Origin of the sequence: Paenibacillus larvae subsp. larvae (assembly GCF_002003265.1) — a bacterium.
GTDB lineage: Bacteria > Bacillota > Bacilli > Paenibacillales > NBRC-103111 > Paenibacillus_H > Paenibacillus_H larvae.
This window is the reverse complement of record NZ_CP019687.1, coordinates 461,110-518,780: the sequence shown is the minus strand read 5'-3', so window position 1 is coordinate 518,780 and position 57,671 is coordinate 461,110. Positions and strand designations below refer to the sequence as shown.

The following is a 57,671-nucleotide window of genomic DNA, read 5'->3' as shown; positions in this document are numbered from 1 at the left end:
ATATCAACAATAGCCCCTTCAATTCCAAGCCATTCCGGAATGACGGTAACAAACACATAAGCATAAACAGTAAAGAATAGCATCTGGAAGATAGAGTTAAAAGCAACAAGTCCTGCCGCGTATTCGGTATCCCCTTTAGCCAAATCATTCCATACAATAACCATGGCGATACAACGGGCAAGTCCAATCATGATTAAGCCAACCATATATTCCGGTTTATCCGGCAAAAATAGAATAGCCAGAAAAAACATAAGTACCGGCCCAATCAGCCAGTTTTGTATAAGAGATAAAACCAATACTTTCACATCTTTAAAAACCCTACCCATCTCCTCATAACGCACTTTGGCAAGTGGGGGTACATCATAAGAATTAATCCAATGGCTAAAGGAAGTGAAGTTGTTCCTACTTGTAAACGGTTAAGTTCCTCCACAAATCCTGGAGAAACGTAGCCCGCACCGATTCCCACGGCCATAGCCATAAAAATCCATAAGGTTAAGTAGCGATCAAGGAAAGATAATTGTTTCCTTCCGCCTTTGTTCATTTAGATTCACGTTCCTTTCTTATATCAATTAACAACCGCAACGAAGAGTGGGATTTCTGTTTTCAATCTCACGAATTTTTTCTGTTTGTTCTGGAGCATGTTCAAGGATATCTTCAATGACTGGATACAAATCACTAGCAGCATTTAACGAATAGTAAATCCACTGGCCTCTTCGTGCCTCTTTCACTACCCCAAGATCTTTCAATTTCCTAAGATGCTGACTTATGGACGGCTGGCTCATCTCAAAGACCTCAAGAAATTCACAAACGCAGCACTCACGCTGTTTTAAAATGGCTATCATGGTCAATCTTGTCTTATCTCCAAGAAGCTTTAATACCTGAGACAATCTCGCAACATCTACAACTGTTTTTTCCATATTTTCACCTCATTTTATAATTGCATAGGCATATACTTATGCAGAAAACAAAAAAATGAATCACATTCTGCAATTTCGAACCGTTTTTACCTTCAGACATCTTGAAACAAGAAAACGTAAAATTCTATGCAATAATAAGTATATAACTACCTGCTTATATATTCAATAAAAAAATAGTTATGCTTCGTTCTTCAATTCTTTATTTCTTTTCTGATACAACTTATAGACAGTAAATCCTACGGGTCCTGTCAAAAAAACAAAGGCAAGCCATATTGGAAACTGGCAGTGACTGATTTTTTGTTGCCGATACTCCATAGTTACATGTATGCACATCAGTACTATTAAAAAATAAAGACTAAAAATAAATAACGAAAATACTTCCTCACTCCTTTCATGTAACGTTATGTTTTCATTATATAAGTTTCCACTTATATAAGCAATTGTTTATTTGATTTTCTACATGCAATTTTTGTATGCTTCGATACACCTGAAGATTCAAAAAAACCGGTTTGATTTTTGAAGACCGGATGAAAAAGCTGGCTTTGGAAAAGGCCCTTGAAAAAGGAACTTCAACCAGTCGGACATAAGAGTCCAAATTAAGGCCGGAAGATCAAAAACTCACGGATTAGCCTCCATGAGCTTTTGGTGGTTAAGTTTAAATTTTACTTATGCTTCAGATGCTGAAGCGTCTGTACGAAAATTTGTTCCACATGGTCATCATCCAAGGAATAATAGACGGTTTTCCCCACTTTACGTCTTTTGACAATCCTTGCATTCCGCAAAACGCGGAGCTGGTGTGAAACTGCGGATTGGCCCATTTCCAAAACCTGGGTCAGATCATGAACACACAATTCATTTTGCAGCAGGGCATGTATTATTTTTACTCTTGTCGGATCTCCTAATGCTTTAAACACATCGGCAAGTTCAGATGCCGCCGGTTCCATAAGGAGTTTCCCGCGAATAGTCTGAATATCGGCCTCCGTTCCAGAGCAAGTTTCTTCACAGGATTCAATTGCTTTATCCACATTTACCACCAACTTCATTTATACTGTTTGACTGTCATTATATCATAACCATACCCCGCCTGTATTCCGGCATCTCCTCTCATAGTATAGCCGTCCATTTGTAAGTTAAAAATAACATTTTAGGCCACGAAAAACTTTGACAAAAACACGAGTTAAGGTATATCATATTATATGAACATATATTCATATATAGAAAAGAGGAAGCCCCTATGAAAGAATACCGGGTTAAAGGTCTCTCTTGCGGCAACTGTGCCCAAATGCTTGAACAGCGGATTCAAGAACTGGAACACGGTGAAAATGCAACTCTCAGCTATAATTCCGGTAAACTTAGAATCGACCCTCAAGTATCCTTGCCGGACGTTAAACAAATTTTAAAATCAGACGGTGCCTATATCCAGGCCGAGTCCTCTCAGGTACAAGGCCGGGATGAGAGCCACGATCATAGCCATGGCGAACATGAACACACGCACGGACATGATCATAGCCATGAAGGCAGTCCTTCTCTTATGCGTAATTTGCTGATCGTATCTGCTGTCATTTATGCGGCTGCCATTCTTCTGGATGGTACATGGAGTGCTGCTTTCACTATTCCGATGTATCTTGCCGCTACAGTCATAAGCGGATATACTACTTTTATCCGCGGGCTGAAAAACTTATTTAAACTGGTTTTTAACATTGATACACTGATGACCATTGCCCTGATCGGAGCGATCTCGATTGGTGAATGGAAGGAAGCCACCCTTGTAGCCATTTTATTCGGCCTTAATGAGCTGCTTGAAGGACTCGGAATGGAAAAAGCCCGCCGTTCTATGGAAACTCTTCTGCAAGTAGCTCCGAAAGAAGCACTTAAAATCGAAGGCGATAAAGAAACCGTGGTTCCGATTGCTACACTGGAAATCGGAGATCTGGTACTCGTAAAACCGGGGGGAAAAATCCCTTCAGACGGGACCGTTGCAGAGGGCAAAAGTTCCGTTAACGAAGCAGCAATCACAGGAGAATCACTGCCGGTGGAGAAAACGGCAGGTGAGCATGTGTTTGGCGGCAGCATCAATAATGAGGGAATACTTAAAGTCCGAATTGATAAAGCCTATGAAGATTCTTCCCTGGCCAAAATCCTTCATTTAGTGGAAAAAGCCCAGGACACAAAAACACCGACGGAACTATTTATTAATAAGTTTGCTAAATACTACACCCCACTCATTATGATTATAGCCGCTTTGGTTATTGTGGTACCCCCTCTATTCCTTGGCGGAGAGTGGAGCAAATGGCTGTATCAGGGACTGGCCGTTCTCATTGTAGGTTGTCCTTGTGCTCTTATTCTATCTTCCCCTATCGCTATCGTATCGGGGATCACAAGAAATGCGCGTAACGGCATTCTAATAAAAGGCGGAGTTTTTCTGGAACAGCTCGGCAAAATCGATACGCTTGCTTTTGATAAGACAGGGACACTGACCAAAGGAGAACCGCATGTAGAGCAGACTGTGGTTTATGAAGAAAATCTGTTTTATTCCGTGGCGGGTGCCATTGAGAAATCATCCTCCCATCCTTTAGCCAAGGCTATCATGAAAGAAATTGGGTCCAGAGGAATGGAATTACCTGAACCTGAAGAAATAAAGACGCTATCTGGAAGCGGAATTGAAGCTGTGATCAATGGACGGAAATTCTGGTTGGGGAACGAAAAAAGTATCCGCCACCTTACAATTCCCGGAACTGTACAGTCCAGCATCGAGAAATTGAAAGCAGAAGGATTAACTCTCGTTCTGGTAGCTGATAAACAAGCTATTCTGGGTATTTTCGGAATTGCCGACGAGATCAGGGAAGAAAGCAAGTCCGTCATCGAGGCGCTCCATCAGAGCGGCATTCGGCAGACGGTCATGCTGACAGGAGACCATCAAAAAACAGCAGAGAAAGTAGCCCGAGCTGTAGGTGTTACGTCTTTCTATGGAGGCCTTCTTCCTGAAGACAAAGTGAACAAAATTAAGGAATTGGCACAGCATGGACGGGTAGCCATGATTGGTGACGGCATTAACGACGCGCCCGCCCTTGCTTCCGCCCAGCTTGGCATCGCCATGGGAAAAGGAACAGATAGTGCAGTTGAAACGGCCGATATCGTTCTTATGCAAGATCACCTGGGCAAATTGCCCGAGGCCGTCAAGGTATCCAAAAAAGTAAACCGTATTATTCGTTTTAATATCGGGGTATCACTCGGTTTAAAACTAATGGCTCTATTGCTGACCATTCCCGGCCTCCTTACATTATGGATTGCCATCCTTTCCGATATGGGCGCAACGATCTTTGTTACCCTGGTTTCGTTAACCGTCCTTATTAGCCGGAAAAAATAACTTAAACCGGACGATACAGCCTTCTTTAGAAAGATAAGATAAAGATAAGGGTATAAATCTCTACTTCTCTTTCGAAAAAACAATTAAGCGGAATTCCGGAGCTTCTGTCCTTGAGCAGAAGCTCTTTTTCCGTATAAAGACCAATTGATTTAACTTTTCAAAACGGATATGGTTAAATGTGATTATCAATAAAAAAGAGAAGACCGCATGAGGGGGAACTGCATAATGAACATCTTAATTGCCGATGATGATATCCATATTTATGAGTTAATCCGCTATTATCTGCAAAAAGAAGGGTTCAAAGTGCTGGAAGCCAAAGACGGAGAGGAAGCATCTGCCTTGCTCGAACAGGAGACGGTTGATCTGGCTATTGTGGATGTCATGATGCCTAACAAAGACGGCTACGAGTTATGCCGTGAAATCCGGCGATATTATGACATCCCGGTTATCATGCTGACAGCCAAAGGAGAAATTCCGGATAAGGAAAAAGGATACCAGGCCGGAACAGACGATTACCTGGTCAAACCGTTCGAACCAAAGGAACTCGTTTTCCGCATTAAGGCTCTGCTCCGGCGATTTGGTTTGGTTAGTTCGGATACGATCCAATTAAATAATACTGTCATTGACCGCAAAAGCTATGAAATTCGCTGTAAAGACAAGACTCTTATTCTTCCGCTTAAGGAATTTGAATTATTGTCCCAGCTTGCCAGTTGCCCTGACCGCATTTTCACACGGGAGCAGCTGATTTCCCTCGTATGGGGGCAGGATTTTACAGGAGATGCCCGAACGGTAGATGTCCATATTAAGCGGCTCCGGGAACGTTTCAGCCAAACGGACGATTTTATCATTACGACGGTCCGGGGACTTGGCTATAAGCTGGAAATCATGGAGCCTTCCAGATGATTCCGGTTTCATTTGATGGAGGATGAATGAATTGAGAACCCTTTACCTGCGTATTGTTGTAACTACCATGCTTATTATGATCGTCAGCGCCGTCACCGCCTTCCTGCTGTCCAATATATATTATCAGAAGCAGCTAAAGCCTTATAACGACCAGAAAATTACCAATATGGCCAAAGATATTGTTTCCGTCTATCCATCATCCCGTGAAGGAAATTTGGATCATTATCTTCAAGGCATTGCCAATCTTGGATTTCAAATGTACCTGGTGGATACAAACGGTAAAGGCCGGTTTTACGGGGCCCCTTTCCGCTCTGCCGCCCTCGGGAACGATGTAGTTCAGCCAGTATTGAATGGGGAGGTTTATCACGGGATTGAAACGTTCTCCCGCCAATTGTTTGTTACCGGCTTTTTTCATAATGAACTGGCCAATAGCATTGGAGTCCCTCTTGATGCCGGCGGCACACGGTATGCCCTGTTTGTCCGCCCCAATGTGAAACAGCAGTTCGGCGAAATGCGGATTTTTCTTGCTGTTCTGCTTATGCTGACTCTGCTTCTCAGCTTTCTGCTCGTCATTATAAGTACCCGTTATATCGTTAAACCTATTAAAACCTTAACTGACGCCACCAAGAAGGTAGCTGAAGGAAACTATCACATCCAGTTGAACACGCAGAGAAAAGACGAAATCGGAAAGCTGGCCCGCCATTTTCTGCAAATGGCAACCAGTCTCAAACGTTTGGAAGACATGCGGCAGGAATTCGTTTCCAATGTCTCTCATGAAATCCAGTCTCCCCTCTCTTCTATCCAAGGCTTTTCCAAAACACTGCGTACGGAGAACTTGTCTTCCGAACAACAGGAGCATTACTTATCTATTATTGAAAAAGAAAGTTCCCGTTTATCTGTTTTAAGCAAACTGCTTTTACTGCTGGCTTCTCTGGACAAAGAAGAGGGAACATTGGAACAGGAATGCTTCGATGCAGCCGTCCAGCTTAAACAAGTGGTCATGATGTCGGAGTGGCAATGGCGGGAAAAAGAGTTGGTTATTCAAATGGACCTTCCATCCACAATTGTTAAAGGAGACCCTAAGCTGCTGTATCAGGTATGGAGCAACCTGCTGACCAATGCCATTGCACATACAGATGCAGGAGGCACGATTTCGTTAAAAATTTACCAAGATACAGCAAATGTGCATGTTCTGATTTCGGATACAGGATGCGGCATCCCGGAAAAACATCTTCTCTATATTTTTGACCGCTTCTACAAAACAGATCAAGCACGTACGCGAAAAGAATCAGGAACGGGGCTCGGCTTATCTATTGTCAAAAAAATCATAGATCTTCATGAGGGGAATATAACCGTAAATACGGAAGTGAATAAAGGGACTGCCTTCCACATTGTTCTGCCCCATGTGTAATTTGTTGTTCATCTTCCGTTCATATTCGGTTTTTATACTATTTTCATAGAATTGATAAAAGGGAATGGAGATGAATACATGTTTTTAGCTATACGGGAGTTAAAGCAGTCCAAGCTCCGTTATCTGCTTGTAGCCCTTATCATTTTGCTTGTTGCTTTCCTCGTGTTTATGATTTCAGGGCTCGCACAGGGACTTTCTGCTGACAATGCTTCAGCCATTCAGCATTTAAAAGGGAATTATTTTGTCCTGGACTCTGATTCAGGTCACAGGCTGAACCGCTCTTCGGTACCGGGCAAAGTTACGGATAAATTGGGAAAAGAAGGAATAACTGCCGTAGAAAAACTTTCCGTTGAAATGTTTTCTGCCAAATTGGGCAGTAAGGATAAGAATGTGGATATCGCTTTATTTGCCACTAACTCGGATGGTTACCTCGTACCCGAACCGGCTGAAGGAGAACCCATCCATAACAAAGGTACGGAAATACTCGTGGACAGTTCCTTGAAACGGGAAGGTCTTCAGATCGGGGATACCTTAAAAATGGGGCCGGAAGATACTCCGTTTACGGTAAAGGGATTCGTGGATGGAAGCCGGTTCAGTCATACACCGGTTGTCTATATGGATCCGGAAGGCTTTAAAAAGCTGGAGGGGACGCGCGCAAAAACCGTCTCCGATCAAGAGCCGAAAGTGAACACCATTATATTTCAAACAGAAGATTCCCATATTCAAGCTTTGAAGCAGGCACTTTCAGAGTATGAGATCGCCACGCAAAAAGACATATTGAAAAACCTTCCCAGCTACTCGCAAGAGCAGGCTTCCCTTAACATGATGATTGGATTCCTGTTCGTCATCGCCGCATTTGTACTGGCTGTTTTCTTTTATGTGATCACCTTGCAGAAAAGAAATCAGTTTGGGGTTCTCAAGGCATTAGGAGCAAAAACAAGCTATTTGGCTGCAAATTTGCTCGGTCAAGTCATGCTGGTAACGTCCGTATGCGTAATTTTAAGTATCGTAATCACCTACGGAGTCAAACAAATATTACCGGAGGCTATGCCCTTCTCCTTGAATCCGGCTACAGTCGTTATCTATTCCATCATTTTACTTGCCGTTTCACTGGCCGGTTCCCTGCTTTCCTTAATTCAGATAGTGGACCCGGTGGAAGCGATTGAGGGGGGAGAATAATGAGTGCTAAGCTCGTATTAGACCAAGTTTCAAAAGTGTATAAAGACGGGCCGGCGGAGTTTAAGGCACTGGAGCACGTTTCCTTAAAGGTCGAACCGGGAGAATTCGTTGCTGTTATGGGCCCATCCGGATCAGGAAAAAGCACTTTCTTATCCATAACGGGAGCCCTTCTCTCGCCAACCGAAGGCCGTATTCAGTTAAACGGCCAAGAAATTACCCGGCTTTCCTCAAAAGAAAGAACAAAACTCCGGCTGGAGAAGATCGGATTTGTTTTTCAGAGTTCTAATCTGATTCCTTATTTAACAGTCCGTGACCAGCTTCTTTTAATCTCCAGACTGGCCAAAATGAACCATCATGAAGCTGAACTAAGAAGCCAAGAATTATTGGAGCATTTGGAACTGTCAGACCGTACTGCCCGCTACCCTTCCGAATTATCCGGGGGACAGCGCCAGAGGGTAGCTATTGCCAGGGCTTTAATGAATGATCCGGAAATCATCTTGGCTGATGAGCCTACGGCAAGCCTGGACTCTAAACGCGGCCGGGAAGTCGTGGAACTGTTGGCTTATGAGATCAAATCACGCAAAAAATCGGGCATCATGGTTACCCATGACGAACGCGTGCTGGATAAGTGTGACAGGATTATTACGATTAAAGACGGCCGCCTCATTCATCACTCCATCTGATTTGGTAAGGTAATCATCTAAAGATATGTCTGCTAAAGCCAAGGTCCAAAAAAAGACCGGTTCCCCTATAAAGAATGTTTCTCCCCTAATTAAATAAGAGTCCATCTTAAAAACCCTTAATTTTATAAGGGTTTTTCTTGTTTGCATTCTGTTCGTATCTAAGTGAATTATTGTGAGTCCGAGTAGATTTCGTCCCCAATTCGTCCCTAATGGGGACATAAACAAAAAGAGCCTTGAGGTGTGAACTGTGCCCACTTTTTTTCAAAGTGTCCATCTTACGGGTCACAGTACAGTGCTTCCTCAAAGGCTTTTTTTATTCATTAATCTGGTTGTATTTATTTGTACATATTTCCTGGTAAAAAATCCAGTTAGCACCTGTAGACTGACCTTTAATTTTTACTCTGATATTTTCTCAATGGTAGGTGAAACTGCAATAGGTGGAATGGAGAACGTCATTCCTATAGAGAATACATTTAATTGGTCACCTACCTTATATGCTTCATTGTTTTGGACGGGAACTACTAGTATCTTATTTTGGTAAGTTAATTCCCACCAATCATTTTGATAGGAGAGTGCTTCTTCTTTTGTAGGAACATCTGCAACTGTCAAGTAATGATTATTAATTGAAATAACATATCCTGTGAAATGCAATTGCTCCTGTTTCTCGACGGAAGAGATAGAAGTGTTCTTCAACGAAGATTCATCAGAATGTGCAAAAGCAGGTGTGACTCCTCCTGTGAATCCTAAACCTAATGTAAGAGAGGTTGCTACAGCTACTAATTTCTTCTTTGTGATCATAGTACTGATCCTCCTTGTATTTTATGGTTACACATCCTTATTTCTATACAATAAATCAAATACCCTCTATATTTACCAATTATTAATATTATTGTCACAAATAACACACTGAAAAAAGAGCAGCAAATGGAACGAGAAATGACTAATAGAATGAATAGAACAAGAATTGTACCTTTACTATATAAGTTGAATCAATATTCTTAGCAAACCTTGGCAAGGAAAAAGGAACCATTTGTCGAATAAGAAACAGATCAAGAATAGACAAGTGGGGATGACAATGGATAAACATACCGAACTGGCAAAAGTAACGGCAGCCATGCAACAAACCAAAGAGCGCCGAATGTATGAACGCTACCAAGCGATCTATTTGCATTTGAAAGGCACATCCATGAAGGCGATCGCTGACATTTTGAATCGAAACCGAATGACGGTGAGCAGTTACATTCATACGTACGAGAACGGTGGACTGGGAGCCTTGCAAATCAAGCATTCCTCAGGTGCTCCTACTCGGTTGACGAAGCAGCAGCAGGATCGCTTGAAACAAACCGTCGCCTATTCGGTTCCCCATGAGGTCGGCTTTACGGCAAAGCACAACTGGACGCTTGAACTGATTGCCACGTACGTGGAACGCGAATGGGGCCATTGCTATTCGCTCCGAGGCATTTCCAAGGTCATGGAGCGGCTAGGGCTCAGCTATACGAAACCGACCTACACGCTCGCAGCAGCAGATCCCAAGAAACAACGCCATTTCACCGAAACGACCTTTCCTGAACTGAAAAAAAGCTACTGAACGAGGAGATTGATCACTTGCTGTTCGAGGATGAGTCGATGATCCGGGACTACCAGGCGATTCAGAAGACCTGGTTCCTTCGCGGGAAGCAACGCATCATTCCAACCACGGGCAAGCATCGTGGGGTCAAACTGCTGGCCACGGTTGACTATGAAACGGGACACATCGTTTGGCAAGAAGATGAACAGTACACCGCTGAAACGTTTCTTTCCTTTCTTCAAAAGGTCATGGCGACTTATCCAACAGGGAAACTGGCTCTGGTTTTGGACAATGCCCGGATTCATCATGCAAAGCTGCTTCGGCCGTTTCTGGAAGCGCAAAAAAATCGGCTTGAGCTTGTGTACTTGCCTCCATACAGCCCTCAGTTAAATATCGTAGAAGGACTCTGGAAATGGCTCAAGTCCAGTGTGATCAATAACGTATTCTATTCGGCCGTTTCCGAAATCCGTCTGCGTGTCGGGCAATTTATGGATGAAATCATGAAGCATCCTCATGCCATTATTGACCGGCTGTGCGTGCGACTTTGATTGCTATTTTCTTTCGTTCAACTTATATAGTAAATCCTTGAATTGGATCGTAATCGGAGTTCACATATTTTTCACTTGAAAATATATCCATAATATGTTAAATAATATAAAATGGTAATATTTTCTATAAAGAAAGGTGATGAAGTATGACTGAGTTACAAAGTGTTTTTTTCTCAAGATTAAATCCAGTAGAGAATGTACAATTTGACAATTTACATGAGATCCTTTTAAAAATGGGATATATATTGCCTTATGAAAATTTGGATGTTATGGGTAAAAACATTAAAGAAATTTCTATATAAGTTGAACGAAAGAAAATAGCAATCAAAGTCGCACGCACAGCCGGTCAATAATGGCATGAGGATGCTTCATGATTTCATCCATAAATTGCCCGACACGCAGACGGATTTCGGAAACGGCCGAATAGAATACGTTATTGATCACACTGGACTTGAGCCATTTCCAGAGTCCTTCTACGATATTTAACTGAGGGCTGTATGGAGGCAAGTACACAAGCTCAAGCCGATTTTTTTGCGCTTCCAGAAACGGCCGAAGCAGCTTTGCATGATGAATCCGGGCATTGTCCAAAACCAGAGCCAGTTTCCCTGTTGGATAAGTCGCCATGACCTTTTGAAGAAAGGAAAGAAACGTTTCAGCGGTGTACTGTTCATCTTCTTGCCAAACGATGTGTCCCGTTTCATAGTCAACCGTGGCCAGCAGTTTGACCCCACGATGCTTGCCCGTGGTTGGAATGATGCGTTGCTTCCCGCGAAGGAACCAGGTCTTCTGAATCGCCTGGTAGTCCCGGATCATCGACTCATCCTCGAACAGCAAGTGATCAATCTCCTCGTTCAGTAGCTTTTTTTCAGTTCAGGAAAGGTCGTTTCGGTGAAATGGCGTTGTTTCTTGGGATCTGCTGCTGCGAGCGTGTAGGTCGGTTTCGTATAGCTGAGCCCTAGCCGCTCCATGACCTTGGAAATGCCTCGGAGCGAATAGCAATGGCCCCATTCGCGTTCCACGTACGTGGCAATCAGTTCAAGCGTCCAGTTGTGCTTTGCCGTAAAGCCGACCTCATGGGGAACCGAATAGGCGACGGTTTGTTTCAAGCGATCCTGCTGCTGCTTCGTCAACCGAGTAGGAGCACCTGAGGAATGCTTGATTTGCAAGGCTCCCAGTCCACCGTTCTCGTACGTATGAATGTAACTGCTCACCGTCATTCGGTTTCGATTCAAAATGTCAGCGATCGCCTTCATGGATGTGCCTTTCAAATGCAAATAGATCGCTTGGTAGCGTTCATACATTCGGCGCTCTTTGGTTTGTTGCATGGCTGCCGTTACTTTTGCCAGTTCGGTATGTTTATCCATTGTCATCCCCACTTGTCTATTCTTGATCTGTTTCTTATTCGACAAATGGTTCCTTTTTCCTTGCCAAGGTTTGCTAAGAATATTGATTCAACTTATATAGACGCAATGTTCAAAACAAATTATTGTTAAATAATAGAGGAGGATTGTGTTATGAACTCAACTCCTTACTATATTACTTTTTATGCGACAGTGGATTTGATGTTTATCGGGTAGCTGGAACTGTTTATGATTTAAAAGGGGATAAATGGAAACCGGATGATGGTCATGTTATTATCATCTTACAATACCGAAATCAAACATATATAGTAGATGGCGGCTTTGCGTCACATCTTCCTTTGTATCCCGTTCCATTTAATGGAGAAGTGGTATCTTCTCAAACAGGAAAGTATCGTATTCGCAAACAGGATACTGAAAAAGGAACTTACGTGTTAGAAATGCGAAAAGGGGAAAATGGAGAAACAGCACAATTTCTTGGTTCTGAGCCTACAGATATGTGGCGTACTGGATATGCCTTTACTTTAGATGAAATAGATACAAAAAAAGTAAATGAAATACAAGATATCATTGTTAAGCACCCAGAATCCCCCTTTAATAAAGGACATATTGTTTGTAAACTTATTGAAAATGGACATGTTTCACTTACAAAAAGAACCTTTACAGAAACAAAAAAAGGACAAAAAATAAAAAAGAAAATAACCGAAAAAGAATACCATCAAATTCTTAAAGATGTATTTAATATCGCAAACGAGGCTTTTGCGTCAAGTTTATAAAGTTCGTTTAATACGTGTTTCCCATAAAAACCACGCAAGCCAAAGTGATATGCTCCCCTTCAGGAATAGATGTTGATTATTTCATCTGTCTACATAAAGGGTAGCATATCAAAACCCGCGGGTTCATTCAATTACTTGAAATGAAATAAGTAGAGGAAAGTTAAAAGGGCCTTGAGGTATTTCCTCAAAGGCTCTTCTTTCTGTGTATATCTTTTGAATTCCCCTACAGGCAAAAGGTTTTGCTTTATTTATTAGGATTCAGATACCACCGTATAGCGCTCGTTAAGATGCTGGGGATTTTCAATTTCATCCAGTACTGCGATGGCATAGTCCTCCATGCTTACAAAACTTTCACCTTTCGAATTAACAAGCAGTTGGTCCTTTCCAAGCTTGTAGGCCCCGGTCCGTTTGCCCGGTGCAAATAAAGCTGATGGACTTAGGAAGGTCCAGGTAATACCTTGGGTCTGCCGGAGTATGTCCAGATTCTTGGCTTGATTTGTAGCCGTAGCTAAATACTCTTTTGGAAAATCAGGGGTCTCAAATACTTTGGTAGTATGCTCCGCATCCACAAACAGACTTCCGGCCCCGCCCACTACAAACAATCTGGTATCCGGTGCACCTTGCAAGGCCTTGATCAAAACATTACCTGCGTCTACATGAAGATGCTCTTGCCCTGGAGCCGCGCCAAACGCATTCACCACAACATCAAAAGGTTTTAGATCCTCAGCTTTCAGATCAAATACATCTTTCTCCAGAACACGGGCACTTGTTTCTCCCAGCTTGGAAGCATTTCTCACAATAGCCGTAACCTCATGACCTCTGTCCATAGCTTCTTTCATAATACGGCTTCCTGCTTGGCCTGTTGCTCCAATAATAGCAATTTTCATTTTGAATACCTCCTGAAAATAAGTGATAGAATTTATTTAAAAACCTTGATGTAACCATCATAGTTACATCAAGAGGATTTGTCAAATTTTTTAGGTTTCCCCAAACGAAAATCATTCAATCAATTGAATGAGATTTGAAAAGGTTTTATGTTTCTTCAAAAACAAACCCCCTTTTCCTGTGGAAAAGAGGGTTTGTACTCTGTTACAAGCGGATCTCATTTTATTGGAAAGATACATAATTGAATCAATTTCAAATTCTGGATTATAAAATTGATTTTTCATCTAGGCCAGTTTTTGTTCGCTCACTTTAGGTTGAAATATCACACGGGAAACTCTAAGATGGTCGGTTTCCTCTACCGTTATTTCAAAGTTCCGCCAAGTAATCTTTTGGTTGGGTTTGGGTGGAACTTCGAACTGGGCATACAGCCAGCCACCAATGGTATCATAATCTTCTTGTTCCAGTTCAAGACCCAGTTCCTCTTTCACGTCCTCCACTAATACAAGGCCGTCAATCGAATAACTGCCATCCGGCCTTTTCTCAATATCCGGCCTTTCGTTGTCGAACTCATCCTGAATATCCCCGACGATTTCCTCAAGGATATCTTCTATGGTAACAAGACCGGAAGTTCCCCCGTATTCATCAATAAGAAGAGCCATTTCCGTTTTATTCTTTTGCATCAATTTGAGCAAAGAACTGATCGGCATGGAATCAGGAACACTCAAAAGCGGACGGATTAACTCGGTAATGCTGGTTAGCTCCATTTCCGTTTTGAGCAGATCCTTAATATGGACAAACCCGATAATGTTATCCTTATCAGGGTTGCAGACGGGATAACGGGTATGAAGATGCATAATGGCAATCTGCTTATTTTCTTCATAAGAACGATGTTCATACAAACAAATGATATCTGTACGCGGAATCATAATTTCCTTGGCATGTGTCTCGGTAAAATCGAACACATTGTGCACCAGTGTAAATTCCGTTTGGTCGATCAGACCGTTCTCATGGCTTTCTTGTACAATCATCCGGATTTCTTCTTCAGAATGAACCTCCTCATGCTCCCCTTCAGGTTCGATTCCTGATTTTTTGAGCATCCAATTGGAAACAGAGTTTAATAACCAGATGAATGGCAGCATAAGTTTGTAAAACAGCATAAGCGGAACGGAAACCCATAGTGTCACGTGTTCCGATTTGCGGATGGCATACGTCTTAGGATACTGCTCTCCAATAATGATATGGAGGGCGGTAATCAAAGTGAATCCAATAATGAAAGAAAGGGTATGAATAAGCGTATCCGGCGCACCCAGCCTTATAAATAAAGGCTCGATCATTTTAGCGACAGCTGGTTCCCCGATCCATCCAAGACCAAGGGATGTCAGCGTAATGCCCATCTGGCAGGCTGACAAATACGCATTCAAATTTTGTGTGATGCTCTTGGCAAATCGCGCTCTGGCGTTTCCTTCCTGAATCAGAGTTTCCACACGGCTGCTGCGAATCTTCACAATGGCGAATTCAGCCGCAACAAAAAAACCGTTTAGCAGGACAAGCACCAGCACGAAAAAGAAATTCAATAAAAAATGGGGTAAAGGGTCACTATCCAACCTTCAACCTATCCTTCACAAGAAGAATAGGTTTACACCTCCCTTTCGTAAAGTCAAAGTGAAACATATTACTTTTTATTATAATTTTTTTAGAAATTTCAGTCAAATGATCAGGAGCGTTCAATTCAAGGTATAGTAAGTATATATACGGCTGCCTGTTTGACATGACATCTTTTTTTAAAAGATATGAATTTGGCGGCGAATTTGTTTCTTTTGTTTCTGATGTATAACCCTTCTGGTTATTGGCGGATTGTTACCCTCCCTGAACGTGGAGCCAGATCCCTTGCTGCCGGCGTGTAATCAACAGATATTATTCTTTGCGTCATCGTCTCAAACGTAATGTTAACGCTAACGCCAAACTCCCTACCGTCTTTTTGTCTAATCCAAAGCTTGAATTGTTCTATCTCTTTACCGGGTCCTGCTTCTTTGTGGCCAACATGCAAATAGTCAACAATTTCAATAGCCACTTTGCCCCATTTGGAATAGGAAGGCTCAACAGCACCTGCCGTTTAGGAAAAAAGAACAAGGAACAGGGTAAGTACCCATAAAATCTTCGAGGATTTATTCATCTGCAAAACCTCCATAGTTTGGAAACCTATAACGGTAGTTTAGGCATATCCCTTTCCTCTTATCCTCTGGCCAATGATTACAAACAATAAAAAAACGCACCGCTTGAAAGCTGTGCGCCTGTGACCCTACCGAAACATACCCCACAATTTAATTAAGTGAAACGTATTACCGGGATCAATTTTTTGGGCAATGACAAAATCTATGATCTGGTTCTTTTGAACTGCAGTCAGGTTTTCACCAAGGACAACGGATATTTTGCCCAGAAGTTTTGCCACTTTAGGCCGGTTTTGAAGGTCCGCTTTTGTTGCCCCCTCCAGAATCTGCTTCACTCTCTCTTTAGTTTGCGGATTTTTCATTTTCATTTTTATGCGTTCCACAAAAGCCGGGTCAATGCCGTATTTTTGATAATTCATTGCCGCCAGGCACCTCCGTTCTTTTTAACTATATGAGGTGATCTTATAAAAGTTACAAAAAACATCCGGTGGAACGCTGACAATTCTTTTCGCATATGATACACTAATGATAACGATATTAATTATCATTTAATAATATTTATAATTAATAGTGATAGATCATCATTCGATTGAGGAGGTATATATGCTCGATATCCATGCGATGAACATTTCACAGCTTAATAAGACGGCTAAATCGTTTTGCAAAGAACGGGAAGCCCATTTTATCTGGGAACACGCCCAGCGCCTGTATGAAACTTCGGAAAGCCCCAAGTTCAGATATTACGCTATCTTTTTATTGGGGCATTTGGCTCCTTACTCCAGTTATGCGCTTCATTATTTAAAAGAAACGGTAAGTGAGGACCAAGACTGGAGAGCACAGGAAGTTCTTGCCAAAGCCTTTGAAAGCTACTGTGCAGACATCGGATACGATAAAGCCCTGCCTTGTATACGAGAATGGCTCGAAGATCCGAGGCCCAATGTAAGAAGGGCGGTTATTGAAGGGCTTAGAGTATGGACGAACCGGCCTTATTTCCGGTTTCACCCCCAGGAAGCACTTGAACTTCTTGCCCCCAAAAAAACAGACCCCAGTGATAAGATCCGCAAATCAGCCGGCTCTGCTATCAGTGATATTTCCAAAAAACACCGTCACCTCGTAGCTAAGGAAGTGGAGCTATGGGATAGATCAAATCCGCTGGTTGCCTATACGTACGAATTTGCAGTCCGCCATTTATGAAAATGAAAAAGCGGCAGAGGAACGCACTTCTTCCTGCTTTTTCCTTGGAAACGTCCAAAGGAAAACGGAAGGGTTTCTCTGCCGCTTTTATTAAGGGACTCTTTAGAGAAATGCCGGTACTGGTCTGCCTCTTAATCCAGAACATCCCCGTCAAAAATCTGTTCTTTTTGTAAAAACTGCCGCAAAGGAACGTACTCCGCCGCCGTCCAAAATTCCGGTTTTGCAACCAGATCGGCTGCGTCATCCCGGGCGATTTCCATGATCTCAAAATCACACATGAGGTCAGCGATGCGGAACTCCGGCAGCCCGCTCTGTTTAGTGCCGAAGAAATCTCCGGGGCCGCGAAGCTCCAGGTCCCGCCGGGCAATTTCAAAACCGTCCGTAGTTTCTGTCATTGCCTGCATGCGCTCTTTGCCAACTTCTGTTTTAGGATCAGCAATCAGCACGCAAAAAGACTGATGTTCCCCTCGTCCTACCCGGCCGCGAAGCTGATGCAGCTGCGAAAGACCAAAACGGTCGGCATCATACACAACCATAAGAGTGGCATTAGGAACATCCACACCAACTTCAATAACTGTTGTGGAAACCAGTACCTGGATACTCCCATCTTTAAAGGAACGCATTGTATCATCTTTTTCCGCCGCAGTCATTCTTCCATGGAGGAGTCCAATGTTCAGATCAGGAAAATGCTGCTGCAGCTGAACATGCACATCAATGGCATTCTGGACATCCAGCTTATCGGATTCCTCAATCAAGGGACAAATGACATAGGCTTGACGGCCCCGGCTGCTTCCTTTTGGATAAAGCCGAGTACCCGCTCCAGCATATCGTGATGGACCCAATACGTTTTTATTGGCTTGCGTCCCTTTGGCATTTCCCGTAGCGTGGAAACATCCAAATCTCCAAAAGCAGTGATAGCCAGCGTCCTCGGGATAGGGGTTGCCGTCATGGAAAGCACATCGGGATTCATTCCTTTCCTGCGCAAGATGCTCCGCTGGCTTACCCCGAAACGGTGCTGTTCATCCGTCACGACAAGACCCAACTTGCGGAAAAAGACATCTTCCTGGATTAGGGCATGGGTACCTATCAGAACTTGAATAAGTCCCATCTGAACACCTGCAAGGATTTCTCTTCGCTTCTTATCCGTAGAGCTTCCCGTCAAAAGAGCCGTCTCAATCCCATAAGGCTTGAACATGCGGCTGAGCGATTTTTTATGCTGCTCCGCCAATATTTCAGTCGGTACCATCAAAGCACCTTGGCATCCGGCCGTAACCGTGGCATAGAGGGCCGTTGCGGCTACAACCGTTTTACCTGCTCCCACATCCCCCTTGAGCAAACGATTCATTGTATAAGGCTGCTGCATATCGTGGAGAATCTCCCCTACCACCTGTTTCTGGGAAGGAGTCAGTTCAAAAGGCAGTGATTTAACAAAACTTCTTATCTTCGGAAGGTCTACCTGCTGAGCAAGCCCATCTGCCCGTTTGCGGGTTATAGCTTTAAATGCGTGCATTTTAAGTTGGAAGAAAAAAAGCTCTTCATAAACCATTCTCCGGCGGGCTTGCTTACCGTCTTCAAGGCCTGAAGGCTGGTGAATCAGGGCAACAGCCTGCTTTCTTGGCAACAGCTGGTATCGTTTCACAAAATCTGCAGGCAGCACTTCCTGAATTAAATTTCCGAATTGCTTAAGAGCCTGCTGAATCATTTTCCGTATGGACTTCTGGGTAAGAGAACCGGTCAACGAATACACAGGCTGAAGGGTTCCTGTAAGTGAATCGTTTCCCGGAAACTCCGATTCTGATACGGTAAGCTGCTTTCGCCTGGCATCCCATTTGCCTGTCAGTCTGATCTCCTTACCTGAAGCAAGCTTGTCCTTAAGGAAGGGACGGTTAAACCAGACTGCCGTAACAAAAAAGTGGTCAATGACCACTTTGCAGGAAAGTCTGGATTTACGTCCATAACGTTGTAAAACAGGGGCGCCTATAAGGTTCCCCTGTACAGTTATTCGTTCTCCGTCCTTGACTTCAGACAAATCGCGAAGGCGATAATCTTCATACCGGAAAGGAAAATAAGCAATAAGTTGAGCAGCTGTATGTATGCCAAGAGCGGCCAGATCCTCCGCTTTTTGCGGACCGACCCCACTAACGCGCGTAACCGGAATCTGGTTCAGATCCATCATGCCAGGGCCGGCGTTACAAACGCCGCAACCGTTCCGGGTCCCGCGTGGGAACCAATGACCGGTCCAATAGTTAGGTATTGCTTACTCCTGACATCAAATTGCTGCTCAAGTAATTTAGCCAACTGTTCCGCTCCCTTAAGGTTTGAGGCATGTGCAATGCGCATATGAATGGGGCGCTCTGCCATGTCCCTCCGCAGGAACTCCATGATCCGGTTCATAGCTTTTTTCTCGCCTCTTACCTTATCCATAGAACAAACTTCCCCTTCTTTATCCAGGGAAAGAATTGGTTTAATGTTTAGGAGTGAACCGAACAAGGCTGCTGCCTTCCCGATCCGTCCGCCTTTTTGTAGATATTCCAGTGTGTCAACCAGAAAATAGATGGACAAATTGGCCCGCAGCTCTTCTACTACCTTCATGCACTCTTCAACTGATTTGCCTTCCTTCGCTGCTTCTGCCGCAGCCTGCACCATCCATCCAATCCCGAAACAGGCGGATTTAGAGTCTATCGGATAGATGGAAGCATCCTCTCCAATCAAGGTTTTGGCCAGAACAGCAGACTGATACGTACCGCTCATCGCTGAAGACAGATGAATCGAAATAATTTTGGTGTCCGGCTCCTCCTTCAGAATACGGGAGTATAAATCCACAAATTCAGCCGGAGAAGGCTGGGACGTTGTAGGCAGAAGCGAACTGGACGCCAGCTTTTGATAAAAAGCATCTGCTTCCAGATCGATGCCATCCAAGTAAGTTTCGGTTCCAAAATGAATTTTGAGAGGTACCATCTCGATGTTCAGCTGTTCCCGCAGCGAAACGGGCATATCCGACGTACTATCTGTCACAATGCGAACTTTACTCACGAGCGTCACCTCTTTTTTATTCGAATCAAGTCAAATGGATTTCATTCAACTGAAAAAATGTACGTATACAAAGGTTGTCCACCTGGATGAAGCTCAATTTCAATATGAGGATAGTTTTCCTGTATGAAAGCTTCAAGCTGGCTGGTATCTTCATCTGAAGCCGATTCGCCAGTAAGGATCGTCAATATTTCATCATTTTCCTGAATCATATAATCAAGCAGCTTCTTGCAGGAGTCAATCAATCCTTCCTCTGACGCTACGATCTTCCCATCCTGAATGCCGATAAAATGGTCTTTTTTGATGGCAATATTATCGATTGTCGTATCGCGTACCGCATATGTTACTTGTCCGGAACGAACTTTGCGGATTGCTTCGTTCATCGCCTCTTCGTTCGTTTTAACGTCTTCTGAATCCTGGAAGGCAAGGATAGCCGCCAATCCTTGCGGAATAGCTTTGGTCGGAATTACGACGATCTGCTTGTCTTCTACCAGGTCCTTGGCTTGTTGGGCTGCCAAGACAATGTTGGAGTTGTTAGGCAGAATAAACACGGTTTCAGCCTCAATCTGGCGGACAGCTTTCACGATATCTTCCGTACTTGGATTCATTGTCTGGCCGCCTGAGAGGACCACATCTACTCCTACACTGGTAAAAATTTCTTTAATGCCTTCTCCAATCGCTACTGCCACAAAACCATACGGTTTCAGCATTTTGGAAACCTGCGGCATATGAATAACCTGTCCCTCCTGATCAAGCAATTCTGCCGCTTCTTCCATTAGAATATGCGTATGCTGGTCTCTCATATTTTCAATTTTGATACGGCTTAAATCGCCGTATTCTTGAGCCAGGTTCATAACAGATCCCGGATGTTCGGCATGGATATGCACCTTGACCAGTTCATCATCCGCAACTACCAGCAATGAATCTCCCCATGCCCCGAGTTCTTCCCGGAAGCGGTTTTCTTCGAATTTTTTACCCTCTACCTTGTTCGGAACGACGCGAAGCAAAAATTCGGTACAATAGCCGTATACAATGTCTTCTGTGGCCAATTTAGACTGGGCCCGTGTATGTTCGTGGGGAATATGGGCCTGCTGGGCAAGATCCAAAGCCGCTACCGAAGGCGTAACTCCTCGGAGACCCGTATCTGTATCCGTAGAAACAGGCTGAGCAGGGTCTACGGTGATCCCGCGCAAAGCATTCAAAAAACCTTCGTAAATGCAAACCAGGCCTTGTCCTCCCGCATCCACAACACCAACCTGTTTCAGAACAGGAAGAAGATCTGGGGTTTTAGCTAGCGATACTTTTGCCTTGTCCAGCACTTCCTGCATAAGCTCATCCATGCTTTGGCAACGTCTAGCTATGGAAGAAGCATGTCTTGCTGCATCCTTGGAAACAGTCAGTACAGTCCCTTCCACCGGCTTAACCACTGCTTTATAAGCCGTATCCACACCTTCTTGCAGTGCTGAAGCAAACTGCTGCAGATTGATGGATTCATAATCGTGTGCATATTTGGCGAATCCTCGGAACAATTGGGATAAAATTACCCCGGAATTCCCGCGGGCTCCCATAAGCAGTCCCTTCGAAAGAGTCTCGGCCGCTTTACCGATATGCTCAGAAGGTTTCTTTTTCAGTTCTTCAACGCCAGAAGTAAGTGTCAGATTCATGTTGGTTCCCGTATCACCGTCAGGAACAGGAAAGACATTTAATCCGTTGATCTTGTCTACATTATTCTGCAGGTTATCCGCACCCGCAAGCATCATCCGAATAAAATCATTTCCATTAATAGAGATAAAGCGCTTACCCAAGAGTATTCTCCTTCCTGATTATCGGGCTACCCGAACTCCCTGCACAAAAATGTTAACTTCATCGACATGAAGACCCACTACTTCATTCAGTACATACTTCACTTTGGTCTGAACGTTGTGGGCAACAACTGAGATTTTGGTACCATAGCTTACAATGATATATAAATCGATTTCCACTCGATCATTTTCTCTACGGACCTCAACACCGCGTCCCAGATTGTCTCTTCCAAGCAGTTCAGCAATGCCGTCCTTTAATTGTTTTCTTGAAGCCATTCCAACAAGTCCATAACAGTCTAACGCCGCGGAGCCAGCCAGAACTGCGATTACTTCATTGGTCACATGTATTTTTCCATATTCATTTGAAAGTTCGATTGGCATTGAATTTACCAACTCCTTTGTAAAGGTTTATGGACTAATCATCATTGTACTATAATCAACGAAATAAATAAACGTCAAAAATGGATCGTGCTCGTTGACGGAGCCAAATTTGCTGTGCTATTATAATTAAGTATGTTTTACGAAAAGGGTACAGGCTTCATACTCCATAATAGCTAAACCGTTCCGGTTTAACTTCCAATGATGAAAACATTATAGAAAGCTGTCTTGCCGGGTTTTAAGCTTAGGCTTGCCCCGTGCACGGTTTCGTATACTATCAAGGAGGTGTCATTCATGTCCCGTAAATGTTATGTAACAGGCAGATCGCCTAAATCCGGTAACCACGTTTCCCATGCTAACAACAAAAACAAGCGCTCCTGGGGCGTTAACGTCCAAAAGGTCCGTATTCTTGTAGACGGTAAGCCTAAACGTGTCTATGTAAGTGCCCGTGCTTTGAAATCCGGTAAAGTAACCCGCGTGTAAGATATTCACGCAGATAAAAAGCACCTTTTCTGAGGTGCTTTTTTTTAAAGATAAAAAATAGAATCAATTTCATAAAGCAACTGGCAAGCGTTAATGGAGAAGGCGTTTACGGTGCAGATGTATCTGCATCTTGTACCAGTTAGGATAGAAAATCTAGGTTTATGAAATTGATTCAATGATCCCGGTAAAATCACTGTTGTACAAAATCTTATCTTTTAGAGCGAAGCAGGTTCGTCCCCCAATATAGGGCGACAAAATCGTTTCTGCTTGATAAATGCGGCTGCTCATTCTCTCTTTTATCCCACCTTCAAAACGGACGGCTGCCTGAAAAAGGGGGGATTTGCCGTTTCTTCCTGTGCTTTTGGAGTTTGCCTACAGAACAAGAGCGGTTAATTCTTGCTGAACGTATTCAGTATCGCTTTCACAAAACCACCTAAAAATTTTGGCAGTTTGACTGTGTAGAACTTCATCCTATACCCCTCCTTCGATGATGGCCCACCAACCTCGCATCGTTACCGACAGTATATTCGTACCTGAGTAAAAATGTGCTTGGCCGTGTGGAATTAACAGCCCCCGGACTTAGGCAAGCATCTTACTACCATTGCACAAGGAAAGCGGTCATACCGCCCTTTACAAGAACGATACTTACCACTCCTGAGTTAAAGTCGGAAAGTTCAGGCAGATCCATGTTCTTTCCTGAAACAATAGGAAACGTCTGCACCCTGGAAGGTGAGCGTTTCCCATGAAAGAAAAAAGGCCACAAGAACGACGCGCTCTTGTAACCATTTGTATGCCAACCAGCAACACCTTATGCCTGACGGGCCGCGCTTTTAATACGTCGGATCGCTTCGGCACGATCCTCTTTCCCGAATACCGCACTGCCTGCCACGAGGACATCGCCCCCTGCTTCCACGACAAGTGAAGCAGTCTTTTCCTGAATGCCTCCATCCACTTCGATAAGTACGTGCCCGAGTCCTCTTTCCAAAAGCTTTGCTCTTAACGCTTTTATTTTCGGCACGACTGTGGGGATAAAGGATTGTCCGCCAAAACCGGGGTTTACGGTCATGAGAAGTACCATGTCAAGATCCCCCAGCACATGCTCAACCATCTCTAATGGCGTGGCAGGATTGAGAACCACCCCTGCCTTTACTCCAAGCTCCTTAATCAGGTGAAGGGTGCGGTGAAGATGACGGCAGGCTTCTACATGCACGGAGATCCAGTCAGCTCCCGCTTTCGCAAAGGCAGGAATATACTGGTCAGGATTCTCTATCATTAGATGCACATCCAAAGGAAGCTTCGTATGCGGGCGGATAGCCTCTACGATGAGGGGACCTAGTGTAAGATTCGGTACAAAATGCCCGTCCATTACATCGACATGGATCCAGTCTGCTCCTCCGCGTTCCACCTCCGCAATCTCCTGTCCAAGTTTTGAAAAGTCCGCTGATAAAATCGAAGGCGCGATATTAACCATAATTAGTATCTCCTTTTCTTATCCTTCATTTCTTGAAGAAATTGAACATAGTGTTCGTACCGGCTTTTGGCGATTTCACCCTGCTGCACCGCTTCTAATACAGCACAACCCGGCTCATGAATATGCAGGCAGCCTCTGAATTTGCAGTTTCCGGACGATTCCCGGAACTCCTTGAAGCATTCCCCCAGATTCTTTACTTCAAGCTCAACAAAATCGAGCTGGCTAAATCCCGGAGTATCGGCAATGAGACCACCCCTTTCAAGGGGAAGCAGTTCCACATGGCGGGTCGTATGACGTCCCCGGCCTAGCCTATGGCTGATTTCGCTTGTCTCCAGATTCAAACCTTGAATCATAGCATTGAGCAGGGAGGATTTCCCCACACCGGATTGCCCGGCGAAGACACTAATTGATCCCGCCAGGGCTTCTTCTATAGTCTCAAGGCCTTCCTTTTTTTTCGAACTGGTCACATGAACGGAATATCCGATTGATTCATACAAACGGACAGCAGCTTTTACCGCCCCTGCTTCACCGGCATTCAGCAGATCCATTTTGGTCAGACAGATGAGAGGGGTTAGACCCGAATTCTCAATATGCACCAGAAATTTATCCAGAAGCTGAAGGTTTAAATCCGGTTCGGCAACAGAAAACACAAGAACTGCGTACTCCACATTGGCAACCGGAGGGCGAACAAGTCGGGATCTTCTAGGCAAAATATCAGTTACGGTTCCTTCCCCGTTTTCAGTATGTTCAAACTGGACCTGATCACCGACAAGAGGCGTAATTCCTTTTTTCTTAAACACTCCCCGTGCACGGCATTGTACGGGGGAGTTACCCGTTTTTTCCCCTTTCGGCAGCACATAATAATACCCGCTTAAAGCTTTCATGATTAATCCTTTAGGCATTAGGCTCCTCCATTTGATTTAGGCGTTGTGGTCGGAGTCGTTTTAACCGTGTCAGAAGGTATTGGAGCAGAAGGAACAGACTGGGCGGATCGGCCGTTCTTCTCATTCAGATAATCCTGATAAGTACGTGTAGTGATACTTACCACCTTATCATTTTCTTTAACCTGAATGACCGCTTCTTTATCCGGCGATACCACCACCTTAACGTCTGCCTTCTCCGGAGCGGTTACCGTCTCCGTTTTATACTCATAATTGCTTCTTGTAGCATCACTGACGATAATCTTGAACGTAGAGGGTTGTCCTTCAACTGACGGCTTGAGAGCAAGACTGATCATCATTTCACCCGCTTCTTCAGGAAGGCCCGAGCTTACGATAAGCTTGATTCCGGCCCCAGAAGTTACTTCATCGTTAGGAGCATAAGGGAACTGCTTGATGACCTTTCCTTTGGGCTGAAGATAACTGGTCTCATATTTGACATCATCCAACTTGAGTTTACTAAGATTAATCCTGGTTTTGGCCTCATCTAGCGTTAGTCCTTCCAGGTTCGGCATATTGAATGGTTTTTTGCCGTTACTGACTGTCAGTTTGACCATTGCATTTTTGGGATCGATATCTTCATTAGCCGCCGGGGTCTGTTGCAATACAACATCAGGACCGCTATCCGAATATTTATTGGTAATAGTTATTTGGTCTTCCTTAATTCCTAAGGCAAGCAGCTGATTTTTAGCCTCTTGAATTTTGCTGTTTTTAAGAGCGGGCATCTTTTTCAATTCAGGCCCGTCACTGACATAAAGCGTAATTTTGGAGTTTTTCTCCAGTTTTTCTCCCGTCTTCGGGTCCTGCTTAAATACAACATCCTTTTCCTTCTCTTCATTAAACTCATGCTTAACCTCATAAGTAAACCCTACCGCTTTCAGTTTCTCAACGGCTTCCTCCAGTTTCAGGTTTTCTACAAAAGGAACTTCTTCTGTCTTGCTAACCGAATATTTTTGTTTAACGAAATACGCGAGTCCGGCCACAAGAACCAAAAGGATGAGCAAAATAGTTATCCAAATTCCGGGACGTTTTGTCCATTTTTTCTTTGTTTTGTCAACCGGTTTTTTCTTTTCTTCATCTGAAACGGAGTCAGGAGGCTGCGATTCGTCATCACTTGCTGCCATAACGGTCTGATTTGAACGGATGGCTGGTACGACACGCGTGCTTTCTTCATCCAGGCTATCCCAAAAGCTGATCTTAGGCTCATTTCGGCGTTCAGGAGTGAGGCACGTTTCCAGATCCTGCATCATCTCACGGGCAGAATCATATCTTTCCGAAGGTTTTTTTCGCATGGATTTGAGGATTATGTTTTCTACACTTTGCGGGATTGCCGGATTTACGTTGCGGGGATCTTCCACATCCTCCTGCAAATGCTTGAGTGCTACACTGATGGGGCTTTCCCCAAGAAAAGGCAGCTGGCCTGTCAGCATCTGGTACATAACGATACCAAGCGAGTATAGATCAGATTTTTCTCCTGTACTCGTACCTTTGGCATGTTCAGGAGAAAAATAATGTACCGATCCCACTACCGAGCCGGTTTGGGTTATAGTTGAGGAGGTTACGGCTCGAGCAATGCCAAAATCCGTGACCTTAACACGGCCGTTTTTTCCGATCAATATATTATGCGGTTTAATATCCCGATGAATAATTTCGTTATGATGGGCATGGCCCAATGCATCACAAATCTGTATGCTGTAGTGGATGGCTTCTTCCACAGGAAGAGGGGCCCGCTCTTTGATGATTTCGTTCAGGTTGGTCCCGTCTATATATTCCATGACGATGTAATGGATATCCCCCTCCTGCCCTACGTCGTAAATACTCACCACATTCAGATGAGACAGGGACGCGGCAGCTTGAGCTTCTCTACGGAAACGCCGGATAAACTCCTCATCATGAACAAACTGGGAACGCAGCACCTTAATAGCCACTTTTCGGTTGAGCAGTAGATCGAGGCACTTGTACACGAGAGCCATGCCGCCTCCGCCGATCTGCTCTATCACTTCATAACGGCCCCCGAGCGTTTTACCTATCACTCATTCTCACCTCGTTTCTACGTCGTCCGAAATTTGATCATTAGCAAGCAGAATTACCGTCACGTTATCATCTCCGCCTGCTTCCAGAGCAGCTTGTACCAGCCGGTCAGCAGCTTTTTGCAGATTGGCTTCGGAATGGATCAAGGTAAAGATGGACGTCTCGTCCACCATCCCGCTAAGCCCGTCGGTGCACAACAGAACGATTTCTTTTTCTTTCCATCCCAATTCCTGAACATCCACCTGCACCTCCTGATCTGTACCCAGTGCGCGTGTAATCACGTTGCGCCGTGGATGATGGTCCGCTTCCTCAGGGGTCAACTGGCCGTATTTCAGCAATTCGTTCACCAAAGTGTGATCTTCCGTAAGCTGGACAATTGAGCTTTGATCAATCTTATAAGCCCGGCTGTCCCCGACATGAGCTATGATCATGGTGTCATGGGTTTGCAGGGCAGCTACAACAGTAGTTCCCATTCCATGAAACTGTTCCCTGCCCGAAGCGACTTCGAAGATTTCCTGGTTTGCTTTCAAAATGGCCTCTTCCACACATAGTTTGCATTCCTCTAAAGAGGAGGATTCGGAAAGAGACTGCTCCAAATGTTTTTGAATCAAATCAATAGCCATTTGGCTGGCCACATCCCCCGCCTGATGACCACCCATTCCGTCCGCCACGATAGCAAGAGCAAAGCCTTTCATATTCTGGATGACGGCTCTGTCTTCATTCAGCATCCTGATACGTCCGATATCGGTCTGTATTGCTATTCTCATCTCATTTATCACCCCGTGGTCACTTTCGATCCATATGCTTCGCTCTCAACTGGCCGCATGCAGCCGCAATATCACTGCCCTGCTCCCTGCGAATGGTCGCGTTAATTTTATTTCGTTCCAGAATGCGCTGGAAATTGAAAATATCCTCTCTGGGTGTACGTACATATTTGCGCTCCATGACATAGTTTACCGGTATTAAATTGACATGGCACATCGGAAACTGCTGCAGCACTTGAGCCAGTTCCTCTGCATGCTCCGCCTGGTCATTCACGCCGCCCATGAGTGCATATTCAAAAGTGATTCTGCGTCCTGTAGTTTGTGTATAGTATTTGCACGCTTCAATAAGATCTGCAAATGGGAAACGGCGGTTCACCGGCATCAGCTTCGATCTCAACGCATCATTTGGAGCATGGATGGAGATGGCCAGATTAATTTGGGTCTTTTCATCCGCAAAACGGTAAATGTTTGGGACAATGCCGCTTGTTGACACCGTAATATGGCGCTGTCCAATGTGCAGTCCTTTGGGATCAATCATAATTTTGAGGAATTTCATCATAGCCTCATAATTTTCAAAAGGCTCCCCGATCCCCATTATGACAATGGAGCTGACCCGTTCATCCGTTTCATCCAGCAGCTTCTGTGCCTTGACAATTTGGGCTACAATTTCTCCTGCGCTTAAATCACGCTTTAGCCCTCCCAATGTAGAGGCACAAAACGTACAACCAACCCTGCAGCCTACCTGGGTAGTTACACAAACACTGTTTCCATAATTATGTTTCATAATAACCGTCTCAATTGCATTTTTATCGGACAGTTCAAACAAAAATTTTACAGTACCGTCCTGGGAACGCTGATTCGCTATTTCCTTCAAGACAACAAACTCAAAATTAGTTTTTATTTTCTCTCTAAGGGCTTTGGAGAGATTGCTCATTTGATTTACATCCGTTACCCTTTTCACATATAACCAATCAAATATTTGATCCGCACGAAAAGCCGGCTCTCCGTTTTCTTTGAGCCAGGTTTTCCAATCATCATAAGTTAAATCATACATGTACGGTTTCATCTCATCACAACCTATATTCATATGTCAGCTTGTTGATTAAATCTATAAAGCGCATCTAACAGCTTATTTTATCACAGACTTCAGCAGGGGTAAAAATATAACCTGATCCGTATCCATTCAAGATTTTTTACGCAGCCTGACCATAAAAAAACCGTCAGACTGATAATCCTGGGGAAAAATTTGAACCATCCCCCTATTCATTAATTGTACATTCAATTCAGGAGGCCAGCCCGGCACAGGCTCCAGAACAGGGATAAAGTCAGGATGCTTCTCCAAAAAGCGATTAACCTGATCTTCGTTTTCAGCTATTTCCACTGTACAGGTACTGTAAACAAGTATCCCGCCCGGTTTCAAAAGTCCTGGGACAGCACATAGCAGATCCTGTTGGACCTTGCGGATCTCTTCGATATCCTGTTCTTTCTTCATCCATTTCAGATCAGGCTTTCTCCGGATTACCCCAAGGCCTGAACAAGGGGCATCAAGCAAAATACGGTCGAACGTTTCGCGATTAAAACGTTCTCCAAGCTTTCTCGCATCGGCAACGGCTGTTTCCACAGAAGTAAGCTGGAGCCGTTCGGCCTGTTCTTGAATCAACTGCTCTTTATGCTCATAAAGATCAAACGCTTTGACAATGCCCTTGTTGTTCATTTTTTCGGCAAGATGAGTCGTCTTTCCTCCCGGGGCCGCACAACAATCAAGGACTATCATTCCTTCTTTCGGGTCTACCAGTTCGGCTACAAGCATGGAACTCTCATCCTGGATCGAGTAATCTCCGTTGGCATATTCCTTTGTCAAGGCCATATTCCCTCCGCCAGTTATAATAATTCCCTGGGGGGCAAGAAAAGAAGCCTCGGCTTGGATTCCTTCATCCAGCAATCTCTCAATCAGTTCTTCCCTGCAGTGCTTGAGGATATTGTTGCGTATGCTGATTTTGGGCGCTTTATTATTGGCCAAACACATTTCAGCCGTTTTTTCCTCTCCGTATTGTTCTACCCAGCGTCTGACCAGCCAATCCGGATGGGACTGTTCTAAGGCTATGCGCCGTATAGGGGAAAGATCCGCCGGCAGAAGAAGATCTCCCTTTTGCCGTATTACGTTCCGCAGTACTCCGTTCACCATCCCGGAAATGCCCTGATGGCCCCGTTTTTTAGCAATTTTGACTGCTTCGTTGACAGCCGCATGATCCGGAATCCGGTCCAGGTAATACAATTGATAAAAGCTGAGCCGCAGCAGACATTTTACCCACGGTTCCAGCTTATCCAGCCTTTTTTTTACAAAACGTGCCAGAAAGCAGTCAATTGTGTTCAACCTTTGAATAGTTCCATACACGATTTCAGTGGCCAGGCCTGCATCCTGTCTGCTAAGATCTGCATGCCGGAGGACCTTGTTCAGCATCAGGTTACTGTATGCATGTTCTTTTTCTACCTCCAGCAAAACTTGCAAAGCCGCTTCCCGTGCAGTCCGGACCTTTAATATGTTTGTAGTCGGTTTCTTTTGATTCATCCGCCGCACTCCTTTTTACTATTAATGAAACCGTCCGCAGAAAAAACGCAGGTTCCCCGGCTAAAACAGCCTGCCTGCGCCTTAGATGATTTTTTGTTATTCTTCGCCCAGGATCGTTCCGTTTGGGATAGAGCTTCCCCTGGCAAACTGGGCTACATCCATCGCCTTCTTGCCAGGAGATTGAATCGTCGTCAGAATCAGGCTCCCGTCCCCGGTTGCTACCTCAATCCCGTTAACGGTGCAGGATAATACGGTTCCAGGAACCGGGTCCTTTACCGCTTCTGGACCGGAGTTAATGGAAGGCTTTTGACAGGCCCATACTTTCATGATAGCCCCGTTCCAAAGGGTATATGCCCCAGGGAAAGGATTTAACCCGCGAATTTGGTTAAAAATTTGCAGAGATGTTCTTGACCAGTCGATCTTTTCATTTTCCCTTGTTATATTAGGTGAATATACAGCTTCCTTCTCATTTTGAGGAACTGCTTGAATACTCCCGTCCATAAGTCCCGGAAGAGTTCGTCTCAACAAATCAGCCCCGGCTGCCGCTAGCTTCTTGAACATGCTGCCGGCGGTATCTTCATCCATGATAGGAACTTCAACCTTACTGATCATATCCCCGGTATCAAGCCCCTCAGCTATGTACATAATGGTGACACCGGTAACCGGGTCACCGTTCATAACGGCATGGTGAATGGGGGCTCCCCCACGATATTTAGGAAGAAGTGAAGCATGAATGTTAATACATCCTAACCTGGGGACCTCTAATAGAGATTTGGGCAGGATCTGTCCGTAAGCGGCCGTGACAATCAAATCAGGAGCAATTTCCCTAATTCGGTCAATCACATCGGATTGCCGGAGTTTCTCCGGCTGGTATACGGGAATTCCGTGTTTCTCAGCTTCTATCTTAACAGGAGGAGGGGTAAGAACCCGCTTGCGTCCCTTGGGCCGGTCCGGTTGGGTCACAACGGCAGCAACCTCATGCCCCTCCGTCAGAACAGCTTTCAGAGAGGGAACCGCAAACTCCGGGGTCCCCATAAATATCAGTTTCACTATCTATCACCATTTTCTTCAAGTTCATTGCGGTACAATTTCAAGGCCAGATCCGTAAAAAGAATACCGTTCAGATGGTCAACCTCATGCATGATACATCTGGCAAGAAGCTCTGTCCCTTCTACGATCACTTCGTTCCCATTCCGATCCTGGCCTTTTACGGTCACATTCATCGGCCGGCGCACATCACCCTGGAGATCTGGAATGCTTAGACAGCCTTCGGGACCAATCTGTTCACCACTGGTGGCGACAATTTCCGGATTCACCAATTCAATCAACCCGTGTTCATCCCCCACGTCCATTACGATTGCCCGCTTCAAAATGCCAACTTGTGGAGCAGCCAGCCCAACTCCTTCATTTTCATACATCGTATCGGCCATGTCATCAAGCAGCTTATGGAGACTGGAATTAAATTTCGTGACCGGTTTTGCCTTTTCCCGAAGAACCGGGTCCGGGTCCATTACAATAATACGAATAGCCATAGCAGTATCTACCTCTTACTTTCCTTTTTTCTCTAGTCTATGTTCCCTTTTCTACATTAAAAACTGGGGATCAACATCAACGCTGATCTGCAGTTTGTTTTTGCCGGTTTGTTCATCAAAAGCTGCAACCGCCTGGCGGACAAGACGTGAGACGGCAGCGTCATTTTCATATTTTATCACGCATTGAAACCTATATCTATCTTTGATCCGGGATATCGGCGAGGCTACAGGACCAAGCACTTCCATATAAAAAGCCTCTTTGCCTGGCTGGTTCTCCTCCAGTTTTGCCAATTCCCTGAGACGGGCAGCAAATGATTCAGCCGCGCGGATCAAAAGAGCGGGCTGTTCGTGGGACAGTGTCACGAGAATCAGCTTATGATACGGTGGATAAGCCCGAATTCTCCGGTGCCCGAGTTCCTCGCGCGCAAATCCAATGTAATCATGCTCCGCTGCCGCAAGAATACTATAGTGGTCAGGAGTATATGTCTGTACAAAGACCTCTCCGGGAAGGGTATGTCTTCCCGCCCGGCCCGCAACCTGGGTTAACAGTTGAAAGGTACGTTCCGAACTGCGAAAATCAGGAAGGTTGAGGACCGTGTCAGCCGCTATGACTCCGACAAGTGTCACGTCAGGAAAATCCAGCCCTTTGGCTACCATCTGGGTTCCGAGGAGAATATCGGCCTGCTTATTTGCAAAGAGATTCAGCCATTTTTCGTGCGACCCTTTTTCCGAGGTTGTGTCCACGTCCATGCGTATTACACGAATCCCGGGAAACAGCTTTACAAGTTCTTTTTCTACCCGCTGTGTTCCAGTGCCAAAATGCCGGATATGTTCAGACCCGCAGTCCGGACACTCCCTCATTTCCCTTTCTGCATAACCGCAATAATGACATCTTAAGGTTCTGGAATGCTGATGATAGGTCAGGGATATGTCGCAATGGGGGCACTGGGCCACAAAACCGCACGTCCGGCACATAACAAAAGTGGCATACCCTCTCCGGTTCAGCAGCAGAACAGTCTGCTCATTCCGCGACAGGCGTTCCTCGATTGCCTTGCGCAAGAGCCTGCTGAACATCGATCGGTTGCCGTTTTTGAGTTCCTCTCTCATATCCACTATGCTGACAGGAGGCAACGGTCTTCCCGCCACACGGGTTTTCATGGATAATAAACAGTAAGCTGGTTCTTCCCCGTCCTTCCGGTTTGTGGCCAGATACATGCTTTCCAGTGAAGGAGTTGCCGATCCTAAAAGCACTGAAGCACCGTGCTTTTTCGCCCGTTCAATGCCAATATCCCTTGCGTGGTATTTAGGGCTTTCTTCTTGCTTGTAAGAGGATTCATGTTCTTCATCCATAATAATAATGCCAATATTCCGGAATGGTGCAAAAATGGCAGATCGTGCCCCAATAGCGACTTTCACTTCATGTCTCGCTATTTTTTTCCATTCATCAAAACGTTCTCCTTGTGAAAGTCTGCTGTGTAATACGGCAACCTGATCACCAAAGCGTCCCTTAAAACGTTCTACCAGTTGGGGAGTAAGCGAGATCTCAGGTACCAAAACAATGGCTTCCCTGCCCTGTTCCAGACAAGTTTGGATCGATTGAAGATACACTTCAGTTTTTCCGCTCCCGGTAACGCCATGTATAAGAAATACTTGATGGCGTCCCTCAGTCAGGCTGCGATGAATCTGGGCAAAAGCCTCCGCCTGTTCCCGCGTAAGGGGAAGCGGAGCTGTCGGAGCGAAATGCCGGCCTGCATAAGGATCTCTCATGACTTCCTGTTCGTTCAGTTCAATAATTTCTTTATCGGCCAAAGTTTTAACGGTGCTTGCTGAAATATCCAGCCGTGTAATGAGTTCCGTCAGGTGAACGGGCTCCGGATGTTCAAGCAAATATCTGAGCACTTCTTTTTGCTTGGCTGCCCGGCTGGATAAACGCTTCTCAGCCTCTTTCAAAACCATTAAATCCTCCGGGGGAAAGACTGTCAGCTTCTTCTTTGTAGAAATCCGGTCTTTGATTTGCTGAGATTCTGTCAGCATGCCCCTTTCAACCAGGTCCCGGACGAGTTTTCCCTCATTCGCAAAGCACTCCTGCAGCTGTTCTGCCTTAATCCTCCCCTTCCGCCTGACGAACTGGAGGATAGCTTCCTCTTGGGGAAGCAATATATCGGTATCCTGAACGACAGATTCAACCACTTGCAGGTTTCGTTCGTATTTGGCTTTCAAGGCTCCAGGCAGCATAGCCTGAAGCGCCACCACTTCGTAACAGAGGTACTTCTCGCTCATCCATTTTCCCAGTTCCACTAATTCTTGGGTTAGTGGAGGCATTGCATCCAGAACTTGCTTAATCGGTTTTATACGTTTTGGATCCATACCGGGTTTTGTATGAATATCTACTACAAATCCCTGTACATTACGCGGACCGAAGGGCACACCCACCCGGCTGCCTACTTCAATCCATTGTTCCAATTCAGACGGAATTACATAATCAAAGGCTCGGTTTGTTTGTTTAGCCGGGACATCAATGATGACTTTGGCAAACATTAAACCTCCCCTTCCTTTTCATCCATGCGGGCGGCAATGAGGCGCAGGAGATGAAGAGCTACTTCTTCTTTTCTTAGGAGAGGAAGACTTTCCACCAGCCCCTGCTTGTCATATATACGGACTACATTGGTTTCTGATCCGAACCCGGCTCCTTCTACAGATACATCATTGCCTACAAGCAAATCACAATTTTTACGCACTAATTTGTCCATTGCATATTCATCCAGTGAATCTGTCTCCGCTGCAAATCCGACCAAAAACTGATGGGTTTTGTTTTTACCGAGGGTCTCCAGAATATCCGGATTTTTTACAAGTTCAAGGGTTAATGTCTTATCTGCCTTTTTCATTTTGCTTTTACTTTGTACAAGCGGACGGTAATCGGCAACAGCAGCGGCTTTAATGACAATATCCAAATCTTTATAGCGGTTCTGTACTTCTTTAAGCATATCTTCAGCCGAAAGAACGGGGACCACCTGTACCCCGGCCGAAGCTTCCAAGGCGGTAGGACCGGTAACCAGCGTCACTTCCGCACCAAGTCTCCGGGCTGCTTCAGCTACGGCATACCCCATTTTTCCAGAGGAATCATTCGTGATATAGCGCACAGGATCTATCCGTTCAACTGTGCCTCCGGCCGTAACGAGCACCCTTTTTCCCTGAAGCAAGGTTTTCTCGGCAAAGAAGCGCCGGACTTCAGCTACTATGTCTTCCGGTTCTGCCAGTCTGCCTTTTCCAACATATCCGCAGGCAAGCTGTCCCGAGCCCTGTTCCACAAATATAACGCCCCGTTTGGACAAGGTAGACATGTTTTCTTGAACAGCCGGATGCTCATACATGTGTACATTCATCGCGGGAGCTACCATAACGGTAGCTGTAGCAGCAAGCATGGTTGTACTGAGCATGTCGTCCCCCAGTCCGATAGCCATTTTGGCAATCATATTGGCTGTCGCCGGAGCGATCAGCATCAAATCCGCTTTATCAGCCAGATTAATGTGGGAAACCACCGATGTATCCTTCTCGTCAAAAGTATCTATCATAACAGGATTTCTGGATAGTGTTTGAAACGTGAGAGGGGCAATAAATTTCGTTGCGGATTCTGTCATAATGACATATACATCCGCTCCTGCCTGGGCCAGCTTACTGCATAAAGCAGCTGCTTTGTAAGCAGCAATACCTCCGCATACTCCCAGGATGATCGTTTTGTCTTGTAACATGGATACTCCCTCCTGCCAATTTGGAAAAAAATAACAACCACAAGGGTTGTCAATAAAAGGTTTTACGGCTGGATTTTTTCGTAGTGGATATAATCCCCGTACAATTCCTCCAGGGAATAGCCCACATGCTTATTAGATTTAGGATCTTTCAGATGGGACGGTGCTCCGTCGCGGAGCATTCTGGCCCTTCGTGCAGCTGCTACCACAAGCGAATACTTGCTATCCACTTTATCCAGCAGCTTGTCAATGGAAGGATATAACATGTCACTTCACCTCACCGATTGTTTGCATTAATTTAGGATAAATCCGCTCTCTCCTGCAGTGCTCAGCAACTAGGATCGATTGGATTTTATGACAGGCATTGCGGACTTCATCATTTACTACAGCGTAATCATATTGTTCCATCAGACGAATCTCGTCCACCGCCACATCCATCCGGTTACGGATGGTTTCATCAGACTCGGTACCCCTGGTCACAATGCGGTTCTCCAGTTCATCTAATGATGGAGGTAGAAGAAAAATAAAGATGCCCTCGGGGAATTTCTTGCGAACCTGTATAGCACCCTGTACCTCAATTTCCAGAATGACGTCCTGGCCGGTGTTAAGAGTTTCTTCAACAAAACGGCGCGGTGTGCCGTAATAATTGTTGACATACTCCGCCCATTCCAGCATTTCATCATTTTCGATCAATTCTTGGAATTGTTCTTTTGTTTTGAAGAAGTAGTTTACTCCCTCAACTTCACCTTCACGGGGGCTGCGGGTAGTTGCTGAAACAGAATATACAAGTTCGGGCGCAATTTTGCGTAAAGCCTTGCATACCGTTCCTTTACCCACTCCGGAAGGCCCGGAAAGAACGATCAAAATCCCTCTTTCTCTTTCCATTGTCTTTGTGTTTCTACTCGTCATGATCATCTTCCTTGTTGGAAAGTCGGTGGGCTACCGTTTCCGGCTGTACCGCGGATAAAATTACGTGATCACTGTCTGTAATGATGACAGCGCGGGTTCTTCGTCCGTACGTAGCATCAATAAGCATATGTCTGTCCCTGGCTTCCTGGATAATCCGCTTTATGGGTGCGGATTCGGGACTCACAATGGAAATGATGCGATTAGCGGAAACAATGTTTCCGAACCCGATGTTAATTAACTTAATGGCCATTCTTTCTCCTCCTCATGTCGCCTGCTTCCATGTTACTCAATATTCTGAATTTGTTCTCTCATTTTCTCAAGTTCAGCTTTCATATGAATGACGAGATTAGCAAGTTCCGCATGGTTGGCCTTGGAACCTATCGTATTGATTTCGCGATTCATTTCCTGAATGAGAAAATCCAGTTTTCTTCCCACAGGCTCATCCGAGCGCAGCAACTGTCTAAACTGCTGCATGTGGCTTTTCAGCCGAGTGATCTCCTCGTCGATATTAGACCGGTCTGCAAAAACCGCCACTTCCATAGCTATTCTCTGTTCATCCAGCGGGACCTGATCCTGCAGCAACTCCTGAAGTCTATTTCTAAGTTTCTCTGCATACTCTTTAGAAACGGTCGGCGCTAGAGAAGCTACTTCAGAATGATAGGTATCAAACCGATCAAGACGTCCAAACAGATCGGAGGACAAAAACTGGCCTTCTGTCAGCCTCATGGCGTTCAATTGTCCAAGAGCCTCGGACATGCATTGGTCCAACATCTCCCCTAAGGCTTCATTCGTATCAGGACGGACTTCCCGGATCTCGAACAAATCAGGAAATTGAATCATCTCCCGAAGCGTCATTTCCCCAGTAAGAGCAAATTTTTGCTTTAATTGGTCAGCTGCTGAAAGGTATGCCTCAGCTAAAGCCCAGTCTACCGATACGGATTTATCGGATGATGCGTCCCTCTCGATAGTAACAAAGATATCGATTCGGCCGCGTTTAATCGATTGCATGGTCGCTTTCTTGAGTCGGTCTTCATAGCATGTCCATTCTTTGGGCATGCGAACCGCTACTTCACTGTAGCGGTGATTAACCGATTTTACATCGATGAACACTTTATACCCATATCCATTTTGGCTGGAGTGTCCATATCCTGTCATGCTTCGTATCATTATTCTTCACATCCATTACCCTATTGTAATGGATTTTTATACTCGGGACAAGAGGGGATGACGGCTTGAGGTTTTACCCCAAATATACTCGGTCAGAGCCACGCTCATATCATAAAACAAGAACGGCGTCATAAGATAAATCCCATTGAAATACTGGAGTGCTGTATCAATCAGCTCCTTAGCCATTTCTGTTCCTGCTGCTCTTCCGGCTTCCCCCTCAAGCCCCGCCATTCTTCCTCTGGTTTCATCCGGAAGCTGAATACCCGGAACCTCATTATGCAGGTATTCGGCATTCCTGCCGCTAGCCAGTGGCATAATGCCCAGAAATATCGGAACATCCATATGTTTAGTAGATTCATGGATACGTTCAATTAAAGCATGATCATATACAGGCTGGGTCATGATATAGTCGGCACCCGCAGCTATCTTCTTTTCTAATCGCTGTACAGCTTTTTCCAAATACTTTACATTCGGATTAAAAGCGGCCCCGATTACGAATCTGGCCTTTTTCTTCAATGGTTTACCCGAAAATGCCAGACCTTTATTTAATTGTTTAATCATCCGAATAATTTCAAAGGAGGTCAAATCATATACAGAGCTTGAACCGGGTAAATCACCAAACCTTGCAGGGTCTCCCGTCACCGCCAGAACATGGTCAATGCCCAGCGCATCCATTCCCATCAGATGAGACTGCGTCCCTATACTGTTGCGGTCCCGGCAGGCGATATGAACAAGCGGTCTGACATTTAAACGCTGTTGAACTAGTGCCCCAAGGGCCAAATTGCTCATCCTCGTTACAGCCAGGGAGTTGTCGGCCATCGTGATAGCATCCACACGGGCATCTTTCAGAGCTTTGGCTCCCACCATAAATTTGTTAATATCCAAGGTGCGGGGGGATCAAGTTCCACAATAACCGTAGGACGCTGTTTAACAAGATCTACGAGATTTTGAACCCCGTCCATGTAGGAAGAATCCCCTGTTTCTGCTGTGCCAGTTGAAATAACGGGGTGCTCCTCATCCCGCCCGGTCTCAGTTCCCCGTAAACGGAACGCCTGCTCGGCTGAGGGCACATATCCTCTAAGTGCTTTTGAAATTGCGGCAATATGTTCAGGGGTGGTCCCGCAGCATCCTCCAATAATCCTCGCTCCAAGATCGGCAAATCGCAGTGCCGTCTCAGCAAAATATTCAGGTGTCGCCCCAAAAACAATCCTGCCATCTACATAATCCGGAATTCCCGCATTGGGGTACACTGAAAAAGGGACTTGTTCTAAAGGATGAATCCTGCCTATTGATTGCATAATTCCGTTAGGTCCACTTACGCAGTTGAATCCTACAACATCAGCTCCTTCGTCCTTTAAACGTTCAAAGGCTTCCTGCAAGGGGATTCCGTCATGTGTTGTATGGTTTCCCTCAGTGGTGAATTGGCAAATAACAGGAAGATCACTAAGATTACGTATCAGCCTTAGGGCAATTAAAAGTTCGTCCAGGTCATAAAATGTTTCAAGTAAGAGGCCGTCTACAGAGGCTTCAAGAAGAGCCTCAACCTGTTCATGAAAAGCAATCCTTACATCAGCCTCGAGTACATTTTTTCGTTTTGAACCTCTGATTGACCCCACTGCTCCCATTACGTAGGCATCATCCCCCACAGTTTGTCTGGCAAGATCCGCACCTGCACGGTTAATTCTTTTGACTTCTTGTTCCAGTCCAAATTTGGACAACTTTTCTTTATTAGCTGAAAAAGTATTTGTTTCAATGATCTTGGCCCCGGCTTCATAATATCGGCGGTGTATATCAGCAATTACTTGAGGCTGCAGAAGGTTCAGTTCCTCGTAGGAAATGCCGACGGGAAACCCAAGCTGGTATAAATAAGTCCCCATGGCTCCGTCCCCGGTTAATAGTTGATGCTGTAATGCTAATCTCAGGTCTGGTCTCATCTCTTTTTCCCCTCCCAATTTAATACCAATCCAGTAACAGAACGGCTGCAAATAAAAAGAGAGAATGGCATAAAGCACACAGGGCTTCTAAGCCATTCTTGGGTAAAGCAGAAACGACTTCGCTGCCCTTTTCGGGCTATACCTTTTTACGATAAAAGACAAGAAAAGAGTCCATTTCATATTCGTTTGAAACTTTGGTTTGCAGCATATATTGATGAGCCAAACCTTTTAAACAATATACACTTGCTTCAAAATCCGTTAATCCAAATTATGAACACTGATTCAAAAATGTTACACATTCGAATCCATTTCATATCGATGTCTAAGTTATGAATTGATTCATTCTTATCTTTTAAGAAAGTCGGCCCTGAAAAACTTCGGCTGCAGGACCAGTCATATATACATGATTGTCAGCTTCGTTCCACTCAATGAAAAGATCTCCGCCTTTTAAGGAAATGGTAGCCCGGCGGTCTGTCAGATTATTCAGGACAGAAGCAACAAGGGTGGCACAGGCACCCGTACCGCAAGCCAGAGTCGGACCTGCCCCTCGTTCCCATACGCGCATAATCACACGATCCCGGGATTGAACAGTAGCAAATTCCACGTTGATTTTTTTGGGAAATAAAGGATGGACTTCAAGCAGCGGCCCCCATTCGTGAAGATTCATAGTAACCGCATCATCCACATAAATGACACAATGCGGATTCCCCATGGAAACAGCTGTAAATTGAAATCTACGGCCGTTCACTTCAACAGGGTATTTTACTACCGGATTGGCATTCACAGTTGTAGGAATGTCAAGCCCGTTCAGGATCGGTTCTCCCATGTCCACGCGGACGGTATCAACTTTGCCATCTTTTTTATGGACAAAAACCCTTTGGATACCGGCACCGATGGTTTGGATCGTAATTTCATCATTCTGGTGTTCAACCAGCCCGTGATCCACTACATATTTAGCTACGCAGCGGATAGCGTTACCGCATTGCTCGGCTTCGGAACCGTCCGAATTGATGATGCGCATCATAAAGTCTGCTTCCTTGGAAGGAAGAATGTATACAAGTCCATCGGCACCAATACCAAAATGCCGGTTACAAAGTCTAATTGCCAGATCCGATACTCCTGCCGGCAGTTGTTTCTCTCCAGACACAACAATAAAATCATTGCCGAGTCCGTTCATTTTAGTGATGTTCATCATTGTCAGCACTCCCGGTATTCCTCTTTTTAGGCTTAATCATAACCTAAAATGTCGTGAATGCCTAGTAAAATTTCGGGAAGAGATGAAATAATTCATATAAAAACATCGGAATTGTTGGAATTAGCGAAAACTAGGTTTGGTTCCGTACTTTATCTTTTTCCTGTTAGAGGGATTCTGCATCACACTTCCAATTCCCATCAAGAATGTCGGAATGCCGGCAGCAATCAAGACAAGAATCCATTCCCTCCATCCAAGAGAAACCGTTTTGAAAATCGGCCGCAGCTCGGGAACATAAAGAACAGCCAGCATCATGGCCAAAGACGATAAAACCGCAAAGACCAGATATTTATTCTGCAGTGGGTTACGGTGGAAGATCGACCGTGAACTCCGGCAATCAAACACATGAATCAGTTGTGCTACGACTAGAGTGGCAAAAGAGACTGTTTGTGCCCTGACAAGATTTTCGGAACTGTCCGGATGCTGTCCGAGCATGAGCCAGAAGGCGGTGAGTGTACAAATTCCAATTAGCAGTCCACGGCTGATAATTTTCCATCCGAGCCGCCTTGCAAAGATGTTTTCCTTAGCCGGGCGGGGTTTATGCTGCATTAGATCCTTTTCTGCCTGATCCACACCCAGTGCCATCGCCGGCAGTCCATCGGTTACAAGATTTACCCATAAAATCTGAATAGGAACAAGCGGAAGAGGCAGTCCGGCCATCATAGCGATAAACATGGTCATAATTTCACCGACATTTGAAGCAAGCAGGTATCGGATAAATTTTCTGATGTTCTCATAAATTCCTCTTCCCTCTTCAATGGCGGCTACAATAGAAGCAAAGTTGTCATCACTCAAGATAAGGGAGGATGCTTCCTTGGAGACATCAGTCCCGCTGATTCCCATAGCAATGCCAATATCCGAAGCTTTAATAGCAGGTGCATCATTCACGCCGTCCCCCGTCATGGCTACCACATGTCCTTTGCGCTGAAGAGATTTTACTATCCGCAGCTTATGTTCAGGAGATACACGGGCATAAACATAAATATCCTCCACCTTTTTTTCCAGTTCTTTATCTGACAAATAGCTCAGTTGCTGGCCATCAATGGTCAGACCGCCCCTTGGGATCATGCCAAGCTGTCTGGCAATCGCTTCTGCCGTGGTCTGATGGTCCCCTGTTATCATGACTGTCTTAATACCTGCTTTGCGGCACTTCTGCATGGCCTCCCGCACTTCTTTCCTTGGCGGATCAATCATTCCTGTCAATCCTGCGAAGATAAGCCCCTGTTCCGCCTCACTCTCGTCTTCCAAGTGATCCGCTGTTTTAACTTCCCGGTAAGCAAGACCAAGCACACGCAGGGCAGATCTGGCCATCCCTTCGTTAGCAGCCATCACTTTTTGTTTAAGAGTAGCAGTAAAAGGAATGACTTTGTTATCCCAAAGCACATAGCTGCAGTGCTGAAGTAATAAATCAGGAGCCCCCTTGGTCATCACCATTTTCCCGCCCTGATGGGAAACAATCACTGACATCCTTTTCCGGTCCGAGTCGAAGGGGAACTCGGTAATCCTGTTATAGGAGCTATTAAGCGAATCACGCGTATATCCCACTTTGGCCCCAAGTACAACAAGTGCTCCTTCTGTAGGATCTCCCTTGATATTCCAACTCTTTACCCTTTCTTCCCTGGATTTCTTCTTTTTAACTTCTATCTCTTCTTCTGCAAGCACAGCGTTGCTGCAAAGAACAGAAATGTGAAGCAATTTTTTGAGCATGGGTTCTTTTTCAGAGTCTAAAATACGGCCTTCATTTTGGATGTTTCCCTCCGGCACATATCCGTCTCCCGTTACCTCCAACAGCCGGCCGCTCATCCAAAGATGAGTGACACTCATCTTGTTTTGGGTTAATGTTCCCGTTTTATCGGAGCAGATCACTGACGCACAACCTAATGTCTCTACAGAAGGCAGTTTACGGACAATGGATTTACGTTTAATCATCCGTTGAACGCCAAGTGCCAAAGCAATCGTTACGATTGCAGGCAGCCCCTCCGGAATAGCGGCAACAGCCAGAGTAACCCCGGATAGAAACATGGCATAAGGCTGCTGTCCATGTGTGATACCCGCCACAACAACCAGGACCGTAAGGCACAGTGCAACAATGATCAGGATTTTGCCAAGCTGCTCGAGTCTATGCTGCAAAGGAGTGTCCAGAGTTTCCGTCTGCTGGATCAAGTCAGCAATCTTGCCCATTTCCGTATCCATTCCGGTCCGCACCACAGCACCTATCGCTGTTCCCCTGCTAACCATAGTTCCCATAAAACCTAGATTTCGCTGATCTCCAAGCGGAACACCGCTAAACGTCAAAACATTCGAATGCTTGTTAACTGGGATCGACTCTCCTGTTAAAGCCGATTCCTCAACATAAAAACTGTGGGTTTCCAAAAATCTCATATCGGCCGGAACCCGATCTCCACTTTCCATGCTCACAATGTCACCTGGCACCAGTTCTCTAGCGGGTATCTGCTTCAACTCACCGTCACGGTACACCTTGGCAAAAGGTGCTGACAGCTCCTTCAAGGCGCGAAGTGACCTTTCCGCACGGAATTCCTGAATAAATCCAAGGACTCCGTTCATCACAATAATGATGAGAATGGTTATGGCATCCATAAATTCTCCCAAGAGCCCCGAAATCAATGTCGCTCCCATCAACACCAAAACCATAAAGTCTTTAAACTGGTTTAACAATATCGTGACTGGAGAGATGGAAGGTCCTTCGGACAATTCATTGGTTCCCACCTGTTTTCGACGTTCAAGAGCCTCCTCAGAGGCCAGTCCCTGTTTTGCGGACTCTACCTTTTGAGCCTTCAGGGTTTCCTCCGCCGTCATCTGATACCACTCTTTGTGAGTCATCTGCATATTCCCTCCCAGTTCATTCATCGAACAACCTTACCTCACCGTAAATGTATTCAGACAAGCAGCAAAATATCCCATCTGCCGGACAACTCGTCGTTTTTGCAGCTTAAAATTTTTTGAAAAGTATGGCATGATAGGAATACAATTGGCCGCCAGGCGGCCGTACCCCAGTATTTCCCAAAAGAAACGGAGTGAGATTATGGCACTAGACGGACTGGTCCTTCATGCACTCACAAGTGAACTGCAAAGCTGTATTGGAGGCCGCATTAATAAAATACATCAACCAACAGAACACGATATTGTGATGCAGTTGAGGGCACAAGGCAGTAATAAAAAGCTGCTGCTTTCCGCCAACCCTACTTATCCGAGGGCTCACTTTACAGAACAGCAGTTTATCAATCCTCAGGAAGCACCTATGTTCTGTATGCTTCTGCGCAAGCACTGTGAAGGCGGCATCATTGAATCCGTAGAGCAGGTGGAACTCGAGAGAATCATACGGATCAGCCTGAAGCAGCGGGATGAACTTGGAGATATCAGTACCAAGTGCCTGATTGTTGAGCTGATGGGCCGCCATAGCAACATCACCCTGATAGATCCGGCATCAGGCATTATCATTGACGGTATTCACCATGTGACGCCAGCTATTAGCAGCTATCGGGTGATTATGCCGGGATTTTCCTACACCGAACCACCCGAACAGCACAAGACGAACCCGCTTTCGACAGATGAGGCCGTTTTTCATAAACTGTGGACAGAAAGCCGAAAGCATCATTTTAAACTGGATAAATCAAGTGAAAATCCTCCTCTCTCTCTGCAAAAATGGCTGATCGGAACATTCAGCGGCTTGAGTCCCCTTGCCTGCAAGGAAATTGTTTTTCGCTGTGGATATGAACCAGATCAGCCGGCGGAGGATGCGGACGAAAATCGGGTTTTATCGGCCTTTTTCTCATTGCTGGATCCTATCAGAAAGCATCAGTATGAACCGGTCATTGCCGAAGACAGCCAAAGCGGAAAGCTTGTTTTCGCTGTATATCAGATCCGCCATCTAAAAGGTGAAACTAAAAAGTTTGGCAGCATCAGCGGGTGTCTGGAAACGTATTATGGAGATAAGGCCGAACGGGATACTGTAAAACAGCGAACAGTTGATTTAATCAAATTTCTGCAGAACGAAAAACAAAAAAATAAAAAGAAACTGGACAAACTGGCGGCCACTTTGGAAGAAGCCAAGGAAGCGGATCAATTCCGCATCCAAGGGGAATTATTAACCGCGGCCCTGCATCAAATCCAAAAAGGCGAGGCGGAAGTCGAGGTAATCAATTACTACGATGAGAAGCAGCGTCCGGTTAAAATCAAGCTGGATCCGCAGCTCACCCCTTCCGAGAATGCCCAGCGTTATTTCAAAAAGTATACAAAAGCAAAAAATAGCAGCAGTGTGGTTACAAAACAGATGGAGCAGGCCAAGGATGAAATCAATTATTTAGAAACGCTGCTGCAACAGCTGGAAAGCGCCTCTTTGAGAGATATTGAAGAGATTAGGGAGGAATTAACAGAACAAGGGTACCTGCGCGGCCGGTGCATGAAGGGGAAGAAAAAGAAAAAGCCTGATCATCCGTCTGTGGCCTGTTACACGTCATCAGACGGCATTCCGATCTATGTAGGCAAAAACAATAAGCAAAACGAATATGTAACAAACCGGCTTGCAAAGGCCTCTGACACTTGGCTTCATACTAAAGACATCCCCGGTTCCCATGTAGTAATCCGCAGCAGTGAAGTTCCCCAGACCACTCTTTACGAGGCTGCAGAACTAGCTGCCTACTTCAGCCAAGCCAAGTACTCAAGCCAGGTACCGGTTGATTACACGCTAATTAAACATGTGCGCAAACCAAACGGGGCAAAGCCCGGATTCGTCATCTATGAGCAGCAAAAAACATTGTTTGTAACACCAGATGAAGATAAGCTTAAAATGCTTCCACAGGTATATAAATAAGGAATCGAAAAAAAGGCACTGCCGGTTATTGCTGAGCTGTTAGGCTCAGTTTAGACCGGCAGTGCCTTTTTAAATTTGCCTTGGGTTGAATCCGGTTCATAAACTTAGATTTCCATCCGAACGGTACAAGATATACATAAATCTGGACCGTAATCTTCTCCGTTAAGCGCTCACCAGTTGTATGATGAAATAGATTCGGGTTAGATTCTAATTCCATTTCTTAACCAGTTCAGTCAAGTACTGCTTGACGGCATCACCAAGTTCATCTCTTTGCAAAGCCAATTCAATGGTGGCTTCAATGTAACCAAACTTATCACCGACGTCATAGCGTTTTCCCTGAATAGGGAAAGCAGCCATAGGAAAATCACGGTTCAGCACGCGAAGCGCGTCAGTCAATTGAATTTCCCCACCACGCCCCGGTTTTTGCCGTTCCAAAATATCGAAAATCTCCGGGGAAATGATATACCTGCCGATTACCGCCAGATTGGATGGAGCCTCCGCCGGATCGGGTTTTTCCACCAGATCCTTGATCTGGGTATAACGGCTGTTTTCTGCGGAAGGGGAAATAATGCCGTATTTGCTTACGTCTTCATGGGCTACTTCCTGAACAGCAATCACTGATCTTTCCGTCTCTTCAAAAAGCTCCATCATCCCTTTCAGAGTAGGGGGCTGCGATTGAATAATATCGTCCCCGAGCAGTACAGCAAAAGGTTCATCCCCGATAAAATTTCTTGCGCACAAAATTGCGTGTCCGAGCCCCAGAGGCTCTTTTTGCCGGATGTAATGAACATCGGCGAGATTAGATACTGCTTGTACGAGGTGGAGCAGTCTTTCGTCCCCTTTTTCTTCCAATTGCATTTCCAGTTCCACGGATTTGTCAAAATGATCCTCAATTGCCCGTTTATGTCGTCCGGTAACGATGATGATGTTCTCAATCCCGGAATCAATGGCTTCCTCTACTATATACTGGATTGCCGGTTTATCAACAATCGGAAGCATTTCTTTCGGTTGAGCCTTCGTCGCCGGAAGAAAACGGGTGCCAAGACCTGCCGCAGGTATGATTGCTTTTCTGATTTTCAAATTATTCCCTCCGTTTATTCAAATAAGCTAGAACAGCAGTACTTACAGTTCGGGTTCCCATGGGAGCATGAAAAACCTTACCTGCACGCGTTCCGTGAAAGTCTGACCCGGCTGTTGCAAGAAGTCCTGTTCTTTCTGCCAGCTGCCGGTAGCGCTGCTCATCTTCCGGCGTATGGTCAGAATGATATACCTCTATGCCTTCCAGCCCCAGTTCCATAATTTCGCGAACAAGTGTATCATCGCCATACAGTCCCGGATGTGCGATAACAGCAGAGCCTCCCGCATCATGAATCCATCTAATGGCCGTTTCTGGTGTTATACGTTCTGTCGCTGCGTATGCTTTGGCCCCTTTGCCCAAATATTCCCGGAACGCTTCCTCCATAGAGGATACAATTCCCTTCTTCAGCAGCACATTCGCCAGATGAGGCCTGCCGATTGTTCCCTTATCCTTACCAGGTTCAAGAGCATTCCGGACATCTTCCATTGTTATCATAATACCCAACTGCCTGAGCCGTTCCAGCATAAGCTCGTTTCGGCGATCGCGGGCACTGCGGAGCTCCTGCAACCTTTCCAGGAAAACAGGGTCTTTATAATTGACAAAATATCCGAGCATATGAATGTCCTGGCCTCCGGCCATCGTGCTGATCTCGACTCCGGGTACCACCTGAAAGCCAAGCCGTTTCCCTTCCTCCATCGCCTCTTCAAGACCGTCCACGGTGTCGTGATCGGTAATGGCCACAGCGGCAAGTCCTATTTCCCAAGCCATTCTTACATTCTCACCAGGTGTTTGTGTCCCGTCCGAGGCCAGCGAATGGGTATGTAAATCAACTTGTCCGGTCAGCATGGTAATAACTCCTTTCCGTTTAAAGCCACTTTTGTAAGTTTTCTGTGCGTAAAAAAGTAAGAAAGCTAAGGGCAGAAAGCGGCAGTAGGGTAGTATCCAAATAGATGGCATAAAAATCCCGCTTAAAGGCAGCATCAACAAGTTCTTTCTCTTTCAACAGGCCAAGTGAAACCTCATGCTTCACTGCTGATTGAGACACAATAGAAAGACCCAGTCCTACTTCGACAGCAGACTTGATGGCTCCCGTACTTCCAAGTTCCATTTTGATCTGGAGTGAATCCGGGTCGATCCCTTTACGGGCTAGTTCGTCTTCCATGACTCTTCTAGTACCTGACCCTTTTTCCCGAAGTACGAACGGGTATTTTAAAATGTCCTCCAGTCCGATTCTCTCAGTATCTGCCAAAGGGTGATTCGCTGGCATAATCAGCTTAAGCTCATCATTCAAAAACGTTTCAGTATGGACATCGGGATGATGGATCGGAGCTTCCACCAGACCGAAAGTAAGCTGATGGCCGAAAATTTCATCCAGGATCTGTGTTGTGTTCATCACTTTCATGGAAATAGAAATCCGGGGATATTGCTTATTGAAAGGACCTAAAAGCCTTGGCATAATAAATTCAGCCATTGTCATGCTGGCGCCTAACTGAAGACGGCCCTCGACCATTCTGGTAAAGGCTGCCATCGCCAAATCGGTATCCCGCATGAGATCCAGACATTTGCGGGCATATGGCTTTAACTGTCTGCCAGCTTCCGTTAATTCAATTTTTTTGGTAGTACGGTGAAATAATTTGAGCCCAAAATAATCCTCCAGGGACTGGATCTGCATCGTAACTGCAGGCTGGGTCATATACAAGGCCTGGGCCGCATGGGAGAAGCTCCCTTTTTCCGCCACCGTATAAAAGATATGAAGTTGATGAAAATTTAATGCCATAGGCTTTTTCCCCTTTCTCTTGATTGTATTATAACAAAAAGGCAAAAGAAAAGAGTATGACGTCACTTAAGCGCATACTCTGACGTTAGGATGTTCACTTGTGCTTGCGGCTGTTCTTGATCAAGGTCATTCTCCGGGAATGACGAAGCCAAGAATAATATGTTTTCAAATCTCTCAGTTCAATGGTTTCAGACATGCGTCCCAAAAAAGTGACTACAATCATTTTATAAAGAGGATTGCCGGCGATGTCGGTTTCATTTTCCAGAACTGCGAATTCAGCCACCATAACGAGGTCGTCGTCAATCAGATATACATCCTGTTCATTTCGGTAGTACGGTACAATACGGTTGTTTTTCAATCGGTCCCATAAGAAATTGCATATGGCCTCAATGGAGGAATTGTTGCTTTCAATACGGTCCGCCCACCGGCTCCGAGCATGATTCGTAATGACAATGTCAGCTACTTTTTTATCAACTAAAACAACATAGAAAGGTTCATAGGTACTCCACCTGTCCATTATCTTGTCCTTCATGAATCACAACTCCTTTCCTAAGCAAATGGGACCAATTACCTATATACGGCACTCCCTCTATTGTACTTGAATCTCATAGAAATTTCCAATTAAAAAATATGAAATTAGTAATTCATATTTAGATCTTTTGAAAAAATGCCAATTTTCAAAATAAAAAATAAAAAAGCTTCGAACGGAAGCTTTTGAGAAAGATTTACAAACCTTCATTGCATGTTACACCTACAGCGTGTAAAATCTAGTTTTGTCCGAAACTTCTTTGTTATATTCTGTTTTAATTTCATTGCGGTAAGACCTTTCCACTTTTTTTACATAAGGAAGTCTTTGCAGCTGCCGCAATATTTCTTCGTATTTGTGGGCATGAATGTACAGTACCGCATAATACATTTTCTTGGAAATGTAATGAAGCGATCCGTAACGGTCCAGATTCCGGGCAGCCTTTATATCATTAATCCATACAATCAAGCCGCATCTTTCTGTTATCATCGTCATACCCTCTTTTCTCTATCATTAATCAAAATTGAAAGCAGGAGATGGTACCTTAATGAACTCCTCTGAAATGATTCTTCGTGTTACTAGGGGACCTTTGACCGAGAGTATTCATCACGGCCATATAGTTGCAATCCGTTGGGACGGCAGTCTTGTTCATCACCTGGGTAATCCCGAACTTGTCACATTTGTCCGTTCAACCGCCAAGCTGATTCAAGCTATACCCGTTATCACTTCAGGTGCAGCAGACCACTTTCATCTAAACGATGCGGAAATTGCCCTGTGTTGCGCTTCCCATAACGGGGAACGGGTTCATACAGATACAGCCCTGTCAATGCTTCAAAAAATCGGCAGAGTGCCGGAAGACTTACAATGCGGGGCGCATGCACCCTATCACAAACCTACGGCTGATGCGATGGGCAAGAAAGGCATCGACCCAACCGCGCTGCACAATAACTGTTCCGGCAAGCATTCTGCTATGCTCGCTTTGGCCGCCCATCTGGGCGTATCCCACGAGCATTATATGGAACCGGAGCATCCGGTGCAGCAGCTTATGCTGCAAGCGGTCAGCAGCATGACAGGTGTTGCCGCAGCGGAAATTCCGCTTGGCGTTGACGGTTGCGGCGTCCCCGTCTTCGGGCTCGCCTTATCCAGGCTTGCACTCGCTTATGCGAGACTTGGCAAGCCTGAGCGTCTGCCCGCGGTAATCGCGGAGGCCAGTGCGCGGATTATTCGCGCACTAAGACGATGCCCCGAGATGCTCGCAGGCAGTGACCGTTTTGATACGCAGCTGATCAGCGTAACAAAAGGGCGCATTCTCGGCAAAATGGGTGCCGAGGGAGTCTTTGCCGTCACCGTACCGGATGAAGGCCTTGCCCTCGTCCTTAAAGTGGAGGACGGTGCCCAACGGGCTCTCTATCCTGTAGTGACGGAAGCCTTGTCCCAGCTCGGCCTTCTGTCAGCCGAAGAGAATAGGGCACTCGCTGCGTTTCACCGCCCTGTCTTGCGGAACTGGAAAGGGACTATTATCGGTGAGCTTGTGCCGGACTTTATCCTGCGATAACCGATCTGCTATTAGCCGCATTTACCGCTGCAGCTTCCACCGGAGGCGCATCCGGCACATCCGGAAGCTTCCGCCAGGGAGGCTATGTCGCTCGGCACTTTTATACTGTCGGAAACAGCTTCCGCAATTGTTTTGGAGACCGTATACAGAAGATCGTCCAATCGAAACTCGGCTTCCTTGAATTTATGGAACGGTTCCAGGCGGTCCAAAGCGTCCTGCACGCGCTGCACTTCTTCCAAAGCAGCATGATAATCGGGATGAAAATGACCAAAGCGCTCGCATTCTTCGAAGCGCTCTTTTTTTTGTATAAATAGACGGACAAGTTTCTGCACTTCCTCATCTTGTTCCATCTTTTTCTTCCAATATAGATAATCCGCCACTTCCGTAGAAGCATTGATTAGATCACCGACATCGTAAGCATGCAGGAGAACCGCTGACATATCGAGGCTATTAACCTCCGTCATTGCCATGTCTATCTCTCTCCATTCTTTTTCGTATTTTAGCTTACAACCTCTATCATACCATACATTCGGCAGGATACAGAATACGACTTCTTTAAAGAAAAAAGCCTCTCCTCTTCCGATCAGGAAAAATAGGAGAAGGCTTTTAGTGGCTGCATCTATACTGCCTTTGAACCGCAAAAAATAAAATACACAGCACCTAACCTTAGATCTGTGGATTAGTAAGCAAAAAAGATTATCGGGTACCCATACCGCCGTAACCATTTGGGGTGGGCGTAACGTTAGGTGTTACATTGTTTCTATTTGTGATGGTCCCCTCTGCAGTTGTCGGAAAAACACGTCTGGCCATATCATTGAATTCGGTGACTAATCCGGAAATCGGTTTTCCGGCTTTCAGATCATTTGCATAATTGTTAATACGTCCGTAAAAATCCGGATTTGCCGTAACAAAAACATGTCTTATATTCGGGCTGCACAGAGAACGTACTTTGGTTACGATTTTCTGTTTTACATCCTGAGACATCATCGTACCGGAACTGTTGTAAGTGCTGTCCGAATAATCTCTCGATCCGCGCATGTCGATCGCGTTAGGAACTGGACCGCGGTTGATATTCCCACCGCCATGGGTTCCCATACTACCCATGCCGTTTGTCAGTCCGTCGCGGGTAGTGGCTCCACCATAAGGCTTGTCAGGCCCTGCTGTACGTGTTGTAACGTTTCCTGTAGGCGTTCTGTTCACATTGCTCTGGTTTATATTGTTATTTTTAAGCTGAACCGCTACATAAACATTATTGTCGGTTACCAGTACTCTTGCCGCACTGACTTCATCCATTGCTGCAATTTGATCAGCCAGATACTGGCTGCTTTCTACACGGGTATTGGCATGAAGATTCATGGCTCCCATGCCGTACTTATTTCCGGCGGCATCATTATTCTGGTATGTTGTATAAGGTCTGACATTGTTGGCATTGCCAGCGTTATAAGGGCCGGCGCCTTTTTGCGGGACCCCTGTACAAGCGGCGAGAGACAGAACTATTGATCCGGCAACACAAAGTTGCAATACTTTTTTCACAGCATCTCATTCTCCTTTTACTGAAGATTGGGCAGTAGATGAGCTATCTGTATTTTCTTCTGAACCGGATCGAAGTATGTTTGCTTTTATCTGCCATCGCTGACAAGAACTTAACCTTTACTTTAATTTTTTAATTAACACAATTCGGCCAGTTTTATATATCCTTCATTTATCAAATAAATGTGCAGCAGTTGGGCAATGTCTTTGTCATCGTCCACAATCAGGATATGTTTTGGCATGATGGTGATTCTCCTTCTCTTCGCTTGCCTCCATTATAAACAACGACTATTTTTAAAATCTAAGCAAAATCTTAAACAAAAAACCCGGTTATATTTAAGCCGGTCATAATTTCTGCCAAAGGTATGCTGCTTATAAAGTTCAATGATCTTCTGAAATTTCACTTAATGCTTGTCCTGCTTCCGATTGGGACTTTTCTCGAACCGCCAGATCGCCAAGCGATACGACACCGATCAGTTCACCGTTTTCTGCAACGGGAAGGCGTCTGACCTGGCTTTTTGCCATAATTTGAGCCGCTTCATCAAAAGACATAGAAGGTGGTATGACGGTAACTTCATCTGACATAACCTCTTTTACAGCTGCTGAACCCGATCGTTTCTCAGCGTACCCCGAAGAACCAAATCCCGGTCCGTTACTACACCAATTAGTTTGTTTCCTTCAACAACAGGAATAAAACCAATATCGTGCTTTTTCATTTTCACAGCAATTTCATATACATTATCCTCCAGGCCAACGGTCACCATATCCGTGGACATGATTTCTTTAACGGTTCTCAATGCATAATGCCCCTTTCATGCCAAATATATGTCTGCATAAACATAGCCTGCCCGGCATTAGGGGAAACATGCATGTAAGAAAAAATTCGTTCTTGAGCAGCCTTCCGGCATAAAGCATGGCTTTTTCATCAATATCGAAATTGGGGTGATGATGAGGAGCAGTAATCCCCTGCGAATCATTCCCTGCCCCTACGAACATAAAACATCCGGGAAGATGTTGAAGATAATAGGCAAAATCCTCAGCTGCCATTACAGGATGGCATGGTCCTGCATTGTTCGTACCAAAGATCCCGCCGGCGATACGGTTAAACCGGTTTACCTCATTGGCGTGATTAACCAGGGGTGGATATCCCCACTTATAGTTCAGTTCAAAACCCGCTTCATGCATATGGCACGTTGAAGCCAGAACCCGTTCCAAATGGCAGTGCATCTGTTTACGTGCGGCTTCATCGAAAGTACGGATAGTCCCTTTCAAGGTACACACTTCGGAGATTACATTAAATGTAAGGCCGCCCTGAATAGAACCTATTGTAAGTACCGCTGCCTTAAGAGGATCTATCCGACGGCATGCCCGCACGCATGCATAACACCTGAAACCTTGGAAGCGTAGGCGCACTGCTTCGCATCCTGGATAGGAAGCGCATCCATATCCGCCCTCAGTACCACTGTAGGACCTGCAGCAAATCCGTTGACTTCAGCAAATACCCCATGTCCTGCCACATGATTACGAAACGGAACACCCCAATCCCGAAGTCTGGCGCTTATCCAAGCTGCTGTTTTCTCTTCCTGGAAAGATAGTTCCGGGTTCTGATGGAGATATCTTCTCCATGACACCATATCCGAGAACACCGATGCAAGTCTGTATGCAAAAGATTCCATAATTTATCCTCTCCTGCCTAGCCGATTTATTAAAACAGCCTATGTAGGCTTATCTTTTAGCCAAACGAGGACTCCGCCAAAGGACCAGCAAATATTTTCCTTGGGAGAACTATCCTTATTTTATCAAAAGGAACCAGTGTTTCCTATGCATTTTTGCTGCTTTTTTCGCTCCGCTATTCTGCCGGGTTTACTTGCAGAAGGAAAAGAAACATACTATCATGGAAAAAGAATGTACGAAAAATTGGAGGAGTGTAGCTGTGATTATCGAAAAAACCAGTCTAATTGGTAAAAAAAGCGATCTTGCTTATTTAGATGAAATCACGACAAAGCTTGGATTCGTACGGTGGCAGTGGGAATATACCCGCGCAACTTACGATTACAAAATTGAAGACAAAATCAATCAAGCGGAGTTTTTCCTCAGAATTAACACAAGAGCAGAGTCAGGCAAGCTGGAATCTCCGGACGCCGTTTTGGCAGTTGAAGATGTGTACATAGGGCGTACAACGTTCCCTCATGGATTGGACTATGACATACAGGTTCCAGAACCTGTCATGCATAAAGTCCAGCAAAAACTGGGCCAGCTTGAGCAGTTGCTTGCATAAGGTGTTACGGTGAATTCTCCTAGAAGAGGAACACCGGATTTTCAACTCTTGTTCCTGACTATCCTGCTTGTCTGCTTTGGTATTGCCATGATTTTCAGTTCCAGTTCCGTCATAGCTGCGACAAGTCCAGATTATAACAATGACCCTTGGTTTTTTACCAAGCGGCAAATCTTGTTCGTGAGTTTCGGTACCATAGGCATGTTGATTACTATGAATCTTCGCCCGCATAAACTTAAAAAAATAATTCTTCCCTTTTTTTTATTCTCACTTTTCCTGATGATTCTAGTTCTTATTATAGGAACATCTGTAAATGGCGCTAAAAGATGGATTTTTATTTTTGGTTTTGGTATTCAGCCGGCTGAATTTGCTAAATTGGCTCTGATCATGTATCTCAGTGTATTAATATCAAAGAAACAGGAACGGATTCGTGATTTCAAAAAAGGACTTTTACCTGCACTGATTATCACCAGTGTGATTATCTTCCTGAATATTATGCAGCTTTCTTTAGGTACTAGCATTATTTTGCTCATAACGGCAGGAACCATAATTCTTGCTGGAGGGTCTAATCTCAAACACCTTTTCTTTTTAGGTGTCGGATTTGCAAGCGTGATCTTGTTACTTTTGGGGATATATGCTATTTTCCATTCAGGTGAAGTCGATGCGGTTAGTGTTCGGTCAGCCCGGCTCTCCGTGTTTCTAAATCCGTGGGACCCTAATTTGGATACATCGTCTTTTCAGATCAGACAGTCTCTGTTCGCTCTCGGGCATGGCGGTTTGATGGGAACCGGCTTTGGGGAAAGCATTCAGAAACTGCACTACCTGCCATTTCCATACAATGATTTTGTTTTTTCTATAATTGGGGAAGAATTTGGTTTTATCGGGACAACTATTTTTCTGCTTGTGTATGTCTGGTTTATCTGGAGGGGACTGCTGATATCCATACGTTCCAAAGATTCGTTCAGCATGCTGGTCGGGATTGGCATTATGTCCCTGTTTGCCATTCAGGCTATTATTAATATTGGGGGAATCACTAGTTTAATGCCTTTGACGGGGGTTACCCTGCCCTTCATAAGCTATGGGGGGTCCTCTATCATTATCATGATGGTCGCTATGGGCATAGTACTCGGTATCTCCCGCGAACAAAACCGACCTGTTAAAACGAAAACGAAAGGGTAGTTCTGTCAAGGAATTGTACTGTCATAAGCAGAAGCGATTTCCTCTATCCATCGCTTTTCTTGATAATCTTTGCAACAAAGGAACCCGGCTTTCACCAAACACTTAGGTGATAACCGGGTTCTTTGTCAGATTGTTATTTGACTCTGGCTACAGCTGTTTCATCTGCTGTTTCCTCCTGCTGGAACGAGACTCCTTCTACTTTGACATTGACTTCAATCACTCGGAGGCCGGTCATATTCTCTACGGCTTCTATAACATTCCGCTGAAGATCCGCACATACGTCCTGAATCCTGCATCCGTAATTGACAATGACTCGTAAATCGATAGCGGCTTCCAGTTCCCCTACCTCCACACTCACGCCACGCTGCATATTTTTACCACTAAGCCTTCTTGCAAGTCCCTCCGACATCCCTCCGGACATGGCGGAGATCCCGGGGTATCAACAGCGGCTAGTCCAGCAATGGTGGCTACAACGTCATCCGAGATACGAATGGAATTGGATTGAATTTCTTCAGACATACGGATCACTCCTTCAAAATCTATATTATGTATTGTAATCAAAAGACAAGGATCAAATCAAGGAAATTGGGGGTCATGTTTATTTTAATTTGTGCACGTTTATATTATAATTAGCTTTATGCATTTTTTGATTACATACAGGTTCGGAGGGTTTCAGTTTGAAAAAACAATGGTTTAATATTTTGCTTGTGGGTACATTTGCCCTGAGTGCAATTGCCCGTTTTAGTAATTGGAATGCAACCTTCCAGTTTATTCTTTACTGTATAGCCATTATTTTTGTAGCCGGTTTTTTGGGGCGGGCTACTGAAAGTGTAGCCTATTATTCCGGAGAACGAATCGGCGGTTTTCTTAATGCTACCTTCGGCAATGCTTCTGAACTTATCATTGCCTTTTTCTTAGTCAAAGAAGGCCTGTTCGATATGGTAAAAGCAAGTTTGACCGGTTCTATTATCGGAAATCTCCTGTTTGTTTTTGGCCTCAGTGCCTTATTCGGGGGAATGAAATACAAAGAGCAAACATTCAACATCAAAGTAGCTTCCCATAACACCTCCCTCATGACCCTGGCGGTTATTGCCCTGTTTGTACCTGCCATTTTTGCCAGAGGGCTTACCATCAAAGAAACAACAACTGTCAGTCTTGCTGTAGCCATAGTCCTGATCATCGCATATATACTATGGCTGTACTTCTCAATGGGGACTCATAAAAAATTGCTTATGGATCAAGTGGTTGAACAGGGAGACCCTATGTGGTCCAAGGGATTGTCCATCTTTTTTCTGATTCTTTCCACAGTAATGGTCGCAATATTGAGTGAGTGGCTGGTCGGAACAGTCGAGGCGTTCACCGCTCAATTTGCTTTATCTGAACTTTTCGTTGGAGCTTTCCTGATCGCTATCATAGGTAATGCGGCTGAACACGCTGCAGCGGTTATACTTGCGGTGAAAAACAAAATCGGAGCCTCCGTAGAAATTGCTGTTGGCAGTTCCCTCCAAATCGCCATGTTTGTAGGCCCTGTACTGGTCCTGGCTAGCTATTTTATGGGGAATACGATGGATATTGTATTTTCTACCTATGAGCTGGTAGCCATTCTTGTAGCGGTTCTGATTACCAAATCCAATCTGCAGGACGGAACATCGGACTGGTATGAAGGTTTCCTCCACTTGGCTGTCTACGTCATTCTAGGTATCGTATTCTTCCTGGTTTAACTAAGCTGGAAAACCAGCCGCGCCGCCTTTCAGTCTATTTTGAAAAAAAGTAACCCTCACCAAGATGGGTTACTTTTTATTTAAGGCTTCATATAATTGAGCCAAATTCCGCTCCAGCTTGCTTAGAATCTGCTTTCCGGTGATTTCGGTAATCAATCCGGCCCGGATAGCAAAATCAATCTCGCGAGATAGACCATACATTTGAGTATCTAATACTTCCTCGTACAAAGGGCACTG

The 57,671-nt window shown here is 45.0% G+C and carries 52 protein-coding genes and 7 pseudogenes (2 of these 59 only partly in view); 15 read left to right on the top strand and 44 right to left on the bottom strand.

All coding sequences use genetic code 11. The annotated features are described in order from the left end of the window. The 3 genes and pseudogenes from arsB to BXP28_RS02780 all read right to left on the bottom strand — a co-directional run. A pseudogene (arsB, locus tag BXP28_RS02795) lies at positions 1-541 on the bottom strand (ACR3 family arsenite efflux transporter) (it extends 514 nt beyond the left edge of the window). A 28-nt stretch (positions 542-569) separates the two neighbouring features. Further along, entirely contained in the window at positions 570-917 is a 348-nt protein-coding gene (locus BXP28_RS02790; protein WP_023484783.1) for an ArsR/SmtB family transcription factor, read from the bottom strand. A 662-nt stretch (positions 918-1,579) separates the two neighbouring features. After that, positions 1,580-1,960, bottom strand: a complete 381-nt coding sequence (locus BXP28_RS02780; RefSeq protein ID WP_206764590.1) for an ArsR/SmtB family transcription factor — start codon at positions 1,958-1,960, stop codon at positions 1,580-1,582. Positions 1,961-2,151: 191 nt separating this feature from the next. On the opposite strand from BXP28_RS02780, the gene BXP28_RS02775 reads away from it, so the two are divergent. The 5 genes from BXP28_RS02775 to BXP28_RS02755 all read left to right on the top strand — a co-directional run bounded on the left by BXP28_RS02775 (position 2,152) and on the right by BXP28_RS02755 (position 8,460). Beyond that, positions 2,152-4,284, top strand: coding sequence for a heavy metal translocating P-type ATPase (locus tag BXP28_RS02775; protein ID WP_024094351.1), 2,133 nt, complete (start codon positions 2,152-2,154; stop codon positions 4,282-4,284). 222 nt (positions 4,285-4,506) lie between these two features. Then, positions 4,507-5,187 (top strand): response regulator transcription factor, encoded by a 681-nt coding sequence (locus tag BXP28_RS02770; protein WP_172423882.1) that lies wholly within the window; start codon positions 4,507-4,509, stop codon positions 5,185-5,187. 31 nt (positions 5,188-5,218) lie between these two features. Then, the gene (locus BXP28_RS02765) at positions 5,219-6,598 is read left to right on the top strand and encodes a sensor histidine kinase (RefSeq protein ID WP_036658709.1); all 1,380 of its coding nucleotides are present in this window, start codon (positions 5,219-5,221) and stop codon (positions 6,596-6,598) included. 78 nt (positions 6,599-6,676) lie between these two features. After that, entirely contained in the window at positions 6,677-7,777 is a 1,101-nt protein-coding gene (locus BXP28_RS02760) for an ABC transporter permease (RefSeq protein WP_077584873.1), read from the top strand. After that, positions 7,777-8,460, top strand: coding sequence for an ABC transporter ATP-binding protein (locus tag BXP28_RS02755; protein WP_172423302.1), 684 nt, complete (start codon positions 7,777-7,779; stop codon positions 8,458-8,460). Before BXP28_RS02760 ends, BXP28_RS02755 begins: the two co-directional genes overlap by 1 nt. Before the next feature lie 396 nt (positions 8,461-8,856). On the opposite strand, the gene BXP28_RS02745 is transcribed toward BXP28_RS02755, so the two are convergent. After that, on the bottom strand, positions 8,857-9,258 hold the full coding sequence (locus tag BXP28_RS02745) for a DUF3221 domain-containing protein (RefSeq protein ID WP_023484776.1): 402 nt from the start codon (positions 9,256-9,258) through the stop codon (positions 8,857-8,859). Between the two features lie 271 nt (positions 9,259-9,529). On the opposite strand from BXP28_RS02745, the gene BXP28_RS02740 reads away from it, so the two are divergent. Beyond that, positions 9,530-10,575, top strand: a protein-coding gene (locus BXP28_RS02740) for an IS630 family transposase (RefSeq protein ID WP_104932612.1) whose coding sequence is annotated in 2 segments (ribosomal slippage) — positions 9,530-10,033 and positions 10,036-10,575 — 1,044 coding nt in all. Because the reading frame shifts where the segments join, the coding sequence is not laid out codon by codon here. 146 nt (positions 10,576-10,721) lie between these two features. Further along, a pseudogene (locus tag BXP28_RS22405) lies at positions 10,722-10,871 on the top strand (arylamine N-acetyltransferase family protein); the annotation flags it as partial. Between the two features lie 28 nt (positions 10,872-10,899). Here the strand turns inward: BXP28_RS22405 and BXP28_RS02735 are convergent. After that, a protein-coding gene (locus tag BXP28_RS02735; protein WP_104932612.1) for an IS630 family transposase occupies positions 10,900-11,945 on the bottom strand; the annotation gives its coding sequence in 2 pieces (ribosomal slippage) (positions 10,900-11,439 and positions 11,442-11,945; 1,044 coding nt in all). Between the two features lie 92 nt (positions 11,946-12,037). Here BXP28_RS02735 and BXP28_RS02730 point away from each other — a divergent pair. Beyond that, positions 12,038-12,709 (top strand): annotated as a pseudogene (locus tag BXP28_RS02730) (arylamine N-acetyltransferase family protein); the annotation flags it as partial. A gap of 251 nt (positions 12,710-12,960) precedes the next feature. Here the strand turns inward: BXP28_RS02730 and BXP28_RS02725 are convergent. The 4 genes from BXP28_RS02725 to BXP28_RS02710 all read right to left on the bottom strand — a co-directional run bounded on the left by BXP28_RS02725 (position 12,961) and on the right by BXP28_RS02710 (position 16,181). Next, positions 12,961-13,596, bottom strand: a complete 636-nt coding sequence (locus BXP28_RS02725; protein WP_023482988.1) for an NAD(P)-dependent oxidoreductase — start codon at positions 13,594-13,596, stop codon at positions 12,961-12,963. 282 nt (positions 13,597-13,878) lie between these two features. Then, on the bottom strand, positions 13,879-15,198 hold the full coding sequence (locus tag BXP28_RS02720) for a hemolysin family protein (RefSeq protein ID WP_036658755.1): 1,320 nt from the start codon (positions 15,196-15,198) through the stop codon (positions 13,879-13,881). 239 nt (positions 15,199-15,437) lie between these two features. Next, positions 15,438-15,665 (bottom strand): DUF3889 domain-containing protein, encoded by a 228-nt coding sequence (locus BXP28_RS02715; RefSeq protein ID WP_051428116.1) that lies wholly within the window; start codon positions 15,663-15,665, stop codon positions 15,438-15,440. A gap of 228 nt (positions 15,666-15,893) precedes the next feature. Then, on the bottom strand, positions 15,894-16,181 hold the full coding sequence (locus BXP28_RS02710; protein WP_024094354.1) for a stage VI sporulation protein F: 288 nt from the start codon (positions 16,179-16,181) through the stop codon (positions 15,894-15,896). Positions 16,182-16,365: 184 nt separating this feature from the next. Here BXP28_RS02710 and BXP28_RS02705 point away from each other — a divergent pair, with 184 nt between their 5' ends. After that, entirely contained in the window at positions 16,366-16,956 is a 591-nt protein-coding gene (locus BXP28_RS02705; protein ID WP_024094355.1) for a HEAT repeat domain-containing protein, read from the top strand. A 131-nt stretch (positions 16,957-17,087) separates the two neighbouring features. On the opposite strand, the pseudogene recG reads toward BXP28_RS02705, so the two are convergent. The 4 genes and pseudogenes from recG to BXP28_RS02685 all read right to left on the bottom strand — a co-directional run bounded on the left by recG (position 17,088) and on the right by BXP28_RS02685 (position 22,169). Continuing rightward, positions 17,088-19,129 (bottom strand): annotated as a pseudogene (recG, locus tag BXP28_RS02700) (ATP-dependent DNA helicase RecG). Then, a complete protein-coding gene (locus tag BXP28_RS02695) occupies positions 19,129-19,989 on the bottom strand; it encodes a DegV family protein (protein WP_024094357.1) in 861 nt (286 codons plus the stop codon). The pseudogene recG and the gene BXP28_RS02695 overlap by 1 nt, the downstream one beginning before the upstream one ends. A gap of 41 nt (positions 19,990-20,030) precedes the next feature. Then, positions 20,031-21,791 carry a DAK2 domain-containing protein gene (locus BXP28_RS02690; protein WP_036658757.1) on the bottom strand — a complete coding sequence of 587 codons (1,761 nt, stop codon included), beginning with the start codon at positions 21,789-21,791 and terminating at the stop codon, positions 20,031-20,033. An 18-nt stretch (positions 21,792-21,809) separates the two neighbouring features. Further along, entirely contained in the window at positions 21,810-22,169 is a 360-nt protein-coding gene (locus BXP28_RS02685) for an Asp23/Gls24 family envelope stress response protein (RefSeq protein WP_024094359.1), read from the bottom strand. 291 nt (positions 22,170-22,460) lie between these two features. On the opposite strand from BXP28_RS02685, the gene rpmB reads away from it, so the two are divergent. Next, positions 22,461-22,649: a 50S ribosomal protein L28 gene (gene rpmB, locus BXP28_RS02680; RefSeq protein WP_023482995.1), complete on the top strand. Its 189-nt coding sequence runs from the start codon at positions 22,461-22,463 to the stop codon at positions 22,647-22,649. Positions 22,650-23,038: 389 nt separating this feature from the next. On the opposite strand, the gene spoVM is transcribed toward rpmB, so the two are convergent. The 18 genes and pseudogenes from spoVM to BXP28_RS02590 all read right to left on the bottom strand — a co-directional run bounded on the left by spoVM (position 23,039) and on the right by BXP28_RS02590 (position 43,803). Then, positions 23,039-23,119 carry a stage V sporulation protein SpoVM gene (spoVM, locus tag BXP28_RS02675; protein ID WP_036658759.1) on the bottom strand — a complete coding sequence of 27 codons (81 nt, stop codon included), beginning with the start codon at positions 23,117-23,119 and terminating at the stop codon, positions 23,039-23,041. Positions 23,120-23,457: 338 nt separating this feature from the next. After that, on the bottom strand, positions 23,458-24,120 hold the full coding sequence (rpe, locus tag BXP28_RS02670) for a ribulose-phosphate 3-epimerase (RefSeq protein ID WP_023482996.1): 663 nt from the start codon (positions 24,118-24,120) through the stop codon (positions 23,458-23,460). A 2-nt stretch (positions 24,121-24,122) separates the two neighbouring features. Continuing rightward, positions 24,123-25,022 carry a ribosome small subunit-dependent GTPase A gene (rsgA, locus tag BXP28_RS02665; RefSeq protein ID WP_023482997.1) on the bottom strand — a complete coding sequence of 300 codons (900 nt, stop codon included), beginning with the start codon at positions 25,020-25,022 and terminating at the stop codon, positions 24,123-24,125. Beyond that, positions 25,022-27,091 carry a Stk1 family PASTA domain-containing Ser/Thr kinase gene (gene pknB, locus BXP28_RS02660; protein ID WP_023482998.1) on the bottom strand — a complete coding sequence of 690 codons (2,070 nt, stop codon included), beginning with the start codon at positions 27,089-27,091 and terminating at the stop codon, positions 25,022-25,024. The genes rsgA and pknB overlap by 1 nt, the downstream gene beginning before the upstream one ends. Before the next feature lie 6 nt (positions 27,092-27,097). Continuing rightward, positions 27,098-27,856 (bottom strand): Stp1/IreP family PP2C-type Ser/Thr phosphatase, encoded by a 759-nt coding sequence (locus tag BXP28_RS02655; RefSeq protein ID WP_024094362.1) that lies wholly within the window; start codon positions 27,854-27,856, stop codon positions 27,098-27,100. 19 nt (positions 27,857-27,875) lie between these two features. Beyond that, positions 27,876-28,919 (bottom strand): dual-specificity RNA methyltransferase RlmN, encoded by a 1,044-nt coding sequence (gene rlmN, locus BXP28_RS02650; RefSeq protein ID WP_172423300.1) that lies wholly within the window; start codon positions 28,917-28,919, stop codon positions 27,876-27,878. Positions 28,920-29,036: 117 nt separating this feature from the next. Further along, complete coding sequence (gene rsmB / locus BXP28_RS02645; protein ID WP_023483001.1) at positions 29,037-30,422, bottom strand: 16S rRNA (cytosine(967)-C(5))-methyltransferase RsmB; 1,386 nt, start codon at positions 30,420-30,422, stop codon at positions 29,037-29,039. Between the two features lie 96 nt (positions 30,423-30,518). Continuing rightward, positions 30,519-31,472: a methionyl-tRNA formyltransferase gene (fmt, locus tag BXP28_RS02640; RefSeq protein ID WP_023483002.1), complete on the bottom strand. Its 954-nt coding sequence runs from the start codon at positions 31,470-31,472 to the stop codon at positions 30,519-30,521. Then, positions 31,472-31,954: a peptide deformylase gene (gene def / locus BXP28_RS02635; protein WP_023483003.1), complete on the bottom strand. Its 483-nt coding sequence runs from the start codon at positions 31,952-31,954 to the stop codon at positions 31,472-31,474. Before def ends, fmt begins: the two co-directional genes overlap by 1 nt. A 51-nt stretch (positions 31,955-32,005) precedes the next feature. Beyond that, positions 32,006-34,492: a primosomal protein N' gene (gene priA, locus BXP28_RS02630; protein ID WP_023483004.1), complete on the bottom strand. Its 2,487-nt coding sequence runs from the start codon at positions 34,490-34,492 to the stop codon at positions 32,006-32,008. Then, positions 34,492-35,703 (bottom strand): bifunctional phosphopantothenoylcysteine decarboxylase/phosphopantothenate--cysteine ligase CoaBC, encoded by a 1,212-nt coding sequence (gene coaBC / locus BXP28_RS02625; protein WP_023483005.1) that lies wholly within the window; start codon positions 35,701-35,703, stop codon positions 34,492-34,494. The genes priA and coaBC overlap by 1 nt, the downstream gene beginning before the upstream one ends. 62 nt (positions 35,704-35,765) lie before the next feature. Beyond that, the gene (rpoZ, locus tag BXP28_RS02620; RefSeq protein WP_036658762.1) at positions 35,766-35,966 is read right to left on the bottom strand and encodes a DNA-directed RNA polymerase subunit omega; all 201 of its coding nucleotides are present in this window, start codon (positions 35,964-35,966) and stop codon (positions 35,766-35,768) included. A 1-nt stretch (position 35,967) separates the two neighbouring features. Next, entirely contained in the window at positions 35,968-36,609 is a 642-nt protein-coding gene (gene gmk / locus BXP28_RS02615) for a guanylate kinase (protein WP_036658764.1), read from the bottom strand. Beyond that, on the bottom strand, positions 36,599-36,859 hold the full coding sequence (gene remA, locus BXP28_RS02610; RefSeq protein ID WP_023483007.1) for an extracellular matrix/biofilm regulator RemA: 261 nt from the start codon (positions 36,857-36,859) through the stop codon (positions 36,599-36,601). The genes gmk and remA overlap by 11 nt, the downstream gene beginning before the upstream one ends. Before the next feature lie 32 nt (positions 36,860-36,891). Continuing rightward, positions 36,892-37,776, bottom strand: a complete 885-nt coding sequence (locus BXP28_RS02605; protein ID WP_024094368.1) for a YicC/YloC family endoribonuclease — start codon at positions 37,774-37,776, stop codon at positions 36,892-36,894. A 36-nt stretch (positions 37,777-37,812) separates the two neighbouring features. Next, a pseudogene (locus BXP28_RS02600) lies at positions 37,813-39,710 on the bottom strand (bifunctional homocysteine S-methyltransferase/methylenetetrahydrofolate reductase). Between the two features lie 352 nt (positions 39,711-40,062). After that, a complete protein-coding gene (gene dapF / locus BXP28_RS02595; protein WP_036658837.1) occupies positions 40,063-40,902 on the bottom strand; it encodes a diaminopimelate epimerase in 840 nt (279 codons plus the stop codon). Between the two features lie 123 nt (positions 40,903-41,025). After that, positions 41,026-43,803 carry a calcium-translocating P-type ATPase, SERCA-type gene (locus BXP28_RS02590; RefSeq protein WP_036658766.1) on the bottom strand — a complete coding sequence of 926 codons (2,778 nt, stop codon included), beginning with the start codon at positions 43,801-43,803 and terminating at the stop codon, positions 41,026-41,028. Positions 43,804-44,005: 202 nt separating this feature from the next. Here BXP28_RS02590 and BXP28_RS02585 point away from each other — a divergent pair, with 202 nt between their 5' ends. Beyond that, complete coding sequence (locus tag BXP28_RS02585; RefSeq protein WP_024094371.1) at positions 44,006-45,793, top strand: Rqc2 family fibronectin-binding protein; 1,788 nt, start codon at positions 44,006-44,008, stop codon at positions 45,791-45,793. A 207-nt stretch (positions 45,794-46,000) separates the two neighbouring features. Here BXP28_RS02585 and galU read toward each other — a convergent pair whose 3' ends face one another. From galU to BXP28_RS02560, 5 genes are all read right to left on the bottom strand, one after another. Next, a complete protein-coding gene (gene galU, locus BXP28_RS02580) occupies positions 46,001-46,873 on the bottom strand; it encodes a UTP--glucose-1-phosphate uridylyltransferase GalU (protein WP_023483013.1) in 873 nt (290 codons plus the stop codon). A gap of 1 nt (position 46,874) precedes the next feature. Then, entirely contained in the window at positions 46,875-47,717 is an 843-nt protein-coding gene (locus BXP28_RS02575) for a PHP domain-containing protein (RefSeq protein WP_023483014.1), read from the bottom strand. 19 nt (positions 47,718-47,736) lie between these two features. After that, entirely contained in the window at positions 47,737-48,648 is a 912-nt protein-coding gene (locus tag BXP28_RS02570) for a selenium metabolism-associated LysR family transcriptional regulator (RefSeq protein ID WP_023483015.1), read from the bottom strand. 94 nt (positions 48,649-48,742) lie between these two features. Beyond that, complete coding sequence (locus tag BXP28_RS02565) at positions 48,743-49,180, bottom strand: hypothetical protein (RefSeq protein ID WP_023483016.1); 438 nt, start codon at positions 49,178-49,180, stop codon at positions 48,743-48,745. 219 nt (positions 49,181-49,399) lie between these two features. Beyond that, entirely contained in the window at positions 49,400-49,663 is a 264-nt protein-coding gene (locus tag BXP28_RS02560; RefSeq protein ID WP_024094372.1) for a YlbG family protein, read from the bottom strand. A gap of 58 nt (positions 49,664-49,721) precedes the next feature. Between BXP28_RS02560 and BXP28_RS02555 the strand changes: the two genes are divergently transcribed. After that, positions 49,722-50,729, top strand: a complete 1,008-nt coding sequence (locus tag BXP28_RS02555; RefSeq protein WP_036658770.1) for an asparaginase — start codon at positions 49,722-49,724, stop codon at positions 50,727-50,729. An 11-nt stretch (positions 50,730-50,740) separates the two neighbouring features. On the opposite strand, the gene BXP28_RS02550 is transcribed toward BXP28_RS02555, so the two are convergent. The 6 genes and pseudogenes from BXP28_RS02550 to BXP28_RS24880 form a co-directional block, all read right to left on the bottom strand. Continuing rightward, positions 50,741-51,199, bottom strand: a complete 459-nt coding sequence (locus tag BXP28_RS02550) for a YlbF/YmcA family competence regulator (protein WP_036658839.1) — start codon at positions 51,197-51,199, stop codon at positions 50,741-50,743. Between the two features lie 226 nt (positions 51,200-51,425). Then, positions 51,426-52,262: a YhcN/YlaJ family sporulation lipoprotein gene (locus tag BXP28_RS02545; RefSeq protein ID WP_023483020.1), complete on the bottom strand. Its 837-nt coding sequence runs from the start codon at positions 52,260-52,262 to the stop codon at positions 51,426-51,428. Positions 52,263-52,396: 134 nt separating this feature from the next. Continuing rightward, a complete protein-coding gene (locus BXP28_RS22400; RefSeq protein WP_024094375.1) occupies positions 52,397-52,501 on the bottom strand; it encodes a response regulator transcription factor in 105 nt (34 codons plus the stop codon). A gap of 139 nt (positions 52,502-52,640) precedes the next feature. Continuing rightward, a pseudogene (locus BXP28_RS02540) lies at positions 52,641-53,035 on the bottom strand (CBS domain-containing protein). A gap of 7 nt (positions 53,036-53,042) precedes the next feature. Continuing rightward, the gene (locus tag BXP28_RS02535) at positions 53,043-53,633 is read right to left on the bottom strand and encodes a M20/M25/M40 family metallo-hydrolase (protein ID WP_036658773.1); all 591 of its coding nucleotides are present in this window, start codon (positions 53,631-53,633) and stop codon (positions 53,043-53,045) included. Then, positions 53,612-53,935: a M20/M25/M40 family metallo-hydrolase gene (locus BXP28_RS24880; protein WP_036658776.1), complete on the bottom strand. Its 324-nt coding sequence runs from the start codon at positions 53,933-53,935 to the stop codon at positions 53,612-53,614. The genes BXP28_RS02535 and BXP28_RS24880 overlap by 22 nt, the downstream gene beginning before the upstream one ends. A gap of 257 nt (positions 53,936-54,192) precedes the next feature. Here BXP28_RS24880 and BXP28_RS02530 point away from each other — a divergent pair, with 257 nt between their 5' ends. Both BXP28_RS02530 and ftsW read left to right on the top strand, forming a co-directional pair. Continuing rightward, positions 54,193-54,537, top strand: a complete 345-nt coding sequence (locus tag BXP28_RS02530; protein ID WP_024094378.1) for a YugN family protein — start codon at positions 54,193-54,195, stop codon at positions 54,535-54,537. A 9-nt stretch (positions 54,538-54,546) separates the two neighbouring features. Beyond that, complete coding sequence (gene ftsW, locus BXP28_RS02525) at positions 54,547-55,713, top strand: putative lipid II flippase FtsW (protein WP_023483025.1); 1,167 nt, start codon at positions 54,547-54,549, stop codon at positions 55,711-55,713. A 133-nt stretch (positions 55,714-55,846) separates the two neighbouring features. Here the strand turns inward: ftsW and BXP28_RS02520 are convergent. Further along, positions 55,847-56,232: pseudogene (locus BXP28_RS02520) on the bottom strand (Asp23/Gls24 family envelope stress response protein). A gap of 158 nt (positions 56,233-56,390) precedes the next feature. Here BXP28_RS02520 and cax point away from each other — a divergent pair. After that, positions 56,391-57,434 carry a calcium/proton exchanger gene (cax, locus tag BXP28_RS02515; protein WP_023483027.1) on the top strand — a complete coding sequence of 348 codons (1,044 nt, stop codon included), beginning with the start codon at positions 56,391-56,393 and terminating at the stop codon, positions 57,432-57,434. 69 nt (positions 57,435-57,503) lie between these two features. Here the strand turns inward: cax and BXP28_RS02510 are convergent, their stop codons facing one another. Further along, positions 57,504-57,671, bottom strand: partial view of an Fpa/YlaN family protein gene (locus BXP28_RS02510; RefSeq protein ID WP_023483028.1) — the 3' portion only. 117 nt of this gene lie beyond the right edge of the window; the window shows 168 of its 285 coding nt (coding positions 118-285); its start codon lies beyond the right edge, outside the window — the gene reads right to left on this strand; it ends in the stop codon at positions 57,504-57,506.

Bases quoted from the DNA above. Each gene is read 5' to 3' on its own strand.
- BXP28_RS02790 (WP_023484783.1), bottom strand. From the start codon at position 917: ATGGAAAAAACAGTTGTAGATGTTGCGAGATTGTCTCAGGTATTAAAG.
- BXP28_RS02780 (WP_206764590.1), bottom strand. From the start codon at position 1,960: ATGAAGTTGGTGGTAAATGTGGATAAAGCAATTGAATCCTGTGAAGAA.
- BXP28_RS02775 (WP_024094351.1), top strand. From the start codon at position 2,152: ATGAAAGAATACCGGGTTAAAGGTCTCTCTTGCGGCAACTGTGCCCAA.
- BXP28_RS02760 (WP_077584873.1), top strand. From the start codon at position 6,677: ATGTTTTTAGCTATACGGGAGTTAAAGCAGTCCAAGCTCCGTTATCTG.
- BXP28_RS02755 (WP_172423302.1), top strand. From the start codon at position 7,777: ATGAGTGCTAAGCTCGTATTAGACCAAGTTTCAAAAGTGTATAAAGAC.
- BXP28_RS02745 (WP_023484776.1), bottom strand. From the start codon at position 9,258: ATGATCACAAAGAAGAAATTAGTAGCTGTAGCAACCTCTCTTACATTA.
- BXP28_RS02725 (WP_023482988.1), bottom strand. From the start codon at position 13,596: ATGAAAATTGCTATTATTGGAGCAACAGGCCAAGCAGGAAGCCGTATT.
- BXP28_RS02710 (WP_024094354.1), bottom strand. From the start codon at position 16,181: ATGAATTATCAAAAATACGGCATTGACCCGGCTTTTGTGGAACGCATA.
- BXP28_RS02705 (WP_024094355.1), top strand. From the start codon at position 16,366: ATGCTCGATATCCATGCGATGAACATTTCACAGCTTAATAAGACGGCT.
- BXP28_RS02685 (WP_024094359.1), bottom strand. From the start codon at position 22,169: ATGCCAATCGAACTTTCAAATGAATATGGAAAAATACATGTGACCAAT.
- rpmB (WP_023482995.1), top strand. From the start codon at position 22,461: ATGTCCCGTAAATGTTATGTAACAGGCAGATCGCCTAAATCCGGTAAC.
- spoVM (WP_036658759.1), bottom strand. From the start codon at position 23,119: ATGAAGTTCTACACAGTCAAACTGCCAAAATTTTTAGGTGGTTTTGTG.
- rpe (WP_023482996.1), bottom strand. From the start codon at position 24,120: ATGGTTAATATCGCGCCTTCGATTTTATCAGCGGACTTTTCAAAACTT.
- rsgA (WP_023482997.1), bottom strand. From the start codon at position 25,022: ATGCCTAAAGGATTAATCATGAAAGCTTTAAGCGGGTATTATTATGTG.
- BXP28_RS02655 (WP_024094362.1), bottom strand. From the start codon at position 27,856: ATGAGAATAGCAATACAGACCGATATCGGACGTATCAGGATGCTGAAT.
- rlmN (WP_172423300.1), bottom strand. From the start codon at position 28,919: ATGAAACCGTACATGTATGATTTAACTTATGATGATTGGAAAACCTGG.
- rsmB (WP_023483001.1), bottom strand. From the start codon at position 30,422: ATGAATCAAAAGAAACCGACTACAAACATATTAAAGGTCCGGACTGCA.
- def (WP_023483003.1), bottom strand. From the start codon at position 31,954: ATGGCTATTCGTATTATTGTAATGGACCCGGACCCGGTTCTTCGGGAA.
- priA (WP_023483004.1), bottom strand. From the start codon at position 34,492: ATGTTTGCCAAAGTCATCATTGATGTCCCGGCTAAACAAACAAACCGA.
- coaBC (WP_023483005.1), bottom strand. From the start codon at position 35,703: ATGTTACAAGACAAAACGATCATCCTGGGAGTATGCGGAGGTATTGCT.
- rpoZ (WP_036658762.1), bottom strand. From the start codon at position 35,966: ATGTTATATCCTTCCATTGACAAGCTGCTGGATAAAGTGGATAGCAAG.
- gmk (WP_036658764.1), bottom strand. From the start codon at position 36,609: ATGACGAGTAGAAACACAAAGACAATGGAAAGAGAAAGAGGGATTTTG.
- remA (WP_023483007.1), bottom strand. From the start codon at position 36,859: ATGGCCATTAAGTTAATTAACATCGGGTTCGGAAACATTGTTTCCGCT.
- BXP28_RS02605 (WP_024094368.1), bottom strand. From the start codon at position 37,776: ATGATACGAAGCATGACAGGATATGGACACTCCAGCCAAAATGGATAT.
- dapF (WP_036658837.1), bottom strand. From the start codon at position 40,902: ATGAACATCACTAAAATGAACGGACTCGGCAATGATTTTATTGTTGTG.
- BXP28_RS02590 (WP_036658766.1), bottom strand. From the start codon at position 43,803: ATGACTCACAAAGAGTGGTATCAGATGACGGCGGAGGAAACCCTGAAG.
- BXP28_RS02585 (WP_024094371.1), top strand. From the start codon at position 44,006: ATGGCACTAGACGGACTGGTCCTTCATGCACTCACAAGTGAACTGCAA.
- BXP28_RS02575 (WP_023483014.1), bottom strand. From the start codon at position 47,717: ATGCTGACCGGACAAGTTGATTTACATACCCATTCGCTGGCCTCGGAC.
- BXP28_RS02570 (WP_023483015.1), bottom strand. From the start codon at position 48,648: ATGGCATTAAATTTTCATCAACTTCATATCTTTTATACGGTGGCGGAA.
- BXP28_RS02565 (WP_023483016.1), bottom strand. From the start codon at position 49,180: ATGAAGGACAAGATAATGGACAGGTGGAGTACCTATGAACCTTTCTAT.
- BXP28_RS02560 (WP_024094372.1), bottom strand. From the start codon at position 49,663: ATGATAACAGAAAGATGCGGCTTGATTGTATGGATTAATGATATAAAG.
- BXP28_RS02555 (WP_036658770.1), top strand. From the start codon at position 49,722: ATGAACTCCTCTGAAATGATTCTTCGTGTTACTAGGGGACCTTTGACC.
- BXP28_RS02550 (WP_036658839.1), bottom strand. From the start codon at position 51,199: ATGGCAATGACGGAGGTTAATAGCCTCGATATGTCAGCGGTTCTCCTG.
- BXP28_RS22400 (WP_024094375.1), bottom strand. From the start codon at position 52,501: ATGCCAAAACATATCCTGATTGTGGACGATGACAAAGACATTGCCCAA.
- BXP28_RS24880 (WP_036658776.1), bottom strand. From the start codon at position 53,935: ATGGAATCTTTTGCATACAGACTTGCATCGGTGTTCTCGGATATGGTG.